The sequence below is a fragment of the Mycobacterium sp. NGS26 genome (genome assembly GCF_059813025.1).
Window position 1 is genome coordinate 386,893 of sequence record NZ_JCALDU010000002.1, and the last position, 52,128, is coordinate 439,020.

The 52,128-nt window shown below is 69.4% G+C and carries 66 protein-coding genes and 4 tRNA genes (2 of these 70 cut by a window edge); 41 read left to right on the forward strand and 29 right to left on the reverse strand.

Annotated elements, in window-relative coordinates; genetic code table 11:
• The 5 genes in view from AC5Y6X_RS07980 to AC5Y6X_RS08000 are tightly spaced (at most 25 nt apart) and all read right to left on the reverse strand, a layout consistent with a single transcriptional unit that may run on beyond the window.
• Positions 1-1,080 carry the 5' portion of an alpha/beta fold hydrolase gene (locus AC5Y6X_RS07980; RefSeq protein WP_499985720.1) on the reverse strand. Its footprint begins 480 nt before the window's first position, so the window shows 1,080 of its 1,560 coding nt (coding positions 1-1,080); the start codon lies at positions 1,078-1,080; its stop codon lies beyond the left edge, outside the window.
• A 25-nt stretch (positions 1,081-1,105) separates the two neighbouring features.
• Entirely contained in the window at positions 1,106-1,849 is a 744-nt protein-coding gene (locus tag AC5Y6X_RS07985) for a pyrimidine reductase family protein (protein WP_499985721.1), read from the reverse strand.
• Between the two features lie 21 nt (positions 1,850-1,870).
• Complete coding sequence (locus tag AC5Y6X_RS07990) at positions 1,871-2,434, reverse strand: GNAT family N-acetyltransferase (RefSeq protein ID WP_499985723.1); 564 nt, start codon at positions 2,432-2,434, stop codon at positions 1,871-1,873.
• Positions 2,422-2,931, reverse strand: coding sequence for a hypothetical protein (locus tag AC5Y6X_RS07995; protein ID WP_499985725.1), 510 nt, complete (start codon positions 2,929-2,931; stop codon positions 2,422-2,424). Before AC5Y6X_RS07995 ends, AC5Y6X_RS07990 begins: the two co-directional genes overlap by 13 nt.
• A gap of 21 nt (positions 2,932-2,952) precedes the next feature.
• Positions 2,953-3,699, reverse strand: a complete 747-nt coding sequence (locus tag AC5Y6X_RS08000; protein ID WP_499985726.1) for a Clp protease N-terminal domain-containing protein — start codon at positions 3,697-3,699, stop codon at positions 2,953-2,955.
• A 118-nt stretch (positions 3,700-3,817) separates the two neighbouring features.
• On the opposite strand from AC5Y6X_RS08000, the gene AC5Y6X_RS08005 reads away from it, so the two are divergent.
• On the forward strand, positions 3,818-4,150 hold the full coding sequence (locus AC5Y6X_RS08005; RefSeq protein ID WP_324680381.1) for a DUF732 domain-containing protein: 333 nt from the start codon (positions 3,818-3,820) through the stop codon (positions 4,148-4,150).
• On the opposite strand, the gene AC5Y6X_RS08010 is transcribed toward AC5Y6X_RS08005, so the two are convergent.
• Positions 4,147-4,707 (reverse strand): hypothetical protein, encoded by a 561-nt coding sequence (locus AC5Y6X_RS08010; protein ID WP_499985728.1) that lies wholly within the window; start codon positions 4,705-4,707, stop codon positions 4,147-4,149. The two genes, AC5Y6X_RS08005 and AC5Y6X_RS08010, sit on opposite strands and share 4 nt — an antisense overlap.
• Positions 4,708-4,772: 65 nt before the next feature.
• Here AC5Y6X_RS08010 and AC5Y6X_RS08015 point away from each other — a divergent pair, with 65 nt between their 5' ends.
• Positions 4,773-5,114, forward strand: coding sequence for a DUF732 domain-containing protein (locus AC5Y6X_RS08015; RefSeq protein ID WP_499985730.1), 342 nt, complete (start codon positions 4,773-4,775; stop codon positions 5,112-5,114).
• A 77-nt stretch (positions 5,115-5,191) separates the two neighbouring features.
• On the opposite strand, the gene AC5Y6X_RS08020 is transcribed toward AC5Y6X_RS08015, so the two are convergent.
• Positions 5,192-5,527, reverse strand: a complete 336-nt coding sequence (locus AC5Y6X_RS08020; RefSeq protein ID WP_324680375.1) for a DUF732 domain-containing protein — start codon at positions 5,525-5,527, stop codon at positions 5,192-5,194.
• A gap of 428 nt (positions 5,528-5,955) precedes the next feature.
• Here AC5Y6X_RS08020 and AC5Y6X_RS08025 point away from each other — a divergent pair, with 428 nt between their 5' ends.
• The gene (locus AC5Y6X_RS08025; protein WP_499985732.1) at positions 5,956-6,189 is read left to right on the forward strand and encodes a hypothetical protein; all 234 of its coding nucleotides are present in this window, start codon (positions 5,956-5,958) and stop codon (positions 6,187-6,189) included.
• A gap of 17 nt (positions 6,190-6,206) precedes the next feature.
• Here the strand turns inward: AC5Y6X_RS08025 and AC5Y6X_RS08030 are convergent, their stop codons facing one another.
• Positions 6,207-6,491: a hypothetical protein gene (locus AC5Y6X_RS08030; RefSeq protein ID WP_499985734.1), complete on the reverse strand. Its 285-nt coding sequence runs from the start codon at positions 6,489-6,491 to the stop codon at positions 6,207-6,209.
• A 688-nt stretch (positions 6,492-7,179) separates the two neighbouring features.
• On the opposite strand from AC5Y6X_RS08030, the gene AC5Y6X_RS08035 reads away from it, so the two are divergent.
• Positions 7,180-7,857 (forward strand): hypothetical protein, encoded by a 678-nt coding sequence (locus AC5Y6X_RS08035; RefSeq protein ID WP_499985736.1) that lies wholly within the window; start codon positions 7,180-7,182, stop codon positions 7,855-7,857.
• 8 nt (positions 7,858-7,865) lie between these two features.
• On the opposite strand, the gene AC5Y6X_RS08040 is transcribed toward AC5Y6X_RS08035, so the two are convergent.
• The 3 genes from AC5Y6X_RS08040 to AC5Y6X_RS08050 form a co-directional block, all read right to left on the reverse strand.
• Positions 7,866-7,940 (reverse strand) — tRNA-Val (locus AC5Y6X_RS08040).
• Between the two features lie 14 nt (positions 7,941-7,954).
• Positions 7,955-8,028: transfer RNA gene (locus AC5Y6X_RS08045), tRNA-Cys, on the reverse strand.
• A 28-nt stretch (positions 8,029-8,056) separates the two neighbouring features.
• Positions 8,057-8,129: transfer RNA gene (locus AC5Y6X_RS08050), tRNA-Gly, on the reverse strand.
• 178 nt (positions 8,130-8,307) lie between these two features.
• On the opposite strand from AC5Y6X_RS08050, the gene AC5Y6X_RS08055 reads away from it, so the two are divergent.
• Positions 8,308-8,382, forward strand: a tRNA-Val gene (locus AC5Y6X_RS08055).
• Positions 8,383-8,405: 23 nt separating this feature from the next.
• Here AC5Y6X_RS08055 and AC5Y6X_RS08060 read toward each other — a convergent pair.
• The 4 genes from AC5Y6X_RS08060 to AC5Y6X_RS08075 form a co-directional block, all read right to left on the reverse strand.
• Complete coding sequence (locus AC5Y6X_RS08060) at positions 8,406-8,714, reverse strand: type II toxin-antitoxin system PemK/MazF family toxin (RefSeq protein ID WP_499985737.1); 309 nt, start codon at positions 8,712-8,714, stop codon at positions 8,406-8,408.
• A complete protein-coding gene (locus tag AC5Y6X_RS08065) occupies positions 8,701-8,946 on the reverse strand; it encodes a ribbon-helix-helix protein, CopG family (protein WP_499986469.1) in 246 nt (81 codons plus the stop codon). Before AC5Y6X_RS08065 ends, AC5Y6X_RS08060 begins: the two co-directional genes overlap by 14 nt.
• Positions 8,947-9,018: 72 nt before the next feature.
• Entirely contained in the window at positions 9,019-9,522 is a 504-nt protein-coding gene (locus AC5Y6X_RS08070) for a hypothetical protein (RefSeq protein ID WP_499985739.1), read from the reverse strand.
• Between the two features lies 1 nt (position 9,523).
• Positions 9,524-9,844, reverse strand: coding sequence for a helix-turn-helix domain-containing protein (locus AC5Y6X_RS08075; protein ID WP_499985741.1), 321 nt, complete (start codon positions 9,842-9,844; stop codon positions 9,524-9,526).
• A gap of 105 nt (positions 9,845-9,949) precedes the next feature.
• On the opposite strand from AC5Y6X_RS08075, the gene AC5Y6X_RS08080 reads away from it, so the two are divergent.
• Together AC5Y6X_RS08080 and AC5Y6X_RS08085 are read left to right on the forward strand one after the other, a co-directional pair.
• Positions 9,950-10,243 carry a hypothetical protein gene (locus tag AC5Y6X_RS08080; RefSeq protein ID WP_499985742.1) on the forward strand — a complete coding sequence of 98 codons (294 nt, stop codon included), beginning with the start codon at positions 9,950-9,952 and terminating at the stop codon, positions 10,241-10,243.
• Between the two features lie 86 nt (positions 10,244-10,329).
• Complete coding sequence (locus tag AC5Y6X_RS08085; RefSeq protein WP_499985744.1) at positions 10,330-11,160, forward strand: enoyl-CoA hydratase/isomerase family protein; 831 nt, start codon at positions 10,330-10,332, stop codon at positions 11,158-11,160.
• 6 nt (positions 11,161-11,166) lie between these two features.
• Here the strand turns inward: AC5Y6X_RS08085 and AC5Y6X_RS08090 are convergent, their stop codons facing one another.
• Both AC5Y6X_RS08090 and AC5Y6X_RS08095 read right to left on the reverse strand, forming a co-directional pair.
• Positions 11,167-12,726: a long-chain-fatty-acid--CoA ligase gene (locus AC5Y6X_RS08090; RefSeq protein WP_499985745.1), complete on the reverse strand. Its 1,560-nt coding sequence runs from the start codon at positions 12,724-12,726 to the stop codon at positions 11,167-11,169.
• A 49-nt stretch (positions 12,727-12,775) separates the two neighbouring features.
• The gene (locus AC5Y6X_RS08095; RefSeq protein ID WP_499986470.1) at positions 12,776-13,282 is read right to left on the reverse strand and encodes a hypothetical protein; all 507 of its coding nucleotides are present in this window, start codon (positions 13,280-13,282) and stop codon (positions 12,776-12,778) included.
• 189 nt (positions 13,283-13,471) lie between these two features.
• On the opposite strand from AC5Y6X_RS08095, the gene AC5Y6X_RS08100 reads away from it, so the two are divergent.
• Genes AC5Y6X_RS08100 through AC5Y6X_RS08110 form a run of 3 tightly spaced genes read left to right on the forward strand, consistent with a single transcriptional unit; the run spans position 13,472 to position 16,023 of the window.
• Positions 13,472-14,260: an SDR family NAD(P)-dependent oxidoreductase gene (locus tag AC5Y6X_RS08100; RefSeq protein WP_499985747.1), complete on the forward strand. Its 789-nt coding sequence runs from the start codon at positions 13,472-13,474 to the stop codon at positions 14,258-14,260.
• 17 nt (positions 14,261-14,277) lie between these two features.
• Complete coding sequence (locus tag AC5Y6X_RS08105; protein WP_499985748.1) at positions 14,278-15,219, forward strand: catalase family peroxidase; 942 nt, start codon at positions 14,278-14,280, stop codon at positions 15,217-15,219.
• 36 nt (positions 15,220-15,255) lie between these two features.
• Positions 15,256-16,023, forward strand: a complete 768-nt coding sequence (locus AC5Y6X_RS08110) for a sulfite exporter TauE/SafE family protein (protein ID WP_499986471.1) — start codon at positions 15,256-15,258, stop codon at positions 16,021-16,023.
• A 9-nt stretch (positions 16,024-16,032) separates the two neighbouring features.
• On the opposite strand, the gene AC5Y6X_RS08115 is transcribed toward AC5Y6X_RS08110, so the two are convergent.
• Positions 16,033-16,473 carry an anti-sigma factor antagonist gene (locus tag AC5Y6X_RS08115; protein WP_499985750.1) on the reverse strand — a complete coding sequence of 147 codons (441 nt, stop codon included), beginning with the start codon at positions 16,471-16,473 and terminating at the stop codon, positions 16,033-16,035.
• Positions 16,474-16,626: 153 nt separating this feature from the next.
• On the opposite strand from AC5Y6X_RS08115, the gene AC5Y6X_RS08120 reads away from it, so the two are divergent.
• Positions 16,627-17,241, forward strand: a complete 615-nt coding sequence (locus AC5Y6X_RS08120) for a TetR/AcrR family transcriptional regulator (RefSeq protein ID WP_499985752.1) — start codon at positions 16,627-16,629, stop codon at positions 17,239-17,241.
• A 12-nt stretch (positions 17,242-17,253) separates the two neighbouring features.
• On the opposite strand, the gene AC5Y6X_RS08125 is transcribed toward AC5Y6X_RS08120, so the two are convergent.
• Positions 17,254-17,919, reverse strand: coding sequence for a DedA family protein (locus AC5Y6X_RS08125; protein WP_324680346.1), 666 nt, complete (start codon positions 17,917-17,919; stop codon positions 17,254-17,256).
• A 98-nt stretch (positions 17,920-18,017) separates the two neighbouring features.
• Here AC5Y6X_RS08125 and AC5Y6X_RS08130 point away from each other — a divergent pair, with 98 nt between their 5' ends.
• Positions 18,018-19,679, forward strand: coding sequence for an acyl-CoA synthetase (locus AC5Y6X_RS08130; protein ID WP_324680344.1), 1,662 nt, complete (start codon positions 18,018-18,020; stop codon positions 19,677-19,679).
• A 4-nt stretch (positions 19,680-19,683) separates the two neighbouring features.
• Entirely contained in the window at positions 19,684-20,517 is an 834-nt protein-coding gene (locus AC5Y6X_RS08135) for an IclR family transcriptional regulator (RefSeq protein ID WP_324680342.1), read from the forward strand.
• A 117-nt stretch (positions 20,518-20,634) separates the two neighbouring features.
• Here AC5Y6X_RS08135 and phtC read toward each other — a convergent pair whose 3' ends face one another.
• From phtC to AC5Y6X_RS08160, 5 genes are read right to left on the reverse strand one after another with little or no spacing between them, the layout of a single operon-like run.
• The gene (gene phtC, locus AC5Y6X_RS08140) at positions 20,635-21,360 is read right to left on the reverse strand and encodes a 3,4-dihydroxyphthalate decarboxylase (protein ID WP_324680340.1); all 726 of its coding nucleotides are present in this window, start codon (positions 21,358-21,360) and stop codon (positions 20,635-20,637) included.
• Positions 21,357-22,151 (reverse strand): 3-(cis-5,6-dihydroxycyclohexa-1,3-dien-1-yl)propanoate dehydrogenase, encoded by a 795-nt coding sequence (hcaB, locus tag AC5Y6X_RS08145; RefSeq protein WP_324680338.1) that lies wholly within the window; start codon positions 22,149-22,151, stop codon positions 21,357-21,359. The genes phtC and hcaB overlap by 4 nt, the downstream gene beginning before the upstream one ends.
• A complete protein-coding gene (locus AC5Y6X_RS08150) occupies positions 22,135-22,380 on the reverse strand; it encodes a dihydrodiol dehydrogenase (protein ID WP_324680336.1) in 246 nt (81 codons plus the stop codon). Before AC5Y6X_RS08150 ends, hcaB begins: the two co-directional genes overlap by 17 nt.
• Positions 22,377-22,913 (reverse strand): 3-phenylpropionate/cinnamic acid dioxygenase subunit beta, encoded by a 537-nt coding sequence (locus tag AC5Y6X_RS08155; RefSeq protein WP_324680334.1) that lies wholly within the window; start codon positions 22,911-22,913, stop codon positions 22,377-22,379. The genes AC5Y6X_RS08150 and AC5Y6X_RS08155 overlap by 4 nt, the downstream gene beginning before the upstream one ends.
• Positions 22,910-24,250, reverse strand: a complete 1,341-nt coding sequence (locus AC5Y6X_RS08160; protein ID WP_324680332.1) for an aromatic ring-hydroxylating dioxygenase subunit alpha — start codon at positions 24,248-24,250, stop codon at positions 22,910-22,912. Before AC5Y6X_RS08160 ends, AC5Y6X_RS08155 begins: the two co-directional genes overlap by 4 nt.
• Before the next feature lie 205 nt (positions 24,251-24,455).
• Between AC5Y6X_RS08160 and AC5Y6X_RS08165 the strand changes: the two genes are divergently transcribed.
• The 5 genes from AC5Y6X_RS08165 to AC5Y6X_RS08185 are packed head-to-tail and all read left to right on the forward strand — an operon-like array spanning position 24,456 to position 28,447.
• Positions 24,456-25,388, forward strand: coding sequence for a Rieske (2Fe-2S) protein (locus AC5Y6X_RS08165; RefSeq protein WP_324680330.1), 933 nt, complete (start codon positions 24,456-24,458; stop codon positions 25,386-25,388).
• Positions 25,385-25,870 carry a hemerythrin domain-containing protein gene (locus tag AC5Y6X_RS08170; protein WP_324680328.1) on the forward strand — a complete coding sequence of 162 codons (486 nt, stop codon included), beginning with the start codon at positions 25,385-25,387 and terminating at the stop codon, positions 25,868-25,870. The genes AC5Y6X_RS08165 and AC5Y6X_RS08170 overlap by 4 nt, the downstream gene beginning before the upstream one ends.
• A 33-nt stretch (positions 25,871-25,903) precedes the next feature.
• Entirely contained in the window at positions 25,904-26,656 is a 753-nt protein-coding gene (gene pcaH / locus AC5Y6X_RS08175) for a protocatechuate 3,4-dioxygenase subunit beta (protein ID WP_324680326.1), read from the forward strand.
• Positions 26,649-27,227, forward strand: a complete 579-nt coding sequence (gene pcaG, locus AC5Y6X_RS08180) for a protocatechuate 3,4-dioxygenase subunit alpha (RefSeq protein ID WP_499985757.1) — start codon at positions 26,649-26,651, stop codon at positions 27,225-27,227. Before pcaH ends, pcaG begins: the two co-directional genes overlap by 8 nt.
• The gene (locus tag AC5Y6X_RS08185; RefSeq protein ID WP_324680324.1) at positions 27,224-28,447 is read left to right on the forward strand and encodes a lyase family protein; all 1,224 of its coding nucleotides are present in this window, start codon (positions 27,224-27,226) and stop codon (positions 28,445-28,447) included. The genes pcaG and AC5Y6X_RS08185 overlap by 4 nt, the downstream gene beginning before the upstream one ends.
• A 4-nt stretch (positions 28,448-28,451) precedes the next feature.
• Here AC5Y6X_RS08185 and AC5Y6X_RS08190 read toward each other — a convergent pair whose 3' ends face one another.
• Together AC5Y6X_RS08190 and AC5Y6X_RS08195 are read right to left on the reverse strand one after the other, a co-directional pair.
• Positions 28,452-28,946: an Rv1363c family protein gene (locus tag AC5Y6X_RS08190; protein ID WP_324680322.1), complete on the reverse strand. Its 495-nt coding sequence runs from the start codon at positions 28,944-28,946 to the stop codon at positions 28,452-28,454.
• Complete coding sequence (locus tag AC5Y6X_RS08195; RefSeq protein WP_324680320.1) at positions 28,946-29,554, reverse strand: hypothetical protein; 609 nt, start codon at positions 29,552-29,554, stop codon at positions 28,946-28,948. Before AC5Y6X_RS08195 ends, AC5Y6X_RS08190 begins: the two co-directional genes overlap by 1 nt.
• A 202-nt stretch (positions 29,555-29,756) precedes the next feature.
• On the opposite strand from AC5Y6X_RS08195, the gene AC5Y6X_RS08200 reads away from it, so the two are divergent.
• The 10 genes from AC5Y6X_RS08200 to AC5Y6X_RS08245 are packed head-to-tail and all read left to right on the forward strand — an operon-like array spanning position 29,757 to position 40,107.
• The gene (locus AC5Y6X_RS08200; RefSeq protein ID WP_420715945.1) at positions 29,757-30,632 is read left to right on the forward strand and encodes an MlaE family ABC transporter permease; all 876 of its coding nucleotides are present in this window, start codon (positions 29,757-29,759) and stop codon (positions 30,630-30,632) included.
• Position 30,633: 1 nt separating this feature from the next.
• Positions 30,634-31,491 carry an ABC transporter permease gene (locus AC5Y6X_RS08205; protein WP_324680318.1) on the forward strand — a complete coding sequence of 286 codons (858 nt, stop codon included), beginning with the start codon at positions 30,634-30,636 and terminating at the stop codon, positions 31,489-31,491.
• Entirely contained in the window at positions 31,492-33,018 is a 1,527-nt protein-coding gene (locus AC5Y6X_RS08210) for an MlaD family protein (RefSeq protein ID WP_324680316.1), read from the forward strand.
• A complete protein-coding gene (locus AC5Y6X_RS08215; protein WP_324680314.1) occupies positions 33,015-34,094 on the forward strand; it encodes an MlaD family protein in 1,080 nt (359 codons plus the stop codon). The genes AC5Y6X_RS08210 and AC5Y6X_RS08215 overlap by 4 nt, the downstream gene beginning before the upstream one ends.
• The gene (locus AC5Y6X_RS08220) at positions 34,087-35,133 is read left to right on the forward strand and encodes an MCE family protein (protein WP_324680312.1); all 1,047 of its coding nucleotides are present in this window, start codon (positions 34,087-34,089) and stop codon (positions 35,131-35,133) included. The genes AC5Y6X_RS08215 and AC5Y6X_RS08220 overlap by 8 nt, the downstream gene beginning before the upstream one ends.
• Before the next feature lie 20 nt (positions 35,134-35,153).
• Complete coding sequence (locus AC5Y6X_RS08225) at positions 35,154-36,245, forward strand: MCE family protein (RefSeq protein WP_420715951.1); 1,092 nt, start codon at positions 35,154-35,156, stop codon at positions 36,243-36,245.
• Entirely contained in the window at positions 36,242-37,462 is a 1,221-nt protein-coding gene (locus tag AC5Y6X_RS08230) for an MlaD family protein (RefSeq protein ID WP_499985761.1), read from the forward strand. The genes AC5Y6X_RS08225 and AC5Y6X_RS08230 overlap by 4 nt, the downstream gene beginning before the upstream one ends.
• Entirely contained in the window at positions 37,459-38,709 is a 1,251-nt protein-coding gene (locus AC5Y6X_RS08235) for an MlaD family protein (RefSeq protein WP_499985763.1), read from the forward strand. The genes AC5Y6X_RS08230 and AC5Y6X_RS08235 overlap by 4 nt, the downstream gene beginning before the upstream one ends.
• A 13-nt stretch (positions 38,710-38,722) precedes the next feature.
• Positions 38,723-39,319, forward strand: a complete 597-nt coding sequence (locus AC5Y6X_RS08240) for an Rv1363c family protein (protein ID WP_499985764.1) — start codon at positions 38,723-38,725, stop codon at positions 39,317-39,319.
• A gap of 29 nt (positions 39,320-39,348) precedes the next feature.
• The gene (locus AC5Y6X_RS08245; RefSeq protein WP_499985765.1) at positions 39,349-40,107 is read left to right on the forward strand and encodes a mannan-binding protein; all 759 of its coding nucleotides are present in this window, start codon (positions 39,349-39,351) and stop codon (positions 40,105-40,107) included.
• Between the two features lie 33 nt (positions 40,108-40,140).
• Here AC5Y6X_RS08245 and AC5Y6X_RS08250 read toward each other — a convergent pair whose 3' ends face one another.
• Positions 40,141-40,980: a class I SAM-dependent methyltransferase gene (locus AC5Y6X_RS08250; protein ID WP_499985767.1), complete on the reverse strand. Its 840-nt coding sequence runs from the start codon at positions 40,978-40,980 to the stop codon at positions 40,141-40,143.
• A gap of 238 nt (positions 40,981-41,218) precedes the next feature.
• Between AC5Y6X_RS08250 and fdxA the strand changes: the two genes are divergently transcribed.
• From fdxA to AC5Y6X_RS08275, 5 genes are read left to right on the forward strand one after another with little or no spacing between them, the layout of a single operon-like run.
• Positions 41,219-41,575 carry a ferredoxin gene (gene fdxA, locus AC5Y6X_RS08255; protein ID WP_324680298.1) on the forward strand — a complete coding sequence of 119 codons (357 nt, stop codon included), beginning with the start codon at positions 41,219-41,221 and terminating at the stop codon, positions 41,573-41,575.
• 7 nt (positions 41,576-41,582) lie between these two features.
• Complete coding sequence (locus tag AC5Y6X_RS08260; RefSeq protein ID WP_499985769.1) at positions 41,583-42,242, forward strand: helix-turn-helix transcriptional regulator; 660 nt, start codon at positions 41,583-41,585, stop codon at positions 42,240-42,242.
• Entirely contained in the window at positions 42,239-42,664 is a 426-nt protein-coding gene (locus AC5Y6X_RS08265) for a hypothetical protein (RefSeq protein WP_324680294.1), read from the forward strand. Before AC5Y6X_RS08260 ends, AC5Y6X_RS08265 begins: the two co-directional genes overlap by 4 nt.
• A gap of 34 nt (positions 42,665-42,698) precedes the next feature.
• Positions 42,699-43,046, forward strand: a complete 348-nt coding sequence (locus tag AC5Y6X_RS08270; protein ID WP_324680292.1) for a cupin domain-containing protein — start codon at positions 42,699-42,701, stop codon at positions 43,044-43,046.
• Between the two features lie 2 nt (positions 43,047-43,048).
• Positions 43,049-43,996: an NAD(P)H-dependent flavin oxidoreductase gene (locus AC5Y6X_RS08275; protein WP_499985771.1), complete on the forward strand. Its 948-nt coding sequence runs from the start codon at positions 43,049-43,051 to the stop codon at positions 43,994-43,996.
• Here the strand turns inward: AC5Y6X_RS08275 and AC5Y6X_RS08280 are convergent.
• Positions 43,971-44,666, reverse strand: coding sequence for a helix-turn-helix transcriptional regulator (locus tag AC5Y6X_RS08280; protein ID WP_499985773.1), 696 nt, complete (start codon positions 44,664-44,666; stop codon positions 43,971-43,973). The genes AC5Y6X_RS08275 and AC5Y6X_RS08280 overlap by 26 nt on opposite strands.
• 106 nt (positions 44,667-44,772) lie before the next feature.
• Here AC5Y6X_RS08280 and AC5Y6X_RS08285 point away from each other — a divergent pair, with 106 nt between their 5' ends.
• Entirely contained in the window at positions 44,773-45,216 is a 444-nt protein-coding gene (locus AC5Y6X_RS08285) for an Rv2617c family stress response/phage resistance protein (RefSeq protein ID WP_324680286.1), read from the forward strand.
• A gap of 18 nt (positions 45,217-45,234) precedes the next feature.
• Here AC5Y6X_RS08285 and AC5Y6X_RS08290 read toward each other — a convergent pair whose 3' ends face one another.
• Positions 45,235-45,735, reverse strand: a complete 501-nt coding sequence (locus AC5Y6X_RS08290; protein WP_499985775.1) for a DUF1990 domain-containing protein — start codon at positions 45,733-45,735, stop codon at positions 45,235-45,237.
• 23 nt (positions 45,736-45,758) lie between these two features.
• On the opposite strand from AC5Y6X_RS08290, the gene AC5Y6X_RS08295 reads away from it, so the two are divergent.
• The 7 genes from AC5Y6X_RS08295 to AC5Y6X_RS08325 all read left to right on the forward strand — a co-directional run.
• Positions 45,759-46,634: an aldo/keto reductase gene (locus AC5Y6X_RS08295; RefSeq protein ID WP_499985777.1), complete on the forward strand. Its 876-nt coding sequence runs from the start codon at positions 45,759-45,761 to the stop codon at positions 46,632-46,634.
• 20 nt (positions 46,635-46,654) lie between these two features.
• Positions 46,655-47,278, forward strand: a complete 624-nt coding sequence (locus AC5Y6X_RS08300; RefSeq protein WP_499985778.1) for a PaaI family thioesterase — start codon at positions 46,655-46,657, stop codon at positions 47,276-47,278.
• Between the two features lie 88 nt (positions 47,279-47,366).
• On the forward strand, positions 47,367-49,421 hold the full coding sequence (gene thrS, locus AC5Y6X_RS08305) for a threonine--tRNA ligase (protein ID WP_499985780.1): 2,055 nt from the start codon (positions 47,367-47,369) through the stop codon (positions 49,419-49,421).
• The gene (locus tag AC5Y6X_RS08310; RefSeq protein ID WP_499985781.1) at positions 49,414-49,989 is read left to right on the forward strand and encodes an ATP adenylyltransferase; all 576 of its coding nucleotides are present in this window, start codon (positions 49,414-49,416) and stop codon (positions 49,987-49,989) included. Before thrS ends, AC5Y6X_RS08310 begins: the two co-directional genes overlap by 8 nt.
• A 7-nt stretch (positions 49,990-49,996) precedes the next feature.
• Entirely contained in the window at positions 49,997-50,647 is a 651-nt protein-coding gene (gene pgsA / locus AC5Y6X_RS08315) for a phosphatidylinositol phosphate synthase (protein ID WP_499985782.1), read from the forward strand.
• On the forward strand, positions 50,644-51,564 hold the full coding sequence (locus tag AC5Y6X_RS08320) for a phosphatidylinositol mannoside acyltransferase (protein WP_499985784.1): 921 nt from the start codon (positions 50,644-50,646) through the stop codon (positions 51,562-51,564). The genes pgsA and AC5Y6X_RS08320 overlap by 4 nt, the downstream gene beginning before the upstream one ends.
• Positions 51,564-52,128: the 5' portion of a glycosyltransferase family 4 protein gene (locus tag AC5Y6X_RS08325; protein ID WP_499985785.1), read on the forward strand. 560 nt of this gene lie beyond the right edge of the window; only the first 565 of its 1,125 coding nucleotides appear in the window; it begins with the start codon at positions 51,564-51,566; its stop codon lies off the right edge, out of view. Before AC5Y6X_RS08320 ends, AC5Y6X_RS08325 begins: the two co-directional genes overlap by 1 nt.

Below are 52,128 nucleotides of genomic sequence, written 5' to 3' on the forward strand. Positions count from 1 at the left end.
CAGCGCGTTGGCCAGGCTGGTGGTGGCGCCGACGCGGCCGCCGGAGGGGAAGCCCAGCGCGACGGTGATGGCGTTGGCGACCTGGGCCACCGACGCGCCGCCGGGCCCCCTGCCCGCCCGGGCGTCGGCCAACAGCGCGCCGACGGCGCCCTTGGGGTCGGGGCCCAGCGCGCAGTTCACCGCCAGGCACTGCGCGGCGAACGCGTCCAGCGCGGCCTGCTGGCCCTTGACCTGTTGCTCGGCGGCCGCCTCGGCGTTGACCCCCAAGGCAATTGGCGAGTCGAGGATCAATCGGGCGACCTTGTCGGGCCGCGACGCGGCGTAGGCCAGCGCCACCTGGGCGCCGTTGCCGACGCCGACCAGCGCGACGGCGGGCACGTCCCACAGGCTGCGCAGCCGCTCGATGTCGGAGGCGGCGTGCGCGTTGTCGTAGGCCGCGTCGCCGGGCCCGATGGCGTCGGTGCAGTTCGTGGTCGCGGTGTTGGAGATGTCGGAGAGGTTGGCGACGGGATCGTCGCCGGTCTGGAATTGCGCCTGGTCGCGCATCGCCTGCCGGGCGAAGTGATCCCGGCAGTCGATCGGGTTCGACATGCCCATGCCGCGACGGTCGACGGCGACGATGGGACGCGTCTGCAGCACGTCACCGCCCGCCTGGGACAGCCACACCGGCAGCTGCGCCGAGGACGGCAGGTCGGACCCGGTGGTGAAAACCAGCGGGCCGGCGTCCTTGGGGGTCTGATCCGACCGGGCGCGGACCACGCCGATGGTCACGGTCCCCGAGCCGCCGTTGACCGGGTCGAGGTCGGCGTCGTAGTTGGCGCAGTCCAGCCGGATCCCCGGCGCGGGGCGCAGCGCCGCGTCGTTGAAGAGCTGCGACGTGCAGTCGTGCCAGGACAGGTCGTTCTTGGGCGCCGCGATCGGCGGCGGGCCAGCCGGCGCCGGCTTGCTGGTGGCCGCGCCCTGCGGGCGGGCGCCGGAGTTGGTGGCAAACCGCGGGTCCGCACCCAGGCCCGGGACGCAGCCGGCCACCACGACGCTCACCGCGACCAGGATCGGGGCGGACGCGCTGAGCCGGCTCATGCCGACCACAGTAGCTTCGGCTTTTTCAGGCCTTCACGTAGCGGGTGTACAGGTAGCCGGAGTCGTCGGTGAGGATGTGCGCGCAGCGCATCCGGGTCATCAATTGGCCCGGGCCGGTCGCGATGCGCCGGGCCAGGCCGCCGACCAGGTAGGGCGCGATGGTCAGGCACAGCTCGTCGAGCAGGTCGCGCTGGACGAACGTGCCGAGCAGCATCGGGCCGCCCTCGGTCAGGACGCGGCGCATGCCGCGCGCCCCGAGGTGCGCCAGCAGTGCGGCCTCGTCGACCTTGCCCGGATCGCTGCCCGAGCAGTCGATCACCTCGGCGAGACCGGACAGCATGCGGCGCGTCTCGTCGGCGGCCGCCGTGCAGGTCAACACCAGCGGGGGCACCTCGGTGCGGGTGAACACCCCCATGTCGCGGTCGAGGCGACCGGACTTGGTCACGATCGCCAGCTGCGGGAGCTCGCTCTGCCCGCGGGCCTGCCGGCCCTGGCGCTGGGCGGCGCCCAGCTGCGCGCCCGAATACCCCTCGACGCGCACCGTGCCCGCGCCGACCACGATGACGTCGGCGAGCTCGCGCAGCAGGTTGAAGACGAACCGGTCGCCGGGCCCCGCCATCGTGCCGGTCTTGCCGTCGGCGGTGGCGCCGCCGTCCACGCTGGCGATGAAGTTCGCCCGCACCCAGGTTTGGTCGGGATAGGCGTACAGCTGGAGGAGTTCGCTCTCGTCGAGATCGCGTGTCGACCCGAGAAGCGTCAGCGGGGGCATGGGCTTGATTGCAGCACGCCGCTACAGTTCCCGCATGCACGGGTCCGCGTCCGGCCGGATGGCCCGCCTCGTGGACCGCACCCGGCGGGCCATGACGAAGTCGTCTTCGCGGCCGGCGCCCACCCGAAACACCCTGGTGCCGTTGATCTCGAAGCCACTCTTGGCGTAGAAGCGTTGTGCGCGTTGATTTTTCTGGTTGACGCCCAGCCAGATGCGGCGCACGCCCCAGTCGGCGGCGACGGCCAGCGCGCGTTCCATCAACGCCGTCGCGACCCCGGCGCCGTGAAAGTCGGGCAGCACATACATCTTCGACAGCTCGGCGGTGGCGCCCTCGTCGTCGTCGCGAATCAGCATGGCGTAACCGATAATTCGGCCGTCGCGGTGCGCGGTGAGCACCGCACGCCGCGGGTCGGCCAGGTACTCCGCGAAGCGCCCCGCCGACAGGTGGTCGTCGATGAACGACGCGATGTCCTCCGGCGCCATCGAGGGCGGACACGCCAACGGGAAGGTGCGCGCGGCCACCGCGGCCAGCTCGTCGACGGAATCCGTTGTGGCGCAGTCGATCTGCAGCGTCAGAGGTTCCACTGCGCGAGATGCTGGCCCGTCTTCTTGTCCAGCAGCACGACATTGGAGACCGGGTCGCGGTAGGCGTCCCAGTACACGCCGCCGCGGACGATCGCGCCGTTGGGCGCGTTCACGAGCACGTTGTCCAGCGCATCGGGCGCATCCGTTGCCCGCGGCTTGTACGCGTCGGCGAACGGCGTCACCCCGTCGAAGCTGAAGGTGGTGGCCATGATGTACGGGTTGGGCACCCGGATGGCGCGGACCGTCACGTCGGCGCGGTTGGGGGTGCTGCCGGGGAAGCTCTTGATCGGAACGCCGCTGCGGGTGTAGCCGAATCCGGGCGGCGGGTCGCAGGGGGTCACGCTGCTGACGGTGACGTCGGCGACATAGGTGTCGGTGCTCACCCGCAGGGTGTCGCCGACGTGGCCGATCGGTGCGTCGCCGGCCCACGCGCGCGGTGCGGACAGGCTCGCGGCGGCGACGAGGAGGGTGGACAGGGCGACCAGCCAGCGGTGCATCTTCGCATGATTGCACACGCGCTATGGCGAAGGGGAGGCCTTCTTGCCGCTGCTCAGCGATTCGAGCGCGGCGACCAGGTCGACGTGGACGCGTTCCTTGTCGACGCCGGCTCGGTGCAGCGGCCCTTCAACGGAAGAGCCGCCCTCGAGTTCGAGCAGGGCCAGCAGCAGATGCTCGGTGCCGATGTAGTTGTGGCCGAGCCGAAGCGCCTCGCGGAAAGTCAGTTCGAGGACCTTGCGCGCCGGGCCGCTGAACGGGACGAGCCCGGGCGGCTCGGCGGTGGCCGGGGGCAGCGTTATGGAGGCACGAACCGCGTCGACGTCAACCTGCTGCCTTTGCAGCAGCAGCGTGGCCAGCGCGCCCGGATCGCCGAGCACGCCGAGCAGCAGGTGGTCCGGGGTGATCTCGTCGTTGGCCGCCTCGTGCGCGGCGTTTTGGGCCGCGACGACGGCGCTGCGGGCCCGGGGGGTGAAGCGCCCGAAGCCCTGCTCGAAGTCGAGGGTGGTGGCCTCGGCCTTCGGGACGAACCGCTTCTGCGCGGCCTGCTTGGTGACGCCCATGCTCTTGCCGATGTCGGTCCAGGAGGCCCCCGAGCGGCGCGCCTGGTCGACGAAGTGCCCGATCAGATGGTCGGCGATCTCACCCAGATGCTCGGCCGCAAGCACCGCGTCGGCCAGTTGGTCCAGCGCGTCGGTGTGCACCCGCTTGATGGCGTCGATCATCTCGTCGAGGCGGACCGGATAGGAGATGGGCGTGGGATCGGGCATGCCGTCAACGGTAGGTTGACGACGCCGGGGTTGTCAACCGGGGGTTGACGTTGCCGGTTTGCCGCACTTTGCCGCACGAGATGCGGGCCGGAACCCGCTCTGGGAGAATCTGTGAGCCATGAAGCTACTCCTGACCCTGGCCAGCTGTGCCGCGATGATCGGCATGGCCGCGCCCGCGTACGCCGACAGCACCGACGACTCGTTCATCGCCTCGCTCAAGGCGGCGGGCATCAGCTATTCCGACCCGGATGCGGCCGTCGGCGCGGGTAAATGGGTGTGCGACAAGGTAAACGGCGGCACGGACATGTCGACCGTCGTCAAGACGCTCACGACCAAGAACGCATCACTGAACCCGGACAAGGCCAGCAAGTTCGCGGCGATCGCCGCCAACGCGTACTGCCCGGACGCGGTCTCGGCCACCAGCTCGGCCAGCCCCGACACCCCGTCCTAACGGCCGGGCGCCCGGCCCAGCTCCAGCGGCCCCAGGCCGGGAACGGTGCGCGGAGGCGTCGTGACGGATCGCCGCTTGCGCCAGTGGCCGGCCCGCGAGAGCCGCCGATCGGCGGCCCACTTCCACTCGTAGACGTCCGGCGTGCCCAAATTCCACGCGAGCGCCGCCATTCGCATGGCGCCGCGGGCCTCCATCCAGCTGGCTATCAACCAGACTCGGTCCAGGTCCTCCTCGGCAACCTCGAAACCCCACGACATTTCCTCGTCGTCGCAGCCCATCGACGGGCGTATCGCGGGTTTGGGCGTCGACACGTCGAACCGGTTGCCGTCGGCCTCGAGGTCCAGCCCCACCTCGTAGCGCACGACCGGTCCCGCCATCCGCAGCCGCACCTCGAGCCGGGCGAGGTTCTTGCGGCGCGGCGCGAGCCGATCGATGACCATCACGACGCCGTCGGCGTGCGGTTTGTTGTGCTGTGCCCGTGGCCGATTCGCGAGCGCGACCAACCCGAGCACGGCGATGATGCCGACGAAGACGTCGAGGACGATGATGGCAGCCACGTCGCTCTAGATAACACGATCCGGACTCGCGTCGCCCGCCCGGGCTCTGCGAGAATCGGGGAGCTATGAGACGTCTGCCGACCCTGTTGAGCGTCGCCGCCCTGATCGCCACGGCCGCGCCGGCGCGCGCCGACGACACCGACGCCGGCAACGACCAATCCTTTCTGGTCGCGCTCCAACAGGCCGGGCTGACTTATCAGGACCCCGAGCGCGCGGTGGCGGCCGGCAAGAAGGTGTGCGATCTGGTCAACGGGGGAATGGCCGGCGTGGACGTCGTCAAGAACCTGGAGCAGGCCAACCCGGGATTCGCGGGCAACGGTGCGGCAAAGTTCACGGCGATCGCGGCGGAGGCGTACTGCCCCAACGAGCTCGCCCGCTTCGGCCAAGACACCGCCCTGGGGCGCTGACCATCCGGGGCCGTTGGCGCCGCCGGGAGCGACGGCGCCGGCCCGTCTGGGAGCGATTTCGCGGAAGGTAATGCGTGTCAGGTGGACGTGACGTACTGCGGGCAGTAGGCGGCAGCGGCGTCGATCGCGAACGTCTTGGCGCCCTTGCCGCTCAGGCCCGTCGACTGGGCCACCGCGCTGATGACCTCCTGGCTTGAGTGGCCGTTGTCGAGTGCCTTGCAGACGGCGTGTCCATCGCTGATGGCGCGCGCCGCGCTGGGCGGCGTGATTCCGTCGGCCTGCAGCTGGGCAAGGAATGCGTCGTCGAGCGAGCTGGCGCCCGCGGTGCCGGCGAAGCCGAGCGCGGCCAGGCCGAGGGCGGCGGCGGTGAGGGTGGTCGAGGCCACGGAGGTTGCGAAGCGGCCAGTGAACATTGGGGTACTCCTTGTGCTGATGTGTTGTGTTGGGCGCTGTTTGCGTCTGCCACAGAATCGGCACCGGACCTTTATGGTTTCTCAATAAATTCTTGACGGCCTGTGGCGCCGTCCCCAGATTTGACCGTGAGTCCACGGCGTTGCCTGTGAATCCACGGCGGAGAAATCGCGCCCTGGGCTCACTTTGAAAGCCCTGGGCTCACACTGAAAACCCTGAGCTCACACCTGGCCGGCCCCGGCATCGCGCTCGCGACGTGAGTCACTTGTTCCCCAATAGTGACTATTGTTTCAAAAGTCACATTTGTATCGTTGGTAACATGGACGGCTGGCGTCGTCGGCTCAGGCCATGCCGGCGACCCAAGTATTGGGGGCAAAGGGTCTTTACTGCGTCCGGATAAAACGGGAGAAAAGTGGATAGCACTACGGAATTGATCGCGCTCGCGGACGCGGTTGTCAGGGGAGATAGCGTCGACCCCCGCCAATTGTGCAGGGCCGCCATCGCGGCGGCCGACAACCCGCCGGAGGATCGGGAGTTGGCCCGTTTCGCCGACCTATTGATCGATGCCTCGTTTGGCTGGGCTCGATTCAACGGGTCGCGGCTGAGATTGGCGACCGCCGTCCGTGCTTATGCGCTCGCTGCGTCCCTCATGGTCGCCGACTGAAAATAGCGATTTGCGTTTTACCGCCAGCCGGCCGGCAGGTCGGTTATGTGATTGGGGCAGAAGTCCTGGGCGGCCTCGGACATGACAACCCGCGCCTTCTCGGCGGACATCTTGGCGCGCAGCAGCATGAAGGCGTATTCGGCTGGCGCGTAACCCAATTGGGGGCCGGTTGGGTCGTCCATCAGCTGGCACGCCTCCTTCTCCTGGTCGCTGTCGGCCGTGGCCACGCCCGGGCCGACGAGAAAGGTCGAGGCGGCCAGCCCGACGGCGGCGACTTTCGTAACGATCCTCAGCCGTGTCACCTTCTACTCAGGCGCCTCCCGCCGGTGCGCGCACGATATTGGGCGCACCCAGAGTACCGCCGCTAAAGTGCTCCAACGTTATTCCGCTTACCGGGCAATCGCGGTAGCATCAATCGTTGGTGTTGCACTCGTGTACAACGTGAAAGGCATTTGCGATGAACGCTAAGGGCAGCAAGCGGCGGATGGTCAAAGCTGGCGCGGCGGCGGTGACGCTTGTCGCGGTTTTGCTGGGATCGACGGGATGCACCCTAAGTGGTTGCAGCGGTGCGATACCCGGGACGGTGACCTGCGCGTAAATCGGTCACTGACAATCCACAACGACGCTGACTGCATGGCGTCGTAAATCAATACGTAGCGCGGAACCGGGTAACCGTTTTCGTCGACACGGTGTGGCGGCCTAATTGGGGTGGGTCGCGCAGTCGGACTCCTTCACCTCGTGCAATTTCGGGGTCGGGGCAGGCAACCCAAAACCGCCGACACGTGCGCCGTCGATTTGCTGTTCGCACGCCGGTTGGGACAAGCCGTCGGTAGGCTGCGTCGTCAGCGACTACGCGATGCCGGCGACCACGCGACGCCCAACACGGGCGACAGGAGACCTATGCAGGAGCGGTGTTTAAAAGTCGACGTCAACGTCTCCTGGCATTTGGTCTGGCTACTCGCCCTCTTGGAAGGGATCACAGTTCCGCTGGTGCCTTTGTTTCTGCAAAGCGGACCCCACGCAAAACCAACCGCTCACGCTGCGACGGCCACCGCGAAGGTCGTCTCGTTTGGGCATAGATTGATGATCAATGGTGTATTTGGGTTAGCCATAGGGTTTATCGGGGCATCGATTGTTTGTCTACTGCTCAACCATATCGTCTTTCGCAGGCTGCAAGTTCGGCTCAATAATGCGGCGGTTCTGCGGGTGTCCCGCCCATTGGTTGCCGCGCTGTGGGGCGGCCTGCTGTTGGCGGTTATCTTCTGGATACAGCAATGCATCGGCCGCCTGTTGGTATTTTCCATGACGGTGAATTTGGTGCTGTTTGGATTTGTCTCTGCCGCGGGGAGCATCGTGGTCATCGGCTTCGTTTACCTGCTAACTGCAAGCATGGTGCCGTTCCTGGGAATCCAACTAACCACCACAGAACAACGATTGTTGTTGGCCAAGTTTCCAATTGTGTCTTTTGCTGTTCTGGTAGGACTCTACGAGGGATTGGCCGCGCCGATTTTCCAACGATGGGACTTTGCGCCTCAACATAAGGTGTTGATCGCATTGCTGGTGGGGCTTTCCGGTGGCGCACTCAGCGCTTCGATAGTCGTGGGGTTAGCTCACATGCACGCGATCAAGAAGCACCTGTGGCTGAAATTTGCCGTCCTGGGCGAATAAACCAATCCTGGTGCGCGGTACTGGGATTGAACCAGCGACCTCTTCCGTGTCAGGGAAGCGCTCTCCCGCTGAGCTAACCGCGCCCGGTCAAAAGAATTGGAGGTGGAGACGGGAATCGAACCCGTGTGCACGGCTTTGCAGGCCGTTGCCTCACCACTCGGCCACTCCACCGCTGGGGTTGATGCCACTTGCACCTTCGAGCGGATGACGGGATTCGAACCCGCGACCCTCACCTTGGCAAGGTGATGCGCTACCAACTGCGCTACATCCGCGCGCAACGGACGAGATCGTCGCCCGGTGCGAAGCACGACGATAGTCCACGTAAGCGGGCCCACACAAATCTCTCGGCGCGCGCCGTGTCCAGGCTATCGCCCGGCCCCGGCACCGGCATCTAGCGGTTGGCGACGCCCCACGCGTGCTACCCTTCGACGTCGTTCGCCTCTCGGCGCCGGTCCCGTGGCTCAGTGGGAGAGCGTCCGCTTCACACGCGGAAGGTCGCTGGTTCGATCCCAGCCGGGACCACCACTATCACTGCAGGCAGTGACGTTTCAGCAGCCGGTGGCTGCTCGAAGTGTCCGACACACCTGGTGCACCCGCGCCGCAGGCAAACGAACGATCCGGCGTCGAAACGCCGTGCGCGGCAACGTATGAATGTTGTCGAAATTGACGACGCAATCGCTTGGCACGCCGTCGTCGGCGGCGGTCAGTGCCAACTCGGACACTAGCCCCCTGCGGGTGCGGGTCAACGCGGCTACGACTACCGCGCCGATCCGATCGGCAACCGGATCTCTGGTGAGAATGAGCACGGGCCGATCGCCGCCGGGCGTCGCGGCGAACCACAATTCACCGCGCCGCATCGGCCCAGTCAGCCCAGTCCTCGGCCGGCCCCCAATCGGCGATCTCGGCGAGCGCCTTCTCATCATCAGTCACGGGCTGCTCGACGTACGCGTGCACTTCGTGGTCTGCCGTGAGCTCGGCCAGGTGGCGTCGTAGTGCCTCGCGAAGAAGCTCCGATCGGTGGACATGCAATCGATGGGCCCACTGCTCGACCGCGGCCGCGTCCTCGTCATCGACGCGAAAGCTCAACATCGTCATACAATAATTCTAGACTGTATGACGGGTACTGACGCTCTGAGGGTTCCCAGCCGGGGCCACTCACGTTCATACAGGAGTTTCATCAGTTTTTCGGTGAGCCAAAACCTCTCGCAGCGTTGGCAGCACTCGTTGATCCTTGGGACGGTTCGCTGCCTGCTTGGACCGGATCACATCACGAAGTGACGCGATCTCGACTGTGACATCGTAGATTTCGGCTGAGGTGGCGTCGCGGTGCAGATCCCGGTAGCCATGCGTTCCCGCCGGCTGAAACGTGATGTCGAGGTCGCCGGCGTCGGTGACCAGGTTCCACGTTTCCGCCGCCGCCAGTCCCTGCTCATCGCAAGCGAATGGCAGGCCCTCGGGGGCGGATTCAGTCCTCACCCGGGCATTGAGCTCCGTGAGTGCGGCGCCCAGGCGGACGAGGTTGCGGCGGCTGGGCTCCGGGGTGATGTCGGCATCTTCGGTGGGAAATGGTGAGCCGTGGTAGACCGCGGCAAGCCCGCCGATCAGAACATAGGTCACGCGGTGACGGTGCAACACCTCGAACAGGGTGGGCAGGTCGAGTTCCACATCAGCCCTGACTGTGTTGGCGCAATTCGCTGAGCTGGCGTGTCAGGCGATCATGGCGCGCCAGGCGCTGCTGGCCCGACAACGACGCAAGACGGGCGGCCTGAGCGAGATCGCTGTCATCGCGCGGCACCAGGTGCAGTTCCAAGTCGAATCCGCAGAGCCGCACCAGACGCATCACGTCATCGAGGCTCACCGCGGTGCCCCCTGATTCCCATCGGGCAATGGCCGGTTGGGCGGTGCCGGCGCGGGCGGCAAGTTCTGCCTGCGAGAGTCCCGCGCGCCGGCGGGCTTCGTGGATGAGATCCGCCCCATAGCCCGCCATGGCAAAAGTATAACAGAACTGTTATAGAGATACCGCGGGCTTGCCGCCGCTGCTCTCGGGCGACAATGGGCGGGCGCGACGCACCAGACCCAAGGACGGTGGACGATGGCAGGCAACCAAGAGGGCATCGGCATCCTGAAACTCGAATGCCCGCAAATGCACGCCGTGGGCAGGATTCTCAAGGAGGCCCCGCATCAGCAGATCGTCTACGACCCGGGAGCCCAGGTTGGGCCGCGGCGGTTCTGGCCGGACGAAGGCGACCAGCCTCAGTTCAAAGTGCACTGCCGGTTTTGCGACAAACCCGTGGGCGAGGCGACGACGACACTTCAGGACAAACTTCGCAACCTGATCGACAACGCTTCCGAGACCACCGAGGCGGCCACGCTGCCGTACCTGTAGCCGGGCGAGCCCACCGCATACTGTAAGCGCTACAGTAGCGAGCCGACGGCGGGCGCGGCCAACGGCGCCGCCGCGAGAGGAGTCCCGTGACGCAGAACCCGCAGACCAGCCCGCGCCCGCCGGAAGGCGATTGGCTGGGCACCCCGTATCTTTCGTTCGATCGCCAGGGGCCGATCGCGCTGTGCACGATCGACCGCCCGGACGCCCGTAACGCCATGACGCCGGCGATGTACTTCGGAATCCGTTATGCCGTAGGACGTCTCAACGAGGACCCGGATCTGGCCGGCCTGCTGATCACCGGAACCGGGGACGTCTTCGCCCCGGGCGGCGACATGGGCGGCGGGGGAGGCGCCGACGACTGGATCACCTTCGGGTCGGCGCTGGGCATGGACGTCACGCCGTTCGACGCGGTCCGCACCTCGGCCAAGCCCATCGTGTCCGCGGTCAACGGGCTGTGCCAGGGCGGCGGCATGCAGATCGCGTTGTGCAGCGACCTGTCGGTGGTCAGCGAGCGGGCCACCTTCCGGGTGCCCGAGCTGTTCCGCGGCTACGCCGACACCTACTACAGCCAGATGCTCGCGCGACTCATCGGGCCGGTGCGCACCCGCGACCTCATGTTCACCGGGCGGGTCCTCACCGCCGCCGAGGCCCTCGACTGGGGTCTGGTGACCAGGGTCGTGCCCCACGACGACCTGCTCGCCGCGGCGAAGGATCTGCTGGCGCAGGCCTGCCGGACCGCGCCGCGCGCCCGCGGCGTCATCAAGTCCAGCATCGATAACTACCTCGGCCTCTACGACCGCATCGGCATGACCGCCAGCCTGTCCGACGCCGAGGCGAGGGAGGGCTTCCGCGCGTTCAAGGAGCGCCGCTCGCCCGACTGGGTGCATCCGGAACTGCGGGTCGAGGGACGGCTATGAAGGCACTCACACCTTCCGCGCGCGACCTTCCCAATACGGTTCGCGCAGCTGGGTTTTGAGGATCTTTCCGCTCGGGTTGCGGGGCAGCTCCGGGACGAAATCGACGGTCCGCGGGCACTTGTAGGCGGCCAGGCGCCGACGGCAGAACTCGATGATCTCGCCGGCGTCGACCTCGTTCGCGGCCACCACGATCGCCTTCACGGATTCGCCCCAGAAGTCGTCGGGCACACCGATGATCGCGGCGTCGGCGACGGCGGGATGCGTGACGAGCACGCTTTCCACCTCGGGGCCGTACACGTTCTCCCCGCCGGTGATGATCATGTCCTTCAGCCGGTCCTCGATGTAGACGTAGCCCTCGGCGTCGAGGCGGCCGATGTCGCCGGTGCGCACCCAGTCGTCGGCGGTGATCGTGTCGGCGGTGGCCTCCGGGCGGTTCAGGTAGCCGGTCATGTTCTGGTTGCTTCGCACCCAGATCTCGCCCGGCTCCCCGGCGGGCAGCGTGTCGCCCGTGTCGGGATCGACGACCCGAATCTCGGTGCCCAGCACCGCCTTTCCGGCCGACAGCTGCAAGCCGGGCCGGGCCGCGTCGCGGTGGTCGGCGTCGGTCAGGGCGGTGACCGCGCCGCACAGTTCGGTCTGCCCGTACACCTGCACGAAATTCGTGTCCGGCCACGTCGCGAGCGCCCGATGCAGCAACGGCAGCGGCATGGGCGCGGCCCCGTACACCAGGTGGCTCAGGCCCGACAGCGCCGCGCTCGCGGCCTCACCGGCGTCCAGGAACCGGGCGATCACCGGGGGCACCAGGAACGCGTGCGTTGCGCCGGCGCGCACCGCATCGATCAGGGCCGCGGCGTCGGGCTCGCGCGTCATGATGGTCGGCACCCCCGCCCGGATGCCGAAAAGCGCGTATCCGATTCCGCCGACGTGGAACAACGGCATCGCCACCAGGTTTGCGTCCCCGTCGCCGAACGGAAACGCCGGGGCGAGGTTCGCCGAGTGGTTGACCAGCGCGCGCTGGCTCAGCAGGACGCCCTTCGGCCGTCCCGTGGTGCCCGAGCTGTAGATCACCAACGCGGTCTCGTCCCCGGCGACGTCGGCGGCGGTCGGCGCGGGTGACGCTGCGGCGAGCAGGGATTCGTACTCGTCGCCGTCGCCGCCCACCACCACGACGCGCTCCAGGCCCGCGACCCGGGCGGCGACGGGCTCGACGGCGGGCCACAGTTCGGCCCCGACGAACAGCAACCGGGCGCCGCAGTCGTCGAGGACGTGGACCAGCTCGTCCCCGATCACGCGCCAGTTGACGACCGTGGTCACCGCGCCGATCGACGCGGCGGCGAAGAGCACCTCCAGGCAGGCCGGGTGATTCTTGTCCAGGAACGCCACGCCCTTTCCGCGCCGAACGCCGGCGTCGCGCAGCGCCCCGGCCGCGCGGCGAATCCGCGACGCCCAGTCGTCCCACGACCACCTCTGGTCCCCGTAGCGAATCGCGATGCCGTCGGGCCTGCGCTGCGCGTGTCGCTCGACGAATCCGGCGAGCGTCTCCGCGGTGTCGGTGGCGGTCTCCATAGCCCCCACGCTACGGCGCGCCCGAGGGCGCCCGGCAATCAGAGCGCGATCAGAGCATGGAATCGATCATCGCCGCGCCGTCGCCGGCGGCCTGGGCCGTCGCGTTGCCGCCCTGCCTGAAGTCGACGAAGGCCGACTGCCCGTTCGAGGTGTTGAGCAGCTCGCTGAACGTGCCGATGACGGGGATGGCGCCCTGCTGCGTCAACACGTCGGCGGTGTAATCGGTGAAGGCCTCCTGCTGGAACTTCCCGCCCTGCAGCGCCTTGGTGCCGGGCGCGCCCAGGGTCTGCACGTTGCCCAGGATGGCCGATGCCGAGTTGGTGAACTGATCGATGTCGGACTGCAGCACCGCGGCGGCGTCCGTTCCCGGGGCCGGTTTGACCGTGACCCGCAGCTGCGCGCTGGTGTCGGCGTTGTTGAGCGCCACCCAATTCGGGCCCCGGTTTCCGAGCGTCCAGCCGGGCGCGGGGGTGATCCAGACGCCCTGGGCGATAGCGATCGCGTCGGCCGAGGTGGGCACGATCCGCGCCGTTGCGGGTGTGGCGGCGACGAGGATGGCCGCCGCGACGACGGCGGCGACGGGGATTGGCCGCCGCCGCTCGCCACGCTCTCGTAACCCGTTGTGCACCACAGTGATTGGTTCTCCGCATGCGTGGTCGGCGCCCTTGGTGGTGGGCGTTCGCTGACTCGAGCCTATGCGGTGTGTCAACATTGCTGCGGCACAACCTACGACGAAGGATCCGACATGGCGAGTAGTGACCGCACGTTCGTGGTGACCGGCGCGGCGTCGGGCATCGGCCTGGCCAGCGCGAGGCGCCTGCTCGCCGAGGGCGGCACCGTCGTCGGCGCCGACCTGGCGCCCCCGCCGGACCTACCCGAGCTCAACCGTCCCGGGTTCAGGTTCGTGACGGCCGACGTGACCGACGAGGCCGCGATCGCCGCCGTGTTCGACGCGGTGCCCGACCGCCTGGACGGGGTCTTCCACGCCGCCGGCGTCGCCGGGGGCGGCCCCGTTCACCTGCTCGACCGCGCCGAGTGGGACCGGGTGATCGGAATCAACCTGACCGGCACGTTCCTGGTGGCCAAGGCCGCGCTGGCCCGGATGATCGGGCAGGAACGCGTCGACGGCGAGCGGGGGTCGATCGTGACCGTCGCCAGCATCGAGGGTTTGGAGGGCACGGCGGGCGGCAGCTCGTACAACGCGGCCAAGGGCGGCGTCGTGTTGCTCACCAAGAACATCGCGCTCGACTACGGGCCCAGCGGCATCCGGGCCAACGCGATCTGTCCCGGCTTCATCGAAACACCAATGGCCCAAAGCGTTTTCGGCCTGCCGGGGATGGGGGGCCCGCTGGCCTCGATCACCGCGGAGCATGCCCTGCAACGCCTCGGCCGGCCGGAGGAGGTCGCGGCCATGGCGGCCTTCCTGCTGTCGCCCGACGCCTCCTTCGTGACCGGCCAGGCGATCGCCGTCGACGGCGGCTACACCGCGGGCCGCGATCACGGGGTCGTCAAACTCTTCGGTTTGCCCCAGTGAGCCTTTAGGATTCGGCAATGGGCGATCCGGTCTCTCCCGACGACGCGATCGAGGCGATCCGGGGCGCCGGGGGAGCGCAGCCGGGCTGTCGGGCGTTGCACGCGAAGGGCACGCTGTACCGCGGCACCTTCACCGCGACCCCCGAGGCGGCGTTGCTTTCCCGCGCAAAGCATCTGGACGGCTCGACGGTCCCGGCCCTGATCCGCTTCTCCAACGGATCGGGAAACCCGGCGCAGCCGGACAACTCGCCCGGCGTGCGCGGGATGGCGGTGAAGTTCACCCTGCCCGACGGCTCCAGCACCGACGTCTCGGCCCAGACCGCCCGGCTGTTCCTGTCGGCCACGCCGGACGGCTTCGTCGACCTGCTCAAGGCGATGCGGCCGGGCCCGGCCGCGCCGCTGCGCATGGCACGCCACGTCCTCACCCACCCGCGGCTGCTCGGCGCGCTGCCGCTGCTGCGCGACGCCGGCCGGATCCCGGCGAGCTACGGCACCGTCGAATACCACGGGCTGCACGCCTTCCGCTGGACGGCCGCCGACGGCAGCACCAGATTCGTTCGCTACCACCTGGTCCCGGCCGCCGGGGAGGAATACCTGGCGGCATCGGCCGCCCGCCGCAAGGGCCCCGACTTTCTCGCGGACGAGCTGAACGCCCGCCTCGCGGGCGGGCCGGTGCGGTTCGACTTCCGCGTCCAGGTCGCCGGGCCCAGGGACTCGACGGTGGACCCCTCGGCGCGCTGGCAGAGCACCGAGACCGTCACCGTCGGCACCCTCGACATCACCGGCCCGGACACCGAGCGCGAGCGCGGCGACGACATCGTCGTGTTCGACCCGATGCGCGTCACCGACGGCATCGAGCCCTCCGAGGACCCGGTGCTGCGGTTCCGCACTCGCGCGTACTCGGCGTCGGTCAAGCTGCGCAGCGGCGTGGATCGCGGACCCGGGGCGCCGCGCAGCTGACGCCGACTAGGCTCCCCGGGAGTGCTGCTCTCCCACCTGCTGTTGATCGGCCTGGCCGGGTTTGCCGCCGGCGCGATCAACGCGCTCGTCGGGTCGGGCACGCTGATCACCTTCCCGACGCTGGTGGCCCTCGGCTATCCCCCGGTGACGTCGACCATGTCGAACGCGGTCGGCCTGGTGGCGGGAAGCGTGTCGGGCACCTGGGGCTATCGCGCCGAGCTGCGCGGCCAGTGGGATCGGTTGCGCTGGCAGATCCCGGCGTCGCTGGCCGGCGCGGGGCTGGGGGCCTTCCTGCTGCTGCATCTGCCCCCCAGGGTGTTCGCCCGGGTGGTGCCGGCGCTGCTGGTGCTGGCCCTGGTGATGGTGGTGCTCGGGCCGCGGATCCAGTCGTGGGCGCGCCGGCGCGCCGAGGAGGCGGGCCGCCCGCCCGAGCACATCACGCCGGCGCGCAAGGCCGTGCTGGTGCTCGCCACGTTCGGCATCGGTGTCTACGGCGGCTATTTCACCGCGGCGCAGGGCATCCTGCTGGTCGGCGTGATGGGCGCGCTGCTGCCGGAATCGGTGCAGCGCATGAACGCGGCCAAGAACCTGCTGACGCTGGTGGTGAATGTCGTTGCGGCGCTGAGCTATACGCTGGTGGCCTTCGACCGGATCAGCTGGACGGTGGCCGGGATCATCGCGGCGGGCTCGCTGGCGGGCGGGTGGCTGGGCGCGCGCTACGGTCGCCGCCTGTCACCAAATGCGTTGCGCTCCACCATCGTCGTGGTGGGCCTCGTCGGGCTGTACCGCCTGCTCACCGTGTGACCCGCGGCGTCAGCTCACCAGCGGCTGCCCGTCCGCGAGCGCGGAGTCCGCGGTCGGGTAGATGGGCAGCAGGGCGCCGAGCCCGCACGCGTCCACGATCCGGGCGACGACGGGCTGGCGGCTGACCAGCCGCAGTTCGAAGCCGCGGCGATGGCACTGCTGCGCCTGCTCGGCCAGCACCGCGAACGCGCAGCAGCCCATGAAGTCCAGGCCGGTGACGTCGACGACGAGGTGCCCGGGCGGGGTCACCACGGCGCCGGCCTCGGTGACCAGGCGGCGCCAGGTGCGCTCGTTGCAGGCGTCGATCTCGCCGCCCGCGTTGATGAGCACCGCGGCGCCGCACCGATCGGTGGTGGCCCGCAGCGTGCTATGCGGGTCGCCCAGCTCGTAGACGAGCCGCGCGCTGAGCATCAGGTGGGGGGACAGGGGTTCTGCGATGACCGGACTCATGGTGGACTCCTAATCGACCGGCGCCGGGGCGCTGGGATGGATGCCCGTCCTGCAGTCTGAAGACAGACTTTCGCGAGGTGCGAATCTCATTTGTATAACGAGACAGAGCTGTCTGTCTACTGGTTGCGGCCTATGAGTATCGTAAGTCGGGTCATGACAACACCCGATGTCGGGACACCCGCCGCGCCGGCCCGTGAACGCATCTTGAGTGCTGCATACGAGCTGTTCAGCAGGCGTGGGATCCGCGCGGTCGGCACCGAAGAGGTGATCGAGCGGGCCGGCGTCGCCAGGGCGACGCTCTACCGCCATTTCCCGACCAAGAACGACCTCGTGCTGGCCGTGCTGCAGCGCCGCGAAGAGATCTGGACCCACGGCCTGATCGAGGCGCAGTCACGCGAGCGGGGCACCACGCCCGAGGAACAGCTGCTGGCGATCTTCGACGTCATGCACGACTGGTTTCAGCTGCGCGACGGCTACGAGGGCTGCTCGTTCATCAACGTGCTGCTCGAGCTGGGGGCGGATCACCCGGCCGGCCGGGCCAGCGTCGCCCACATCGACAACGTCCGCGACATCGTCCGCCAGCGCGCCATCGCGGCGGGCCTGTCCGACATCGAGGACTTCGCGTGGTCCTGGCACATCTTGATGAAGGGCGCCATCATCCTCGCCGCCGTGGGCGATCCCGAGGCCGCCCGGCGTGCCCAGAAGATGGCGCGCACCCTCATCGAGGAGCATCGGCCGGTGCTGGACACCGGCGAGGCGGTCGGCTAGTCCGCGGAGGGTTCACGCGGCGTCGGCGGCGGTCTCCCGTGCCTTGCGCTCGTGCTCGGCCTCGAGTTCGGCGATCGCGCGGGATGTGCGCTCGCGCAACAGGATTGCCGCGGCGAGGCCGACGACGACGGCGACGACGAGCGCGATCCAGGAGAACCGCTCCAGCCATCGTTCGGCGGCCATCCCGGCGAAGTAGACCAGCGCGGTGGTGCCGCCGGCCCAGCAGATGGCGCCGGACACGTTGGCCGCCAGGAAGCGCTGATAGTGCATCTTCAGCGCGCCGGCCAGCGGCCCGGCGAATATCCGCAGCAGCGCGATGAAACGACCGAAGAACACCGCCCGAACGCCCCAGCGGTTGAACAGCTTTTCGGCGAGCGCGACGTGCCCGGGGCCGAAGTGTTTCGGGAAACGCCGGCCGAGCTTGTCGAACAGCGGCAGGCCGAACCGGCGCCCGATGCTGTAGCCGATCGAGTCGCCGACGACGGCGCCGATGACGGCGGCGGCGCCGACGCCGACCGGGTTGACGGCCAGGTCGTGCTGCGAGGACATCAGGGCCGCGCTGACCAGGACGATCTCGCCGGGCAGGGGAACGCCCAGGCTCTCGATCCCGACCACGCCGCCGACGACGAGGTAGACCGCGAGCGGCGGGACCGCGTGCAGCAAGGCCTGAACGTCCATTGGTCAAGGATGCCCGACGACAGGCCGATGCGCGCAGTAATGCGCTGTAGCGTGGCCCTGGCACGCGCCGCACCGACCGGCCGGCGGCAGGAGACCCCGTGGAATTCAATCTCGCCCAGGTGTTCTCGGCGGTGGCCGAGGCCAACCCCGACCGGGACTGCATCGTGTTCGGGGACCGGCGCTTCACCTTCGCCCAGACCCACGAGCGTGCCCGCCGGTTCGCCCGCGCGCTGCATTCGTGGGGGCTGGGCGTGCGCCGGGAACGCGCCGAGCTGGCGGCCCACGAATCCGGCCAGAGCCACCTGGGCCTGTACATGGCCAACTGCAACGAGTTCCTCGAGGCCATGCTCGGCGCCTACCTGGCGCGGGTCGCGCCGTTCAACGTCAACTACCGCTACGTCGCCGACGAGCTGGTGTACCTGCTCGACAACGCCTCCGCCGACGCCGTCATGTACCACGCGCGGTTCGCCCCGACGCTGGCCGCGGTGCTGGGCACGGGCCGGCTGGCGCCGATGCGGCTGATCCACGTCGACGACGGGTCCGGAAACGCCCCACTCCCCGGGGCGGTGCGCTACGAGGAGCTGCTGGCGTCGACGCCCGACGAGCCGCTCGACATCGCGGTGTCGCCCGACGACCTGTACGTGCTCTACACCGGCGGCACCACCGGGATGCCCAAGGCGGTGCTGTGGCGCCAGCACGACATCTACATGAACGCCATGGGCGGCCGGACCTACGGCACCGGCGAAATGGTGACCAGCCTGGACGAGATCGTCGAGCGGTCTCGTCCCGACGGGCCGGGATCGATGACGGCCGCACCGCTCATGCACGGCGCGGCGCAGTGGGCGGCGTTCATCAACCTGTGCGCCGGACGGCCGTTCGTGATGGCGCCGACGACCACCCACTTCGACCCGGCCGAGGTGTGGGCGCTGGCCAGCCGGGAACGCGTCGTGTCGTTGTCGATCGTCGGCGACGCGTTCGGGCGGCCGCTGGTCGACGAACTCGAGTCCGGCGACTACGACCTGTCCGGGCTGCTGGTGCTGGTCACCGGCGGCGCGGCGCTGAGCGCGCCGCTCAAGCAGCGATTCGTCGAGCTGCTGCCGAACCTGACCATCCTGGACGCGGGCGGGTCGTCGGAGTCCGGCTCCCAGATGGGGCAGGTCTCCAGCCGCGCGCAGGGCGTGACCGGGCGGTTCGCGCCGAACCCGGGCGCCGTGGTGGTCAGCGAGGATCTCACCCGGATCCTGTCGCCGGGCGACGACGAAATCGGTTGGCTGGCCCAGCAGGGCCTGATACCGCTGGGCTACCTGGGTGATCCGGACAAGACGGCGCGCACCTTCCCGGTCATCGAAGGCATTCGGCACTCGGTGCCGGGCGATCGGGCGCGCTGGCACGCCGACGGCCAGATCGAGCTGCTGGGCCGGGATTCGGTGACCATCAACTCCGGTGGCGAGAAGATCTTCGCCGAGGAGGTCGAGGCCGCGATCGCGGAGCACCCCGACGTCTACGACGTCGTGGTGACGGGCCGCCCCAGCGCGCGGTGGGGAAGCGAGGTGGTCGCGATCGTGCAGCTGGCCGACGGGTCGCCGCCCGACGCCGACGGCATCCTCGCCGAGGCCGGCCGCCACATCGCCCGCTACAAGCTGCCGAAGGAGATCGTGTTCTGCGACCGGGTGCAGCGCTCGCCGTCCGGCAAGGCCGACCACCGGTGGGCCAAAGCCCAAGTGTCGCAGGGTGGTGCGACGCGGCACCGGCTACCGTGAATCCATGCAGAAGAAGGGTCGGCCGGACCCCGGGGACGCCGGATCGGACGCCGACGCGGGCGCCGGATCGGGCGCCGATTCGCTTGCGCCGCAATATCCGATCGAATCCGTCGACAACGCGCTGAAGCTGCTGCTGCTGCTGGGCGAGCAGCCGCAGATCCGGCTGAGCGAGGCCACCCGCTACCTGGGTGTGGCGTCGTCGACCGCGCACCGGCTGCTGGCGATGCTGGCCTATCGGGGGTTCGTCCGCCAGGACCCGGTGTCCAAGGCGTATCTGCCCGGCCCGTCGCTGACCGGGGTGGCGTTCGCGATCTTCGGCCGCATCGACATTCAGCGATCCGCCACGCCGATCATGCGCGCCCTCAGCGAGCAACTGCGGGAAACGATTCATGTCGGCATGCTCGACGGCGCGGGCGTCCGTTTCGTCGCCGCGGTCGAGGGCCCGGCCGCCGTGCGGGTGGCGTCCCGGCTGGGCCGCACCCTGCCGGCCCACTGCACCTCGACGGGCAAGGTGATGCTGGCCCAGCTGCCCGAGCCGGAATTGCGTCAACTGCTGCCCGACGAGCGGTTGCAGCGCATCACCTCTCGCTCGATCGGCAGCCGCACCGAGCTGGAGGCGGAGCTGTCGCGCATCCGCGAACGGGGATATGCGGTCAACCGCGAGGAGAGCGAGGAGGGCGTCGCTTCGGTGGCGGTCCCCATACCGACGCGGGCGCCCGGGCTGCGCATCGCGCTCAACGCCGCCGCCCCGCAGAATCGCCTCGGCACCGCGCGCTACGCCTCGGTGGCCGCCGCACTTACCAAGGCGGCCAAGGAAATCGGCGATCAGCTGGGCTGAGCGCCCGAACCGCCGCCGCTCCAGTTCACCCACGCTGGAACGCTTAGCTCGCCGCGGCCGCGGCCTCGGCACATCCGCCGGGTGTCGGAAAGCGGATACGAACTTGTGACTTGGCCGCTACGCCTCGTCGCCCAGGCGGGCCACCTCGTGGCGCCAGGCCGCCTCGGCGGTGAACGCCGGCCCCAGGTCCGGCAGGTCGTCCCAATCGGAGTCGGCGATGCCGGTCAGGGTGCCGCCTGCCGAGCGCACCCGCAACGCCATCCGCGCCAGCGCGTCCAGGCTGATCGCCTGCAGCACCGCCTGCGGCACCGTCGCTGCGGCGCTGGTGATCCCGTGGCCGCGGCAGATCACCACCGGCCGCCCGCGCATGGCCGCGACCATCTCCTTGCCCAGCGCCGAGTTCCGGATCAGCACCGCGCGCTCGTAGACCGGCACGCCGCCGCGCGCCAGCCGGGCGCCGGGAATGTCGTAGGCCCCGTAGATCGGCCTCAGGGTGATGCCGGCCAGGTCGGCGGCGACGACGGCCGGCGGGTGCAGATGCGCGACGGCCCGGTGCCGCGGATCGGCGCGCATGGTCTCGACGTGGATCGGCAGCTCGTTGGGAACGCGGTAACCGTCGAGTTCGCCTGCGGCGCCGGGGGTTCCGTCGAGGGTGATCAGCCGAATGTCGGTCGGCCGGGTGAACGCCACCCCGGCGTCGGTGTCGCTGCGGCAGCGGATCAGCAGGCGCTCGTCGTCGACCCGCAGGCCGAGATGACCGAGGATGCCGTCGACCAGGCCGCGGGCCGCGGCCACCCGGCAGCCCTGGGCCACCAGCGCGCGTTGCTCGTCGAGGCTTGTCATCGCGGCGCGCCCAGCCCGAATCCGCCGTCGGGACGGATGGTTTCGCCGGTGATCCCGCGGGACCGGTCGGAGGCCAGGAACACGTAGCTCCAGGCGTGGTCGCGGCCGTCCAGCGCGACGTGCAGCGGATTGCGCGCGGCCACATCGCCGGCCCGGTCGGGGGTGTCGTCGAGGCGCACGCCGTCCAGGCCCAGGCTGGCCAGGCCGCGCAGGTCGGTGCCCAGCGTGCCGCCCGGCGCCACGCCGTTGACGCGGATCTCGGGCGCCAGCTCGTGCGCCAATGCCGTCACCAGGCCGCGGACGGCGAACTTCGACGACACGTACAGCACGCCGCCGCGCCCGGGGTAGAACGACGACGCGGATTCGGTCAGCACGATCGAGGACCCGTTTCCGGCCCGCAACGCCGGAACCGCCGCCTTGACCGACTGCAGATGGCTCAGCACGTTGGTGCGGAACATCTCGTCGAACGCCCCCGCGAGGCCGTCGGCGTCGAGATCGGTTATCCCCCTGTAGAAGTCGAAGACCCCGACGCAGTTGACCAGGACGTCGAGCCCGCCGAGGCCGTCCACGGCGGCGGTGACGGCCTGCTGGTTGGCCTCGCCGGTGACGGCGTCGCCCTCGACCACCGGCACCCCGGGCAACTCCCGCCGCAACTTCTCGCACTTGCCGGAATCACGTTCCAGCACAGCGACTTTCGCGCCCTCGGCGTCGAACGCGTCGACCACGGCCCGGCCTATCCCCGAACCGGCGCCGACGACCAATGCGCGCTTGCCTTCAAGCCAGCCCGTCATCGTCCTCCTCGGCCTCGTCGGGCAGCAGTGGGGCGTTGGGGTTGCCGACCATCGCCGCGAGCGTGCGGGGGTTCTGCCACGTCAGCGCCTCCACCTCCAGCGCGTCCAGGCTGATCGACCGCCCGGTGCGGGGCGCGCTGATCAGCAGCCGCGACCCGTTGCGGGTGTCGACGCGCTGGACGACCACCTCGGTGAATTCGTTTGCGACGGTGATGGGCTCGCCATTCACAGGAACACCGCCAGGTTTTGCATCCGCAGCACCGACTCGTCGGCAATGATGGTGCGCCGGGCCAGTTTCAGTGTCTTTTCGGGTCCGTCGCACCACCGCAAGACGTCCTGGCGCCCGCAGGACACCAGCGCGCTCTCGTTGACGTCCCCGCGGCTGCGGAACAGCAGTTCGGCCGACTCCACGAGCAGATGCTTGTCGTCCTCGCCCTCGAAGCTACGCACGTTGGTGATGAAGTGCCGCAGCCGCGACGGCGGATCCTCGGTCCAGGCGTGCTCGGTGGCAAAGCGCGCGACCCGCTGGGTCAGGGAGTACTTGTCCTCGTCGAAATGCGCCATCTCTGGTTGCGTGTCGAATCCGGCGCCGCGCGCGGTGGTCACGCGGACCGGCATGACGTAGCGGACGTCGTCGGTCAGCGTGTCCAGCCACGCCTCGTAGCTCTGGGCGTCCAACAGGTAGGCCTCGTCCACCAGGAATTGGTGGGCCCGCAGGTGCCGAACGTCATCAAAGGGCAGTGAAGACAGAGCCGTTGTCATGAGAGGTAGTCCGCCCACAGGTTCAGCAGCGCGCGCTGGTTGTGCTCGTTGTAGCCGACCTGCGCGCGGCCCGGCCCGTGGAACGACTCGGCGGTCAGCGGCTCGACGACCGGGCGGTCGTCGGGCAGCAGGCCCATGCGGCTGTTCAGCAGCAGCCGCCGCGCCATCGAACCGCCGGCGGTGGTGGTCAGCGACACCCAGTTCTCCACGTCGTCCTGTTCGAACATGCCGGTCGAGCCGAAGCACATCAAATATGCCTTGTACGAGTCTTGTTTGTACTGCGGGGGAGCGGCGGAGTCCACCGCGAACCACGAGCAGACCTCGGTCTCGTTGGCGCTGATCGGCTGCCAGAGCCGGATCGAGATGAAGGGCAGGACTTCTGTTTTCCGGTCGCCGTTGCGGATCTTGGGCCAGTTGTGCACGAAGCTCAGGTTCGGAAAGCAGGTGGCCGCCGAGATCATGAACCCGTCGTCGCCGACCACCCGCTGCTGGCGCGGCGTCCAGACCTCCTTGATCCGGCCGATCATCTCGTCGGGGTAGCCGACGTAGCGCATCCGCTCCTCGAAGCCGCCGGGCGGCAGCTTGTAGGTGGTGCCGCCGCCGCGGTGCGCCCAGTAGGTGGCGCCGTCCTTGCGCTTCTGGGCCTTCGGCTCGCGGAACAGGCCGAGCTCGACGATCGACGCGTGGGTGTGCGGCGTGTGGTACATGTCGCCGGCGAAGTTCTCGGCGCCGATCTTCCAGTTGGCCCTGATCCGCCACCGTTGCGGCCCGCGCAGCTCGACGCCGCCGGCGCTCTGCTTGGTGTAGTAGTCCAGGTAGAACTTGAAGTCGCCGAGGAAGTCCTCGAGCGGCTCGGCGTTCGGGTCCATGCTGACGAACAGCAGGCCGTTGTAGCTCGCGAAATTCGGTGCGGGCAAAAGGGTTTGGTTCTTGGCGAACCCGTCGTCGCCCCCGTAGGCCTCCCGGTGGAAGGGCAGGCCGGTGAGCCGGCCGTCGTTGCGGTAGGTCCAGCCGTGATACGGGCAGCGGAAGTTGGAGGCGTTGCCCATCTCGGCGCGACAGACCTGCATTCCGCGATGCAGGCACATGTTGAAAAGGGCGCGCACCTTGCCATCCGATCCGCGGGCGATGATGAAGGAGTCGTCGAGGACCCGGCGCACCACGTAGTCGCCCTCCTGCGGGATCTCCGACTCGTGCGCCACGAACGTCCATGCCCGGCTGAACAGCCGCTCGCGCTCCAGCGCGAACAACTCCCCGTCGTTGTAGATGTGGGCGGGGATCATCCCCCGGCGGACGTTCTCCAGAACTCCGGCCAAATCGCTGCGCTGAACTGCCATCGCTCACTCTGCTCTACAGAAATAACTTCCGCTAAGTAGAATCCCGCAGCCCGGCCCGCCGGTCAAACCGCGGCCCCCAGCCGATTCACAGGCGCCCCACAATTGACGATCCGCCGGGTGCCGCTACGGTGGTTCCGGCACCAAATCGCCGTGTTTGCGTCTTTATCGCACGCATAGATCTGTATCTGAGGAAGGACGGGTGGTCATGGCTGGTCGGTCGCGGGATGGCCGATTGCGGAACGTCGGACCGCGGGTGTTGTCCGCCATCGGGCGTCAGGCGTGGCTGGATCGGCCGAGCTATCGGCTGGAGCACCTGCTCAGCTTCGCCTACAACGGGCTCGGCCGGGCCCGCAACACGGTCACCAACGCGCTGCACGGCGTGTGGCTCGGGCACCCGGTTCATCCGCCGCTGGCGTCGCTGACGAGCGGGGCGCTCGGCACCACGGTGGCGCTGGACGCGCTCAGCCTGCTGCCGGGCCAGCCGGCCACCGAGGTCCTGGACGCGGCGCGGTTCGCCTCGCGGGCGCTCGGGGTCGGAATCCTGGCGGGCATCGGCTCGGCCGTCACCGGCGCCACCGACTGGCAGCACACCCACGAGGAGGACCGCCGGGTGGGGCTGGTGCACGGCGCGGTGAACCTGGTGGCCACCGCGCTGTACGCGCAGTCCTGGTGGGACCGCCGCCGCGGGCGTCACGGCCGCGGGATCGTGCTGACCGCGCTGGGCTACGGCCTCACGCTCGGCGGCAGCTACCTGGGCGGCGCCCTGGTGTTCGACTCCGGCATCGGCATCGACCAGTCGGGACAGCGGCTGCGCACCACCGAGTGGACGCCCGTGTTGCCGGCGAGCTCGCTGAACGGCAGGCCGGTGCGGGTCGAGGTCGACGGGGTGGGGCTGGTGGTCTGCCAGACCAGGCCCGGTGAGGTGTCGGCGTTCGGCGAGTTCTGCCCGCACCTGGCGGCCCCGATGGCCGACGGCTGGGTCGATCGCGGGCGAGTTGTGTGTCCCTGGCACGGCTCGTGGTTCGAGGCCGAGTCGGGGGAGGTGTTGCGCGGCCCGGCCGCGGCGCCGCTGCCGTGCTACGAGGCCCGGTTGGTCGACGGAATGGTCGAGGTACGTGCCGAGGAGGTAGGCAAGTGAACGCATACGACGTGTTGAAGGACCACCACGTGGTGATCAAGGGGCTCGGTCGCAAGATCAGCGAGGCCCCGCCGAACAGCGAAGAGCGGCATGCCCTTTTCGACGAGCTGCTGATCGAACTCGACATCCACTTCCGCATCGAGGACGACCTGTACTACCCGGCGCTGGGCGCGGCCAGCAAGCTGATCGCGATCGCCCACGCCGAGCACCGGCAGGTGATCGACCAGCTTTCGGTGCTGCTGAAGACCCCGCAGACCGCGCCGGGCTACGAGGACGAGTGGAACTCCTTCAAGACCGTGCTGGAGGCGCACGCCGACGAGGAGGAGCGCGACATGATCCCCGCCCCGCCGGAGGTCAAGATCACCGACGCCGAGCTCGAGGAGTTGGGCGACAAGATGGCCGCCCGGATCGACCAATACCGCGGCTCGGCGCTGCACAAGCTGCGCACGAGGGGGCGCGCCGCGCTGGTGCGCGCTCTGTAGCTGAGGGCCGAACCGCGGGTAGCCTCACGGCTCATGAACGCCGAGCGCGCCGCGTCGCAGGCCGACATCACGGCCGAGATCGCCCGCATCGCGCGCGCGGGCGGGGGACGCGGCTGCCAGCCGCGCCTGGACTACCCGCCCTACCGCAGCAGCGCGCTGCGCCACCCGAAACAGCCTCCGCTGGTTGTCGATCCCGACGAGGTCGAACGGTGGGCGCCGTGCTTCGGCGACCAAGACGTCGACCCCCACGACGCGGACCTGACGGCCGGCCATCCCGGCGAGCCGATCGGCGAGCGCGTCATCGTGGCCGGGCGGGTCCTCGACGACACCGGCGCGCCGGTGGCCGGGCAGCTGATCGAGATCTGGCAGGCCAACGCCGCCGGCCGCTACCGGCACCGGCTCGACCAGCACCCCGCGCCGCTCGACCCGAACTTCACCGGCTGCGGCCGCTGCCTGACCGGGCCCGACGGGTCATACCGCTTCCTGACCGTCAAGCCCGGGCCGTATCCGTGGCGCAATCACCACAACGCGTGGCGCCCGGCGCACATCCACTTCTCGGTCTTCGGCACCGCGTTCACCCAGCGTCTGGTCACCCAGATGTACTTCCCGGGCGACCCGATGTTCGACCTGGACCCGATCTTCCACTCGATCCTGGACCCCGCCGCGCGCCGGCGGTTGATCGCCGCCTACGACCACGACCTCACCCAGCCGGAGTTCGCGACCGGATACCGGTGGGACATCGTGGTCTGCGGGAGCCGCCGAACCTGGACCGAAGACCGTGCCTGAATCCAGGGCTGAATTGGCTTGCACCCCAGGGCAAACCGTGGGCCCCTTCTTCGGCATGGCGTTGCCGTACCCCGGTGGCAGCGAGCTGGTGGACGCCGCGGATCCGCACGCGGTGCGGTTGCACGGCACGGTGTACGACGGCGCGGGCGCCGGGGTCCCGGACGCGCTGGTCGAGCTCTGGCAGCCCGACGGCGCGGGGCGCGTCCCGCGAGAGGCGGGCTCGCTGCGTCGGGAGGTGAACCGGTTCACCGGATGGGGGCGCGCCGCGACCGACGACGCCGGGCGCTACGCGTTCACCACGCTGCCCCCCGGGCCGAGCGGCGCGCGGCCGCCGTTCTTCGCCCTCGTCGTGTTCGCCCGGGGGTTGCTGCACCGGTTGTTCACCCGCGCCTACCTGCCCGGCGCGGACCTGCGTGCCGATCCGCTGTTGAGCGCGCTCGATGCCGGCCGGCGCGCCACCCTGCTGTGTGCGACCGAAAGCGATTGCGGCCGAACAAGTTACCGCTTCGACATCCACCTGCAGGGCCCGAGCGAGACGGTGTTCCTGGCGTACCGGGACGGGGGGCCATGACGAACCTGCTGTGGCCCGGCGACCACCGGGCCGGCGAGCACATGACGGACGAGGCGCTGCTGCGCTCGATGGTGGCGATGGAGTCCGCCTGGCTGGGCGCGCTGGCCGCGTCCGGCCTGGCGCCCGCCGGGTGCGCCGACGCGGACCTGTCGCGGCTGGTCGGCGCCGACGACCGCGAGGCGCTCGCCCTTACGGCCGAGGACGGCGGCAACCCGGTCGTCGGGCTGGTCGAGCTGCTGCGCCGGCGCTCCGCCCCGACCGTCGCGCCGTGGATCCACCGCGGGCTCACCAGCCAGGACGTGCTGGACACCGCCCTGATGCTGGGCGTGCGCACCGCCGCGGACACCGTCACGGCGCAACTGGCGCAACAGGTTTCGGCGCTGTCCGAACTGGCCCGGGCGCACCGCGATACCCCGATGGTGGCCCGCACCCTCACCCAGCCCGCCGCCCCCACCACGTTCGGCGCCAAGGCGGCCGGCTGGCTGAACGGCGTGCTCGACGCGTGCGAGCGGCTGGGCGCGCTGGCCACCCCGATCCAGCTCGGCGGCGCCGTCGGGACGCGGTCCGCTGCAATCGAATTGGCGACGCTCACCGGCGCGACCGATCCGGTGGCCGTCTCGGATCGGCTGGTGCTGGACACGGCGACCGCGTTGGGCCTCGACGCGCGGCCGCCCTGGCACACGACGCGCACGCCGGTCACCGCGGCCGCCGACGCGCTGGTCGGCTGCACCGACTGCTGGGGCCGCATCGCCTCGGACGTGGTCACCCTCGGCCGTCCGGAGGTCGGCGAGCTCAGCGAGCCGGCCACCGGCAGGCGCGGCGGGTCCTCGTCGATGCCGCACAAGCGAAATCCGGTGCTGTCCATCCTGATCCGGCGGGCCGCCATCGCGGCGCCGCCATCGGCCGCGACCCTGCACACCGCCGCCGCGCTGGCCGACGACGAACGCCCGGACGGCTCGTGGCACGCCGAGTGGGACACGCTGCGGACGCTGGCGCGCCGGACGGTCGTCGCGGGCTCCCAGTGCGCCGAGCTGCTGGCGGGCCTGCAGGTGCATCCCGCGCGGATGGCCGAAAACCTCGGGGCGGCAGATGTTCTCGGCGAACAGCGCGCGATCGCCGAACTGGTGGGAAAGCCGGCGTCGCCGACCTACCTCGGCGCCGTCGGCCGGCTGATCGACGAGGCCGTGGCGCGCGCCGAGCGCGTGCTCGATCGCCGCTAGGCGCTCAGGGCAGCTCGACCTTGCTGGCCAGCCACCGGCCGTCCACCTTCTCCATGGTCATCTTGACCCGGCTGCGGTCCAGCTGTGGCACGGGTGCGGCCGCGTTGCTCACCGACTGATCGATGAAAAGCACAACCTCGACCCTGGCCGTCGTCGCGGACTTGACCGCGGCGTCGACGACGGTGCCGTGCGCGGCCGCCTTGTTGGTGATGAGCGCCTGCCGGAGTTGGGCGCTGGATTTGGTGTACATGTCCTTGAATTCACCCGTCGAGCCGTCGAGGACCGCGGCGAAGTTCTTGTCGACCGCGCCGGCGTCGACGCTTGTCAGCGCAAGGGTGTACCTCGTGGCCGCCTCGAGCGCTTGGGCGGCGGCGACTTCCGTTTGGTGGTGCCGAAACAGCAGCCATCCCTCGAAGCCCGCACCGGCCAGCACGGCGGCCAGTACGGCGGCGCCGACCCAGCGGACCAGCTTGCGGCGCCGGGCGGTGTCGGTGAGCATCAGTCGCACGCCCCTGAGTTCCGCAGCGAGTCGGCCCAGCCGGCCGCCGCGACGATATTTGCGTGGGTCACCCCCGACGGCTCCTTCCTCTTGATGCTCTCGCCGATACGGGACAGCTGAAACGTCAGCTTGGTGATGGCCTCACCGCCGTATATCGGCGAATACGGACCGAAGTTGTCCGGCTTGTTGGTGATGGTCAACGGCTTCGTCCGCGGCGCCAAAAAGGCCGTCGACTGGTCGATGTTGGCGACCACGGCATCGGCATGGCGCTGCAGACCGTTGGCCGAGTAGTCGTCGTGTTGATCTCCGAGGGCGCGGTCGAACTCCTGGATCTGGCCCATCAGGGCGTCGAACCGAGCCTTGAACCACTGACACGCGTCCGACATGCCGCGGGTCATCTCCGGTGTCACCTGATACGTGAACGTGTTGTACGGCCAAATCTGGTAGTTGGGCGACCAGTCCGTCGGCGTCGGGGTGAACGTCGGCAGCGGCGGGGGAGGCTGACCCGAATCGGCGTCGGAGTGACCGGACAGCGCCACCGCGATGGCGAGCACCGGCCCGGCGCAGGCCAAGCCGGCGCCCGCCCGCATCGCCCCCGCGACACCCATTTGCGTCCTTCCCCGGAGCCGGATGCCGGCATGGCGGTCACGACACGGAGAACGCCCTCCATGGTCGTGAAACTGCTATTAACATCACGGCGCTCCGGAAGGGATATTGCCGCGAATGAAACGACACGTCAAGGGATCAACTCGATCCATTTATTGGATTGGTCTTCCCACATGGCCCGAATCATGATTAACATAAGCCGCCGTGGGGAGCAGTGTCGGCGATCGCCCGGGGGGACGGCCCGCGGACACGGCGCGCGGTGCGGCGGTTATCCAGAACTGGAGCGCGGGCTACGTCGCCCGGCACCCCGTCGCCTCGCTGAACACGCTCGGTGAGCAGTACGTCCTGGCAATACGCACCATCCAGTACTGCGTCCTGGACCTGCTCACCGGGCGCTTCCAGTGGGCGGAGTTCGTGCGGCAGGGCGCATTCATGGCGGGGACGGCTGTTCTCCCAACCGTATTGGTGGCCCTACCCATCGGGGTCACGCTTTCCATCCAATTCGCGCTGCTGGCCAACCAGGTCGGTGCCACATCGCTGGCCGGGGCCGCGAGTGGGCTTGCCGTCATCCGTCAAGCCGCCTCGCTGGTGGCCGCGGTGCTGATGGCGTCGGCCGTCGGGTCCGCCATCACCGCCGACCTCGGCTCCCGCACCATGCGCGAGGAGACGGACGCCATGGAGGTGATGGGCGTTTCGGTGATCCGCCGCCTGGTCGTCCCGCGCTTCGCCGCCGCCGTGATGATCGGGGTTGGGCTGACCGGGATCACTTGTTTCGTCGGCTTTTTGGCCAGCTACCTCTTCAACGTCTATTTCCAGCGGGGGGCACCGGGCAGTTTCGTGGCGACGTTCTCGTCGTTCGCCACCACCGAGGACATGATCGTGGCGTTGCTGAAGGCCGTCGTGTACGGCGCGATCGTCGCGGTAATCGCCTGCCAGAAAGGCCTTTTCACCAAAGGCGGCCCGGCCGGGGTGGCCAACTCGGTGAATGCGGCGGTGGTGGAATCGATTTTGGTGCTGATGGTCGTCAACGTCGGGATCAGCCAGCTGTACAACATGCTGTTCCCCAGGACGGGGTTGTGACATGGCGGTCGCCACCTACGTCCCCACCCTCGCGCGGCCGGTGGTCGGCGTCTATCGAGCGGCGGCCGGGCCGACCATTCGCCTGGGGCACATGCTGGTCTTCTTCTTCCGCGCGCTGCTCGCCGTGCCGGTCGTATTGCGGCAATACCGCAAGGAATTCCAGCAGCTGCTGTCGAATATCGCATGGGGCAACGGCTCGATCGTCGTCGGTGGCGGCACCGCGGGCGTCGCCGTCGTGCTCGGCTTCACCGCCGGCGCCCTCGTCGCCGTCGAGGGCTACAACTTTCTGAATCTACTCGGGCTGGGCCCCGCGACCGGCGTCATTTCGTCGCTGGTCAACACCCGCGAGCTGGCACCGATCATGGCCTCGCTGGCCTTCGCGATGCAGGCCGGCTGCCGGTTCACCGCCCAGCTGGGCGCCATGCGGATCGCCGAGGAAGTCGACGCACTGGAGTCGCTGGCAATCCGCCCGATTCCCTTCCTCGTCACCACCCGGCTGATGGCCTCCGTCGTCGCCGTGATCCCGCTTTACGTGGCGTGCCTGGCGGTCACCTACCTCACCTGCCAGATTGTGGCCAGCGTCATCAGCGGCGGGTCCATCGGACCGTACCTGCACTACTTCACGATGATGTTGAGCGCCAAAGACATTGCCTACTCGGTGTTGAAGTGCGTGGTGTTCGTGTGGCTGTCGTCGACCGTGCAGTGCTACTACGGGTTCTACGCCTCGGGCGGCCCCGAGGGCGTGGGTGTGGCCGCCGGACATGCCATGCGGGCCAGCATCACCGTCGTCATCATGGTCAACATGCTGCTCACGATGGCGTTGTGGAGCATCGACGCCGGCGCGAGATTCGGTGGCTAGATGCCGAATTCGTTAGACCTCGACGGGCGCGGGCCCTCCGACCGACAGCTATTGGCATTGGGGGTGGCGGTGCTGGTGGCGGCCGCGCTGATCACCGGAACCCTGCTGTTGAAGTCCACCGGGCGGCTCAACGACTACGTCAAGGTGGTGGCCGAGTTGGCCAACGTCGGCGACGGACTGCCCGCGCGATCCGACGTCAAATACCACGGCCTGCTCGTCGGCGCCGTGGACGACGTCGTCCCGGCGGCCTACGGAAAGCCCAACTACGTCCACATCAATCTCAAACCCGAACACGCCAAGGACATTCCGGGCGCGGTGACCGCCCGCGTGGTCCCCAGCAACGTGTTCGCGGTGTCGTCGGTGCAACTCGTCGACCGCGGATCGAGCGCGAGCATCCGCAACGGTGCGCGCATTCCCGAAGACGGCCAACTGTCGACCGTCATCTTTCAGACCACCATCAGCAAGCTCCGCGACATCCTCGCCGCGACCGGCCGGGGCCGCGAGGACCACAGCGTCGGCATCCTGGCCGCCGTCGCGGCGGCCACGAACAACCGCCGCCCCGCGTTGCTTAACGCCGGCGCGCAGTTGACCCGGGTGCTCAACGAGCTCAACGCCATCGTGGCCACCGATCCCGGCCCGTCCACCGTCTCGGCGCTGCTGGACGCCACCCGCGGCCTGCAATCCACCGCGCCCGACCTCGTCGACACCCTGCACGAGGCGGTCAAGCCGATGCAGACCCTGGCCGAGAAGCGCGAGCAGTTCCGGTCGTTGATCACCGGCTCGCGACACACCTTCGGCGTCAACAGGCAAGCATTCGACAATCACACGGATCAGCTGATCGAGATGACGCAAAAACTTACCCCCGCCCTGGGGGTGTTCGCGCTGAACAGTGACAAGTTCGTGCCGATCTTCACCAGGCTGAACCGCCTGTCGGACAAGTTCTTCGACGAGGTGTGGGATCCCGAGCGCGACACCGGGAACATGCGCGTCAATCTGGCTTTGACACCGACCTACACCTACACGCGCGCCGACTGCCCCCGCTATGCCCAACTGCTGGGGCCGAGCTGCTTCACCGCGCCGACGATGGAGACGCGGCCGGACTTGCCCGACGTGTTGCTGCCGCAGAACTACCATCCCCCGACCGATCTGGCGCCGCCGCCGGGCACCGAGATCGGGCCCGACGGCAACCTGGTCGCGGTCGGGCCCCCGCTGGTCAATCCCAACCCCAGCCTGGAGGACCGCAACCCGCCGTTGCCGTTGCTCGTCCGTCCCGCTCCCCGGGTGCCGGGAACCGCCGACCCCGACGACGCGCCCCCGCCGCCGGGACCGCCCGCCGGGGCCGCGCCATCCTCGTACGGCGGCAACGTCGGGCCGGTCGGTAGCGGGCTCGAGCGCGACCAGCTCGGGCTGATCACCGGGCAGCGCGGTCCCGCGTCGGTGGCCACTCAGTTGCTGCTCGGCCCGGTCGCCCGCGGCACGGCCGTCTCACTGAAACCACTGGAAGTGCCCGCGGGCGGGCCGAAATGAAGGTGCGCGGGCCGGCGATCGGCCTATCGCTGTTCATGGCGGTTGCCGTCGCCGTGACGTGGCTGGTGTACGCCACCCTGCGGCGCGACGTCGCCGGACCGACCACGCCGTACGCGGCGATGTTCAGCGACGTGTACGGGTTGCGCGTCGGTGACGACGTCCGGATGGCCGGCGTGCGCGTCGGCCGCGTCGAAAACATCGAGCTGGCAGGCAAACTGGCCAAGGTCTCGTTCGTCGTGGAAAACGACCAGCGCCTGTACGGCAACACCGTCGCGTCGGTCACGTACCAGAACATCATCGGGCAGCGGTACCTGGGCCTGTCGCTCGGCGAGGTCGGCAACAGGAACCCGCTGCCGGCCCGAAGCGTGATCCCGGTGCAGCAGACCGATCCCTCCTTCGACGTCGGAAAGCTGCTCAACGGCTTCGAGCCGCTGTTCAGCCTGCTCAATCCCAAGGACGCCGACGACCTGACCAAGGGCGTCCTGCAGTCGTTGCAAGGTGATCAGGCATCCATCCCGCTGCTGGTTGAGCAGACGTCGACGATCAGCCGAACCCTGTCCGCACGCGACCAGGCGTTGGGTGATCTCATCACCAGCCTCGCCCGGGTCAGCGACACCGTCGCTGCCCAAGACGACGACCTGGACCGCGCGCTGAGCCAAACCCGGGACGCGGTAACGGAATTCGACGCCCGCCGCTCCTCGCTGCAGGACTCGGTGGGCTCGATCGCCCGCGTCACGCGCCGCCTGTCGGCGATCGCCGACGACGTCTACCCGTCGCTGAACGAACTCGTCACCCGCGAGCCGGGCTTCACCAAGCACCTGGCCGAGATCGAGCCCCAGCTCGCGTTCACCGGCGACAACCTGCCGCTGCTGCTCAAGGGTCTGGCCCGCATCGTCGGCGAAGGCTCCTACGGCAACGCGTACGCCTGCGACCTGAACGCCATCGGCTTCTTCCCCGGACTCAACGACATGACCACGTTCATCGTCAACGCGGCCACGCCCGGCAACGCCAACCCGATCACGCCGAAAAACCTGGGGTGGCACACCCCCCGATGCAGGAACATGGCCAATGGCTGACCCACAACGCATCCGGCGGTTACTGCGACACCCGCTGGAGTCCTACAACAAGGCCTGGCTCGGGCTGGCGGCGCTGGCGGCGGTGGCCCTACTCGTCGCGGCGTCGCTGGGCGTCAAGTTCCTCAACATCGGCTACACGCACTACACCGCCGAATTCCTGCAGGCCGCGTCGCTGCGGCCGGGCAACCCCATCACCATCGCCGGAATCGAGGTGGGGCATGTCACCAGCATGAAACTCGACGGCGATCACGTGGAAGCCGGTCTGACCGTGCGCGACAACGTCGCGCTCGGCAAGGACAGCCGCGCGGTGATCAAGGTGATGACCATCCTGGGATCCCGCTACCTGGAGCTGGTGCCCGCGGGCCCGGGATCGCCACCGGACAAGACGATCTCGTTGTCCCACACCGAGGTGCCCTACGACCTGCAGTCACTGCTGGAGGACGCCACCACCACCTTCGAGCAGGTGGACTCCGACCAATTCGCGCAGTCGCTGGCCGTGCTGGGCAAGCAACTCGGCGGGGTGCCGCCCCTGGTTCCGCAGGCCGTGGCGAACCTGCAAACGCTGTCCACGATCACCGCCGGACGGCGAGACCAGTTGGGCACGTTGCTGAAAAGCACCCAGCGGGTGGTCAGCACGCTGCGCCGCCAGCAGACCGGCCTCGGGCACATGATGGACGAGGGGCAGGATCTGCTCGGCCACCTGGTGGCGCGCCAGGCCACCTTCCACGCCATGCTGGCGGCGCTGACCCAACTCGTCGATCAGCTGGACAAGATCGTCGTCGACGACCGCCCCATGCTCGACGAGTTGTTCGCCAATCTGCACGATCTCACCAATATGATCGGCCAACACGACGACCTGGTGCGCAATCTCTTGCAAGTCGCCCCGGTGGCGCTGCGCGGGATGGCCAACGCCACCGGCTACGGCCCCGTCGTCGAGTTCAATCTGCCCAACGGGCTTGCGATCGACTCGTGGATGTGCGCAATCAGCGGGCGCGCCAAGCAATTCGGCATGATCCAGTACTTCAAGGACTGCAAGTGACGTCCAACAAGCGCAGGGCGATGGCACTGCTCGCCGCCGTCGTCGTAGCGACCGCGGTCGCCGTCGGGGTCGCCGGTCACTACATCAAGTCCCATCTCGACACCATCACGGTCACCGCCCAATTCGACAGTGCCGCGGGGCTTTACCAGGGCAATGCGGTGGCGGTGCTGGGCATGCCGGTGGGAAAGGTCACCAGGGTCACCGCGAAGGGCAGCTACGTCGAGGTCGAATTCACGGTCGACAAACACGTCAAGGTGCCCGCGGCGGTGCGCGCGGTGACCATCAGCACCTCGATCCTCACCGACCGCCAGATCGAGCTGACGCCGCCCTACCGCGACGGTCCGGTGCTGAAGAATCACGACACGATCGGGTTGGCCAGGACCAAGACGCCGGTCGCCTTCGACCGCGTGCTCGACATGCTCGACAAGGTTTCCAAGTCGCTCAAGGGCGACGGGGCCGGCGGCGGGCCCATCGCGGACCTGAGCAACTCGGCGGTCGCGATCACCGACGGCAACGGCAAGAACATCCTGGCCGCTCTCGACGAGCTGTCCAAGGCGCTGCGGCTGTCCTCCGAGCGGGGCGCGACCACGCGTGAGCAGTTGACCGCCATCATCACCGACCTGAGCTCGCTGGTGGAGGCGGAGGCCCGAAACGACGCCAAGGTGCGCCAATTCGGTTCGACGGTAAGGCAACTCAGCCAGATCCTGGCCGACGAACGGTTCGGCAGCGGTTCCACCGGCCGCACGATCAACAAGATCCTCGAGCAGGTCGCCACGCTGATCGACCGGAACCGGGAGAACCTCAAGCAGGCCATCCGCAACGGCGACACCGCCGCCAAGACCCTCGTCGACAACCAGCGCGGCCTCTCCGAGATGCTCGACGTGCTGCCGCTGACCCTGGAGAACCTGTACAACACCGTCGACCAGAACAACGGCGCCATCCGCGTCCACGGCCTGCTCGACAAGGCGCTCACGGACAGCCAGTCCGCCAAGGAACTCTGCAACCTGATGCATCTGCGTCAATTGGGTTGCAGCACGGGCACCTTGCAGGACTACGGGCCGGACTTCGGCCTGACCTACATCCTCGACGGCATGGCGGCGATGGGCCAATGAACCCGGCCAAGGGCAGAGCATTCGCCGTGGCGGCATTGGCGGCCACCCTGGCCTGCTCGGGCTGCGCCACCAACGGGCTGGCCAGCCTGCCGCTGCCGGCGCCGGAAATGGGCTCCGGCGGATACCTGCTGACCGCCGTGTTCTCCAACGCGCTCAACCTGCCCGCACACGCCAAGGTGAAACTGGCCGGTGCCGACGTGGGGCAACTCGAGGCGATGGTGGCGCGAAACTACACCGCGGTCACCACGTTGCGGATCATGGACGGTGTCCGGGTTCCGGTGGGCAGCACCGCCGAGCTGCGGTCGGCCACACCGCTGGGCGACGTGTTCGTCGCGATCAAACCACCCACCCCGGCGGCACCCGACGCGCCTCTGCTGAAGGGCGGCGACACGATCGGGTTGCCGGAAACCCGGGCCGCGGCCACGGTGGAGTCGGTGCTCAGCTCGGCCGCGCTGCTTGTCAACGGCGGTGCGGTCCGCAACTTCACCAACATCGTCAACGGCGCGGGCAAGGCGACCGGCGACCAGGGACGCGCGTTCGGTGATCTGATCAACCGGACGAATGCGCTGTTGGCGAAGCTCAACGCCCGGTCCGATCAGATCGACGCGGCGGTGACCGAAACCGCGGGCCTCGCCGACCGGCTGGACGGGAAAACCCAAGCCATCGACGAGATTCTGCGGGCCGTCGGCCCGGCGACGGACGTGTTGTCCGGCAACGCCGACGAGGTCGCCGATGTCGTCGAGCAACTCGGCGCGACGACGCGGCAGCTGGCCCGGTTTCCCTCTATAGCCGGTACCGACACGACCGGCCGCAGCGTCATCAAGGACGCCAACACCATCGCCGCCGCGTGGAATGACGTCGTGCTGAGCCCGGACACCAGCCTGGCCGGCCTCAACCGGCTGATTCCGCTGTTTGTCAAATCGACCGCCAGCCAAGCGATCTCAGTTCGCGGCAGCTTTGACCGGCTGGTCATCGGGTCGCGTCCGGACCCCGGATTCAAGGGTGATCCGGTCTTCCACGGCCCCATGCGCCCCGATTGGAACAAGTTCGTCGGGTCGATCAAGTACGTGCTGTGGCGCCTCCAAGAGCGCGTCGTCGGGCGCGGCCCCGACACCTCGATGGGCCAGAACCCGTGGACGCCGGCCGGCCCGCCGCTTCCGCCCGCCCCGGCCGGAGAGGCGCCGCCGGGTCCCCCCGAGCCGGAGCCACCACGGTGATCGACACCGTCAGTCGGCTCATCGTCGGGCTCGTGCTGGCCGGGCACCGGCGGCGCAGCTGGCTGTCCGGCATCGCGCTGGCGCTGACATTCGTCGTCGCGGTGGCCTACCTGATGGTGGGCGCGCTGCGGGTCAACCCGTTGGACTCGACCTATCGGGTCACGATCCGGCTGCCGGAATCCGGTGGGCTGCTGGCCAATCAGGACGTGTCCGTCCGCGGCATCCGGGTTGGCCGGATCCAATCGCTGCGGGCCACGCCCGCCGGGGTCGAGGTCACCGCCGACATCGACGCCAAGGCCAAGGTTCCGGCCTCCAGCGCGGTGCGGGTCTCCGGATTGTCGCCGGCCGGTGAGCAATACATCGACTTCGAGCCGGCATCGAACGACGGGCCCTTCCTCTCCAACGGCAGCGTGGTCGGCCCGCAGGGCGCCACCACACCGGTGCCGCTGTCACAGGTTCTCGCCGACGCCGATGGGCTGCTGGCGCAAACCGATCCGAAGAAGCTCGAGATCGTCAAGAAGGAACTCAGCCTGAGCGGCCAGGGACCCCAGAAACTCACCGACATCATCGACGGCGCAACGTTTTTGCTCGCCACCATGGACCCGGTGCTGCCGCAGACCGTCAGCGTGCTGAAAACGAGCCGACTGGTGCTGACGACTTTCGCCGGCGTGAACGCGGGCCTGGCGGCGACCTCACGCAATGTCGGTGCCGTCATGACCGGCGTCGACAAGATGGACGGCGGATTTCGCAAACTCGTCGATCGGACACCGGGCGTGATGACGTCGGTGGACAAGCTCTTCGACGACAACTCCGACACCATGGTCGGCCTGCTGGCCAACCTGGTGACCACCGCGCGCATCGTCTACGTGCGCATCCCGGCGTTGAACGCGGTCTTTCCCGACTATCGCGGCTCGACCCTGGAAGCCTTGTTGACCACCATGCACGAGCACGGGCTCTGGGCCACCGCCGACATCTACCCGCGCTACACCTGCGATTACGGCACCCCGCGCCGGCCGTCGTCGTCGGCCGACTATCCCGAGCCGTTCCTCTACACGTACTGCCGAGACGACGACCCGGGGGTGCTGATCCGCGGCGCCAAGAACGCTCCACGACCGGGCGGCGACGACACGGCGGGTCCGCCGCCGGGTGCCGACCTGGGCCGAACCGCCGACCCAACACCCAAGGGCCGCTTCACGATTCCCACCCCGTACGGCGGGCCGACGCTGCCGATCGAGCCACCCCACTAGAGGAGAGATCACCGTGACCACCACCGCCGACCAAGAACCCGCCACCACGCAGGACGTCGAAGACCCGCCCGACGGCGAGGCGCCACCCGCCGCTGCGCCCGACCCGGGCCATGCCCGCCGCGCCCGCCGGCCCTGGAAGCGTTATGCGCGCATCGCGGTGGTGATGGTCGTGTTCGCCGGCGCCTTCGGGACCGCCGCCGCGCTGGGCGCCAAGTTGTGGGACGAACACGCCGTAAGCCAGGCGGGGCGGGCCGCCCAGCAGACCGCGATCAACTACGCCCAGGTGTTGACGAGCATCGACTCCGGCCAGCTGGACCAGAACTTCGCCGCCGTACTAAGCGGCGCCACAGGCGAATTCAAGGACACGTACACCAAAGCCAGCGGGCAGCTTCGCCAGTTGCTGATCGACAACAAGGCCACGGCGCACGGCATTGTCGTGGATTCCGCGATCCAATCCGAAACCAGGGACCGGGTGGTCGTGTTGCTGATGGTCGACCAGACGGTCAGCAACACCGCGCGCCCGGACGGCCGCGTCGATCGGAGCCGGATGAAGATGACCATGGAAAGGGTCGACGGACGGTGGCTGGCAAGCAAAGTCGAGTTGCCCTAGTGCCGTGCCCGGCCCGGATCACGGCCATCATGGCGGTGCTTGCGGCCGCGGTGCTGAGGGCACCGGCCGCGTCCGCGTCGGCTCAGGCGTTCTGCGGCGAACTCGGGGGGGACTGGGACGGGCGGTATTGCCACACCGCGGTGCAATCCGAAAGGAAGGCGACCCGAGACATCAAGATGGCCGTGCCCGGCGACCTGGTGGACAACCCCACCACCGGCCCGGTGATTCGCGAATACCTGCGCGACCTGATGAACAACTGGCGAACCAAGGGCGCTTCGATGGTCCAGGACAGCTGGGGGGAGGAGAACTACCAGGTGTTTACGCACGGGCGCGCGCTGAGCGTGGCGTTCCACGAGGACTATCACGCCGACGGGCCGAATTTCAGCAACGCGTACCGCACCTTCACATTCGACATGGCCGGCGGCGAGCGGCTGCAACTCGCCGACATCACCAAGGCCGGCACCGACCCGCTGACGGCGATTCCGCCGCTGGCCGAACCATTCGTCAGGCAGGCGCTCGACCGCGCCGCGTGGCAGCACTCGCCCGGCACCTACCCGTTCACCGTCGATCGTTGGACCCCGGACAAGGTGTTCTCGGGCGGCTACAAGGCATGGGCGTTGACCCCCGACGAGCTGATCCTGTACATGCCGGATTATCCGGTCGGCCACGACTCTCCGGTTCAGTACGGTCAGATCGAGCAATGGTCGATGGACGGCGGCACCGTCGAACCGCACATCCCGCTATCCGCGCTCGGCACGGTCCTGCGCCCCGAGTTCGGCGGGACCTAGCGACGGGGCCACCGGGCGTGAGAAATTACCCCCCTACGGAGCGCCCGCACCCGCGTCCGGCTTGCGGGCCACGATCGCGACGGCGGTCAACCGCTCGGAATGCTTGCGGAACGTGCGACGCATCGTCAGCACCCGCTTGCGGGCGTCGCGGTTGGTGAGCACGTTCTTGGCGAAGCGCAGCGCCCCGAGCAGCCCCTCGTCGGCGATCACCCGCCGCGGCTGCAGCAGCGCCATCGGCGCGGTCGCGACGTGGTCGACCTCCAGCCCGTGGTCGGCCAGCAGCCGCGACCATTCCGCGATGGTCAGCGGGCGCGCGTTCACCTTGATCGCCCGGGCGAGCGCCCGCCGGATGTCGGTGCTGACCTCCTCGGAGACGGTGTCCGGCGTGAGCGCCAGCTCGTGGATCGCGTAGCGCCCGCGCGGCCTCAGCACCCGCGCCGCCTCGGCGACGATGGCGTGCTTGGCGGCGTCGCCCTGCATGGTCAGCATCGCCTCGCCGACGACGACGTCGGTGCTGGCGTCGGGCAATCCGGTGTCGGCCGCGTCGGTCACCCGGACGGACCCGTTGGCCGACCCGAGTTCGGACAGCACGCCGCGCACCACGTTGGCCGCGTCGGGATCGCCCTCGGCGCCGACGTACGACCGCGGGCCGCGGGCCAGGATCTCGGCGGCGGTGCGGCCCAGGCCCGGCGCCAGCTCGACCACGTCGGCGTCGGCCAGCTCCGCCCGGGACAGCAGCGTGCGGGTGAGCTCGACGCCGCCGGGGCGAAGCACCCGCTTGCCCAGCCGCGCCAGCAGCCAGTGGCCGGCGACGCTGTCGTCGGCGCGGGTCGATGCCGGCAGGGGCTGCGAGCCGGTGCGCTGTCCGGTCATCAGACCGCCTGCCGCGCAGGGCTTTCCAGGAACTGCAGGACCAACGCTTGACGTCGTTTGTGCACGGTGAGGTATCGCAATCCTTCGGGTCCGGCAGCGAACTGCCGGCGCGAGCGTCGTGGCAACCACAGCGGGGCGCCGGGGGAGAGGTCGATCGTATCCGTTTCGGTGGTCAGCCGTCCGCACTCTCTCGTCGATTTCTTGGTTTTCACAACTTGTCTTGTGTAAACTCTAGCGCATGACATACGTGATCGGGAAGCCGTGCATCGACGTGATGGACCGGGCCTGCGTGGACGAATGCCCGGTGGACTGCATCTACGAGGGCGGCCGCGCGCTGTACATCCATCCCGACGAATGCGTGGATTGCGGCGCGTGCGAGCCGGTATGCCCGGTCGATGCGATTTACTACGAGGACGACCTGCCCGAGGAGCTGAAACCGTACTTGGCCGACAACGAAGCGTTCTTCACCGAGACCCTGCCGGGCCGCGACGAACCGCTGGGATCCCCGGGCGGGGCCGCCAAGATAGGCCCGCTCGGCGTCGACACACCACTGGTCGCCGCGCAGCCGCCCGCCGACGACCCCGAAGGAGCGTGAGACGCCGGTGAGCTCGCAGGCCTTTGCCGGGGAATCGGTCGGCCGCCGCCGCGAGGTGCTGCGCGTGCTGCGGGCGTCCCCGCGCCCGATGAGCATCGTCGCGATCGCCGAGGAGCTGGGCGTGCACCCCAACACCGTCCGCTTCCACCTCGACAGCCTGGTCGGCGACGGTCAGGTGGAGCAGGTCGAGCCGGGGCGCAAGGGCCCGGGCCGCCCGCCGCTGATGTTCCAGGCGGTCCGGCAGATGGACCGCGGCGGGACGCGGCACTACCGATTGCTCGCCGAGATCCTGACCGCGGCGTTCGCCGCCGAGCGCGATCCGCGCGCCAAGGCGCTGGCCGCGGGGCGGGCGTGGGGACGGAAGCTGGAACCCCAGCCCACCGACGCCACCAGCGCCGAGCACGCCATCGACCACCTGGTCGACGTGCTCGACGATCTCGGCTTCGCCCCCGAGCGCCGCACCGCCGGCGGGGAGCAGCAGGTCGGCCTGCGGCACTGCCCGTTCCTGGAGGTCGCCGAAAACCGGACCGACGTCATCTGCCCCGTGCACCTCGGGCTGATGCAGGGAGCCATGGAAACCTGGGGAGCCCCGGTCGCTGTCGAGGCGCTCGACGAGTTCGTCGAACCGGATCTCTGCCTGGCCCACCTGAAGGTCGCCGCGAAGTGAGCACCGGACCGGCGATCGCCGTCGCCGTCACCTTCGTCTGGCTCGGCATGGTGCTGGCCATCTCGTTCCTGGAGGCGCCGCTGAAGTTCCGCGCGCCCAACGTCACGTTGCAGATCGGGCTCGGCATCGGGCGCCTGGTCTTCCGCGCGCTCAACACCGTCGAGGTCTGCTTCGCCCTCGTCCTGCTCGCGATCGTGGTGGCCGGCCCCACCCCCGCGCGCGTCGCGGTGGCGTTCTTCGTCGCCTTCGGGGCGCTGGCGATCCAGCTGGTCGCGGTGCGTCCCCGGCTCACCCGTCGTTCCGACCAGGTGCTGGCCGGATCGGAGGGGCGACGCTCGCGCGGTCACTACGCCTATGTCGGACTGGAGGTGGTCAAGGTGGCCGGCTTGGTGGCGGCGGGGATACTGCTACTGACCGCCTGACCCAGCCCGTTCGACGAACCTCGAAGGACCCGCCATGGAATCCCTCTCGCTGACCAGCCTGGCCGCCGAAAAGTTGTCCGAGGCCAAAAACTCGCACAGCGGCCGAGCCGCCCACACCATTCACGGCGGCCACACCCACGAGCTGCGGCAGACGGTGCTGGCCCTGCTCGCCGGACACGACCTGTCCGAGCACGACAGCCCCGGCGAGTCCACGCTGCAGGTGCTGCAGGGCCACGTGCGCCTGACGGCCGGCGCCGACGCGTGGGACGGCAAAACCGGCGACTACGTCGTGATACCGCCGGAGCGCCACGCCCTGCACGCCGTCGAGGATTCGGTGGTCATGCTGACGGTGCTGAAGAGCCAGCCCGGCGCCGCCCACTGACCATGCTGTCGACGCCGTGGTCGGAAAGCTTCGGCCTGCGGGTGCCGATCGTCAACGCCCCGATGGGCGGGGTCGCCGGCGGGCGGCTGGCCGCCGCGGTGACGGCGGCGGGTGGCCTGGGCATGGTCGGCATGGGCAGCGTCGCGACGCGGGAGTTGCTGCGGGCCCAGCTGGAGCACGTGCGCGGAACGTTCGGGATCGGCCTGGTGGACTGGGTGATGCGCAACGAGGCGGGGCTGTTCGAGGACGCCCTGGCCGCGCGGCCCGCCCTGCTGTCGGTCAGCTTCGGCACCGACTGGTCGTGGGTCGGCAAGGCCCGCGACGCCGGAATCGCCACCGCCACACAGGTTTACGACGACGTCGGGGCCCGCCGGGCCGCTGACGCGGGCGTCGACGTTCTGGTGGCGCGGGGCGCCGAGGGCGGCGGGCACGGCGACGTGAAGCTCGCGACGCTGCCGTTGCTCGACGCGGTGTTGGACGCGGTGTCGGTGCCGGTGCTGGCCGGCGGCGGGATCGCCTCGCCGCGCAGCCTGGCCGCCGTGCTGGCCGCGGGGGCCAGCGGCGCGTGGGTGGGCACCCGGCTGGCGGCGTGCCCGGAGGCGCTGACCGGCGACGGCAGCCGCCGGGCGCTGATCGCGGCGAGCGCCACCGACACCGCGGTCACCCGGGTCTTCGACGTCGCCCGCGGCCTGCCGTGGCCGGCCCGGTTCCCGTCGCGCGTGCTGGACAACGACTTCGTCGCGCGCTGGGCCGGCAAGGAGGAGGTGCTGGACAAGTCGGCCTGCGACGAGCTGGCCGCGGCGACCGCCGCCGACGATCGCCGGATCGCGCCGGTCGACGCCGGTCAGGGCGTGGGGATGATCCGCGACGACGCGTCGGTGGGCGAGGTCATCGAGCAGATGTGCGCGGGCGCCGAGCGTCTGCTCACCGGCTGGGGGCGGCGGGCCTGAGCACGACGCAGCACCGGTCGGGCCCCGGCTGCAACCGGACGTCGGGACCGTGCGGCGCCAGCGCCTCGGCCACGCCGGTGATCAGCGCGTGGTTCATGTGGCAGGCCAGCTCCGTCTGCTCCTGCGCCAGCACGTGGAAGGGGCAATTGGCGAGCTGCACCGCGCCGTCCTCGGCGCGGGGCTCGTAGCCGTACTCGTTCAGCAGCCCGACCGCGCGCGCCAGCGCCGCCGCGGCGTCGGCGGGCGGCCGTTCGGTGGCGGCGATCGTCCGGCCGTAGTCGTGGGCGACCCGGTTGAGCACCTCGGCGACCGGCTCCCCGCTGCCCGCGGACTCCGCGATGGCCTGGGCCATCAGCCGCCCGGCCAGCTCGTACTCCCGTTGCGGCAGGCTGACCGCGATGTCGCGGGGGACCCTGCGGTACACCTTCGAGGTCCGTCCCGCGCCGGGCCCGGACCGGCCGGTCAGGCGCGCGTAGTCGCTCTGCAGCAGCCCCTCGGCGGTCAGCCGGTCCAGATGGAATTTGGCCTGGTGATGCGGTATCCCGAGGGCGTCGGCCGCCTGCTCGCGGCTCACCGGTCCCGGCTGCGCGCACACGAACCGATACAGCCGAAGGCGCACCGGGTCCGCGAGCGCCCCGATGCCCGCGGCGTCACGCTCGAGCTCGTTCACTGCGACCGCCGTTTCTAACAGATAAAACTCTTGACGGTACAGTGTACAGCTTCTAACGTACAAATTACTATCCGTTAGAAATGAAGTTGGAATTGGAGGCAAAACCATGACTACGAAACAGGCCGGTGCGGCCCCCGCCCTCGCGGACCAGTTCAAGAATCCGGCGTACTCGGCGTACTTCGTCCTGCGCGCGGTGTTCACGATCGCGCCGATCGTGATGGGGCTGGACAAGTTCTTCAACCTGCTGACCCATCCGCATCACTGGAGCATGTATCTGGCCTCGTGGATCGACAATCTGGTGCCGGGCACGGCCGATCAGCTCATGTACGCGGTGGGCGTGATCGAGATCGTGGCCGGGGTGATCGTGGCGGTCGCGCCGCGGTTCGGCGCCTGGGTGGTCGCGGCCTGGCTGGCCGGCATCATCGTCGACCTGGTCACCGGGCCCGGCTTCTACGACGTGGCGTTGCGCGACTTCGGGTTGCTGGTCGGCGCCGTCGCGCTGGGCCTGCTGGCACAGGGCGTGCACAGCGGCAGCATCACTCGCCGCTGAGGCGACGGGCTCGGCGGGTCACACCCCGCGCAGGTAGCGCCGGGCGATGACCCGCTGGGCCACCGCCACCAGCGGCCCGGCGGCCCTGCTCCACCAGGTCGCGGGCCGGGAGAACGCCGACACCTCCGCGAACACCGCGGAGGTGCTCGGGTCGTAGCGCACCACGAAGCGTTCCTCGCCGGACTCCGGATGCCCGGGCAGGGTGCCGTAGGCGAAGCCGCGGATGTCCGGCTCGTCGACGACGTACACGACCCGGCACGGCGCGGGCAACAAACCCATTCGCACCACCACCACCGTGTCCACCTCGGCGACCTCCGAGCTGGCCCGCACCCGCAGGCCGGCCCCGCGCTGCATGCCCCAGCGCATGACCGCGTCGGCGGCCCGCTCGAAACGCTGCCGGCCCGTGCCGATCTGGCGCTCGGTGTGCAGGTGCCCGTATCCCGCGGGCGGCGGGCCGGCGGCGGTCGCGCCCACCTCCGAATACGTCAGCGGAAGTCCTTCCAGCGCTTCAAGGTCCACGCCCTCAGCGTACGGTCGTACTCGTGACTAGCCAGACTCCTGCCCAAGCATCCGGAACGTTCACCCTCGGCGGCGACCTGACCGTCAACCGCCTCGGTTTCGGCGCCATGCGCCTGACGGGCGACGGCGTGTGGGGCCCGCCCGCCGACCGCGACGAATGCGTGCGGGTGTTGCGGCGCGCGGTCGAACTCGGCGTGAACTTCATCGACACCGCGGACTCGTACGGGCCCTACATATCCGAGGACATCATCCGCGAGGCGCTGCACCCCTACGACGGCGTGGTGATCGCGACCAAGGCGGGGCTGCTGCGCACCGGCCCGGACATCTGGATCCCGCTGGGCAATCCGAGCTACCTGCGCCAGGAATGCGAGATGAGCCTGCGCCGCCTGGGCGTCGACACCATCGACCTGTTCCAGCTGCACCGCATCGACCGCAACTTCCCGCTGGCCGACCAGGTGGGCGAGCTGCTCGCGCTGAAGAACGAGGGCAAGATCCGCCACATCGGCCTGTCGGAGATCGACGTCGACCAACTCAAGGAAGCCCAGCAGATCACGCAGATCGTGTCGGTGCAGAACATGTACAACCTGACGTCGCGCGGCGCCGAGCCGCTGCTGGATTTCGCGGCCGGCCAGGGCATCGGCTTCATCCCGTGGTTCCCGCTGGCCGCCGGGCCGCTGGCCGCCCCGGACGGCCCGCTGCAACGCATCGCCGGCGAGCACGACGCGACGCCGTCGCAACTGGCGCTGGCCTGGCTGCTGAAACGGTCGCCGGTGATGTTGCCGATCCCGGGCACGTCGAAGGTGGCGCACCTGGAGGAAAACGTCGCCGCCGCCGAGATCACGCTGAGTGACGAGGAGTTCGAGAGCCTGTCGGCGGCCGGGGGTCAGCAGACGGTCTGAGGCCTGGATACGGTGTCCGGGTGACCAGCGAACAGGCCCGGCACCCCGGCGGTGGGTTCAATCCGCCGGAACCGACGACCAAGGGCGGGCCCGACTACGGCCGGTTCATCGACGCCGTGCGCCGGCTGCAGGATCACGCCCGCGCCGTCGACGCGCCCGACGAGGTGATCACCGAGGCCGCGGACCAGCTGGAGAAGGTGTCGGCGCTGCTGAGCCCGTTCGACAGCGACGAATGGCAGTCGCCGTCGGGCCGCCGGATGGACCTGCCGATGCGCGGCAACATCCTGACCATCCCGATGTCGGCGCGTAAGGGCGACGACGGCCGGATCCACGGCTGGGCCCGCTTCGCCCGATTTCACCTGGGCCGCAACGGCGCCGTGCACGGCGGGGCGCTCGGCTTGCTGTTCGACACGGTGCTCGGGCTGACGTCCGTGGTGGCCACCGGCGGCCGCCGTCAGCGCACCGCCTACCTCAAGATCGACTACCGCCACATCGTGCCGATCGAGAAGGAACTACAGATCGACGCCGGAGTGGATCGGGTCCAGGGCCGCAAGATCTTCGTGTCGGGGCGGCTGAGCGACGGCGACACCCTGCTGACCGAAGCCGACGCGCTGTTCGTGCGGCTCAAGCCTGGCCAGCCCTGAGGCGGCCTCCTGAGGCGGCCTGGCCCCGATAGCATGGCTTCGTTATCGGAAGGTCGATCACCTCACCAGACCCTGGAGACCCAACGCGATGAGCGCCCCCGCAAACCCCGCCCCGGCAGCCCCGATCCGGGTGCCCGCCGGGACGACCGCGGCCGCCGCGGTCGCGGACGCGGGGTTGCCGCGGCGCGGCACGCCCGACGCGATCGTGGTGGTGCGCGACGCCGAGGGAAAGCTGCGCGACCTGAGCTGGGTGCCCGACGCGGACGCCGAGGTGATCCCGGTGGCGGCCAACACCGACGAGGGTCGCAGCGTCATCCGGCATTCGACCGCGCACGTGCTGGCCCAGGCCGTGCAAGACATGTTCCCGCAGGCCAAGTTGGGCATCGGGCCGCCCATCACCGACGGCTTCTACTACGACTTCGACGTGGCCGAGCCGTTCACGCCCGAGGACCTGGCGGCGCTGGAGAAGCGGATGCGCCAGATCGTCAAGGAGGGACAGCTCTTCGACCGGCGGGTCTACGCGTCCAAGGAGCAGGCCCGCCAGGAGCTGGCCGACGAGCCCTACAAGCTCGAACTCGTCGACGACAAGTCGGGTGACCCGGACGTCATGGAGGTCGGCGGCGACGAGCTCACCGCCTATGACAACCTCAATCCCCGCACCCGGCAACGGGTTTGGGGCGACCTGTGCCGCGGCCCGCACATCCCCACCACCAAGCACATCCCCGCGTTCAAGCTGACCAGAAGCTCCGCGGCCTACTGGCGCGGCGACCAGCAGAACGCCAGCCTGCAGCGCATCTACGGCACCGCGTGGGAGTCGCAGGAGGCGCTCGACCGTCACCTGGAGCTGATCGAGGAGGCCCAGCGCCGCGATCACCGAAAGCTGGGCGCCGAGCTGGACCTGTTCAGCTTTCCCGACGAAATCGGTTCCGGCCTGGCGGTTTTCCACCCCCGCGGCGGCGTCGTGCGCCGGGAGCTGGAGGAGTACTCGCGGCGCAAGCACATCGAGGCCGGCTACGAGTTCGTCAGCACCCCGCACATCACCAAGGCGCAGCTGTTCCACACGTCGGGCCACCTGGACTGGTACGCCGACGGCATGTTCCCGCCGATGCACCTCGACGCCGAATACAACGACGACGGCAGCGTGCGCAAGCCGGGTCAGGACTACTACCTCAAGCCGATGAACTGCCCGATGCACACGCTGATCTTCGCGTCGCGCGGGCGTTCCTATCGCGAGCTTCCGTTGCGGCTCTTCGAGTTCGGCACGGTGTACCGCTACGAGAAGTCCGGCGTGGTGCACGGCCTGACCCGGGCGCGCGGGTTCACCATGGACGACGCGCACATCTTCTGCACCCGCGAACAGCTGCACGACGAGCTGGCGTCGCTGCTGCGGTTCGTGCTCGAGTTGCTCGGCGACTACGGGCTGGAGGACTTCTACCTGGAGCTGTCCACCCGGGACCCCGACAAATTCGTCGGCTCCGAACAAGTGTGGGAGGAGGCCACCGCCACCCTGGCCGACGTCGCCCGCGAGTCCGGCCTGGACCTGGTGCCCGACCCCGGCGGCGCCGCGTTCTACGGCCCGAAGATCTCGGTGCAGGCCCGCGACGCGCTGGGCCGCAGCTGGCAGATGTCCACCATCCAGGTGGATTTCAACTTCCCCGAGCGCTTCGAGCTGGAGTACACCGCCCCCGACGGGGCCCGCCGGCGCCCGGTGATGATTCACCGCGCGCTGTTCGGGTCGATCGAGCGGTTCTTCGGCATCCTCACCGAGCACTACGCGGGGGCGTTCCCGGCGTGGCTGGCGCCCGTCCAGGTGGTCGGCATCCCGGTCGCCGACGAGCACGTCGCCTACCTGGAAGGCGTTGCCGCCCAACTGAAGTCGCACGGGGTGCGGGTCGAGGTGGACGGCAGCGACGACCGGATGGCCAAGAAGATTGTGCACCACACCGGCCAGCGGGTGCCGTTCATGCTGCTGGCCGGCGACCGCGACGTGGCCGCCGAGGCGGTGAGCTTCCGCTTCGGCGACCGCACGCAGATCAACGGCGTGCCCCGCGACAGCGCGGTCGACGCCATCGTCAAGTGGATAGCCGACCGCGAGAACGCCGCTCCCACAGCCGAACTGGTGAAAGTGGTCGGCAATGAGTGACGAGAAGCGCGCCGAGCGCACCGACAACACCATCCTCGACAGGGGCGTCGGCCAAAGCGACCACCTGCAGCGGCTGTGGACGCCGTACCGGATGACCTACCTGGCCGAGTCGCCGATGAAGCGCGACGACTCCGGCGCCGAGCAGCCGTTCAGCGACATCCCCCGACTGCCCGACGAGGACGGGCTGGTGGTCGCCCGCGGCGAGCTCGTCTACGCCGTGCTGAACCTGTACCCGTACAACCCCGGGCATTTGATGGTGGTGCCGTATCGGCGCGTCTCCGAGCTCGAGGACCTGACCGAGGCGGAGAGCGCGGAGCTGATGGCGTTCACGCAGAAGGCGATTCGCGTCATCAAGAGCGTGTCGCGCCCGCACGGCTTCAACGTCGGGATGAACCTGGGCACCTCGGCGGGCGGGTCGCTGGCCGAGCACCTGCACGTCCACGTCGTCCCGCGATGGGGCGGCGACGCGAACTTCATCACCATCGTCGGTGGCGCCAAGGTGATCCCGCAGCTGCTGCGCGAGACCCGCCAGCTGCTGGCCACGGAGTGGGCCCGGCAAGACTCATGAGGCGCTGATGAGCAAGGTGCACTTCCTGTCCCGCGCGGCATTCACGCGGATCAGCACGCCGGTGGCCAGGGCGTGCCTGCGGATGGGCCTGACGCCGGACGCCGTCACCGTCCTGGGCACCCTCGTCGCGGTCGCCGGCGCGCTCACGCTTTTCCCGATGGGCAAGTTGTTCGCCGGCACGCTGGTGGTCTGGTTCTTCGTCCTGTTCGACATGCTCGACGGCGCGATGGCCCGCGAGCGGGGCGGCGGCACCCGGTTCGGCGCGGTGCTCGACGCGACGTGCGACCGCGTCAGCGACGGCGCGGTGTTCTGCGGGCTGCTGTGGTGGGTCGCGTTCGGCCTGCACGACAAGCTGCTGGCGGTCGCGACGTTGATCTGCCTGGTCACCTCGCAGGTGATCTCCTATCTCAAGGCCCGGGCCGAGGCCAGCGGGCTGCGCGGCGGCGGCGGCCTCATCGAACGGCCGGAACGGCTGATCATCGTGCTGGTCGGCGCCGGCCTGTCGGACCTGCCGGGGTACCCGTTGCCGTGGGCGCTGCCGGTCGCGATGTGGCTGCTGGCCGCGGCCAGCCTCGTCACCTGCGTGCAGCGGCTGCACACGGCGCGGACGTCGCCGGGGGCGATCGACCCCATGCCTGCCGGAACGAGCGAGCCGTGATCCCGGGCCTGAACGCGATCGGGGCGCACGCGACCGACTGGGCGTACGCGGCCGGCTGGATGGCGGTGCGCGCGATGCCGGAATTCGCGGCGCGCACCGCGTTCGACACCGGGGCGCGCTACGCGGCCCGCCACGGCGGGCCCCAGCAGCTGCGCAAGAACCTGGCCCGCGTCATCGGCGTGGCCCCGGCCGACGTGCCCGACGAGCTGATGCGCGCGTCGCTGGCCTCCTACGGCCGCTACTGGCGGGAGGCGTTCCGGCTGCCGTCGATGGACCACGGCGCGCTGGCGCGGCAGCTGGACGAGGCGTTCCGGGGGACCGAGAACCTGGAAAAGGCGCTGGCCGCGGGCCGCGGGGTGGTGCTGGCCCTGCCGCACAGCGGAAACTGGGATATGGCCGGAGTGTGGCTGGCCCAGACGCACGGCACCTTCACCACCGTCGCCGAGAGGCTCGAACCCGAGTCCCTCTACCGGCGTTTCATCGGATACCGCGAAGGCCTCGGCTTCGAGGTGCTGCCGCTGTCGGGCGGCGACCGGCCCCCGTTCGAGGTGCTGTGCGAGCGACTGCGGGACAACCGGGCGGTGTGCCTGATGGCCGAGCGCGACCTCACCCGCAGCGGTGTCGAGGTCGACTTCTTCGGCGAGGCCACCCGGATGCCGGCCGGGCCGGCCAAGCTCGCGATCGCGACCGGCGCCGCCCTGCTGCCGGTGCACTGCTGGTTCGAGGACCGGGGTTGGGGCTTCTCGATCCATCCGCCGCTGGATTGCGGCAGCGGCGACGTGCGCGTCATCACCCAGGCGCTGGCCGACAAGTTCGCCGAGGGCATCGCCGCCCACCCGGCGGACTGGCACATGCTGCAGCCGCAATGGCTGGCCGATCTGTCCGACGCCCGGCGGGCCCGGCTGAGGGACGCCTGATGCGGATCGGGATGGTCTGCCCCTACTCGTTCGACGTGCCGGGCGGGGTGCAGTCGCACGTCTTGCAGCTCGCCAAGGTGATGCGCTCCCGCGGGCACGAGGTCAGCGTGCTGGCGCCGGCCTCGCCGCACGTGTCGCTGCCCGACTACGTCGTCTCCGCCGGCCGGGCCATCCCGATCCCGTACAACGGGTCGGTGGCGCGGCTGCAGTTCAGCCCGGCGGTGCACGGCAGGGTCCGAAAGTGGCTCGCCCAGGGCGAATTCGACGTGCTGCACCTGCACGAGCCGAACGCGCCCAGCCTGTCGATGTGGGCGCTGCGGGTCGCCGAGGGGCCGATCGTGGCGACCTTTCACACCTCGACCACCAAGTCGCTGACGCTGTCGGTCTTTCAGGGCGTGCTGCGGCCCTGGCACGAGAAGATCGTCGGCCGGATCGCGGTGTCCGACCTGGCGCGGCGCTGGCAGATGGAGGCGCTGGGCTCCGACGCGGTGGAGATCCCCAACGGGGTCGACGTCGCCTCGCTCGCCTCGGCGGCGCCGCTGGACGGGTATCCGCGCCCGGGCA

Excerpts from the sequence above, each read along its gene's own strand:
- AC5Y6X_RS07985 (WP_499985721.1), bottom strand. The coding sequence starts at position 1,849 with ATGCCCCCGCTGACGCTTCTCGGGTCGACACGCGATCTCGACGAGAGC.
- AC5Y6X_RS07995 (WP_499985725.1), bottom strand. The coding sequence starts at position 2,931 with ATGCACCGCTGGCTGGTCGCCCTGTCCACCCTCCTCGTCGCCGCCGCG.
- AC5Y6X_RS08000 (WP_499985726.1), bottom strand. The coding sequence starts at position 3,699 with ATGCCCGATCCCACGCCCATCTCCTATCCGGTCCGCCTCGACGAGATG.
- AC5Y6X_RS08005 (WP_324680381.1), top strand. The coding sequence starts at position 3,818 with ATGAAGCTACTCCTGACCCTGGCCAGCTGTGCCGCGATGATCGGCATG.
- AC5Y6X_RS08015 (WP_499985730.1), top strand. The coding sequence starts at position 4,773 with ATGAGACGTCTGCCGACCCTGTTGAGCGTCGCCGCCCTGATCGCCACG.
- AC5Y6X_RS08020 (WP_324680375.1), bottom strand. The coding sequence starts at position 5,527 with ATGTTCACTGGCCGCTTCGCAACCTCCGTGGCCTCGACCACCCTCACC.
- AC5Y6X_RS08060 (WP_499985737.1), bottom strand. The coding sequence starts at position 8,714 with ATGCGGCGCGGTGAATTGTGGTTCGCCGCGACGCCCGGCGGCGATCGG.
- AC5Y6X_RS08065 (WP_499986469.1), bottom strand. The coding sequence starts at position 8,946 with ATGTTGAGCTTTCGCGTCGATGACGAGGACGCGGCCGCGGTCGAGCAG.
- AC5Y6X_RS08075 (WP_499985741.1), bottom strand. The coding sequence starts at position 9,844 with ATGGCGGGCTATGGGGCGGATCTCATCCACGAAGCCCGCCGGCGCGCG.
- AC5Y6X_RS08080 (WP_499985742.1), top strand. The coding sequence starts at position 9,950 with ATGGCAGGCAACCAAGAGGGCATCGGCATCCTGAAACTCGAATGCCCG.
- AC5Y6X_RS08090 (WP_499985745.1), bottom strand. The coding sequence starts at position 12,726 with ATGGAGACCGCCACCGACACCGCGGAGACGCTCGCCGGATTCGTCGAG.
- AC5Y6X_RS08100 (WP_499985747.1), top strand. The coding sequence starts at position 13,472 with ATGGCGAGTAGTGACCGCACGTTCGTGGTGACCGGCGCGGCGTCGGGC.
- AC5Y6X_RS08105 (WP_499985748.1), top strand. The coding sequence starts at position 14,278 with ATGGGCGATCCGGTCTCTCCCGACGACGCGATCGAGGCGATCCGGGGC.
- AC5Y6X_RS08115 (WP_499985750.1), bottom strand. The coding sequence starts at position 16,473 with ATGAGTCCGGTCATCGCAGAACCCCTGTCCCCCCACCTGATGCTCAGC.
- AC5Y6X_RS08120 (WP_499985752.1), top strand. The coding sequence starts at position 16,627 with ATGACAACACCCGATGTCGGGACACCCGCCGCGCCGGCCCGTGAACGC.
- AC5Y6X_RS08125 (WP_324680346.1), bottom strand. The coding sequence starts at position 17,919 with ATGGACGTTCAGGCCTTGCTGCACGCGGTCCCGCCGCTCGCGGTCTAC.
- AC5Y6X_RS08135 (WP_324680342.1), top strand. The coding sequence starts at position 19,684 with ATGCAGAAGAAGGGTCGGCCGGACCCCGGGGACGCCGGATCGGACGCC.
- phtC (WP_324680340.1), bottom strand. The coding sequence starts at position 21,360 with ATGACAAGCCTCGACGAGCAACGCGCGCTGGTGGCCCAGGGCTGCCGG.
- hcaB (WP_324680338.1), bottom strand. The coding sequence starts at position 22,151 with ATGACGGGCTGGCTTGAAGGCAAGCGCGCATTGGTCGTCGGCGCCGGT.
- AC5Y6X_RS08155 (WP_324680334.1), bottom strand. The coding sequence starts at position 22,913 with ATGACAACGGCTCTGTCTTCACTGCCCTTTGATGACGTTCGGCACCTG.
- AC5Y6X_RS08160 (WP_324680332.1), bottom strand. The coding sequence starts at position 24,250 with ATGGCAGTTCAGCGCAGCGATTTGGCCGGAGTTCTGGAGAACGTCCGC.
- AC5Y6X_RS08165 (WP_324680330.1), top strand. The coding sequence starts at position 24,456 with ATGGCTGGTCGGTCGCGGGATGGCCGATTGCGGAACGTCGGACCGCGG.
- pcaH (WP_324680326.1), top strand. The coding sequence starts at position 25,904 with ATGAACGCCGAGCGCGCCGCGTCGCAGGCCGACATCACGGCCGAGATC.
- AC5Y6X_RS08185 (WP_324680324.1), top strand. The coding sequence starts at position 27,224 with ATGACGAACCTGCTGTGGCCCGGCGACCACCGGGCCGGCGAGCACATG.
- AC5Y6X_RS08190 (WP_324680322.1), bottom strand. The coding sequence starts at position 28,946 with ATGCTCACCGACACCGCCCGGCGCCGCAAGCTGGTCCGCTGGGTCGGC.
- AC5Y6X_RS08195 (WP_324680320.1), bottom strand. The coding sequence starts at position 29,554 with ATGGGTGTCGCGGGGGCGATGCGGGCGGGCGCCGGCTTGGCCTGCGCC.
- AC5Y6X_RS08205 (WP_324680318.1), top strand. The coding sequence starts at position 30,634 with ATGGCGGTCGCCACCTACGTCCCCACCCTCGCGCGGCCGGTGGTCGGC.
- AC5Y6X_RS08210 (WP_324680316.1), top strand. The coding sequence starts at position 31,492 with ATGCCGAATTCGTTAGACCTCGACGGGCGCGGGCCCTCCGACCGACAG.
- AC5Y6X_RS08215 (WP_324680314.1), top strand. The coding sequence starts at position 33,015 with ATGAAGGTGCGCGGGCCGGCGATCGGCCTATCGCTGTTCATGGCGGTT.
- AC5Y6X_RS08220 (WP_324680312.1), top strand. The coding sequence starts at position 34,087 with ATGGCTGACCCACAACGCATCCGGCGGTTACTGCGACACCCGCTGGAG.
- AC5Y6X_RS08225 (WP_420715951.1), top strand. The coding sequence starts at position 35,154 with ATGGCACTGCTCGCCGCCGTCGTCGTAGCGACCGCGGTCGCCGTCGGG.
- AC5Y6X_RS08230 (WP_499985761.1), top strand. The coding sequence starts at position 36,242 with ATGAACCCGGCCAAGGGCAGAGCATTCGCCGTGGCGGCATTGGCGGCC.
- AC5Y6X_RS08245 (WP_499985765.1), top strand. The coding sequence starts at position 39,349 with ATGGCGGTGCTTGCGGCCGCGGTGCTGAGGGCACCGGCCGCGTCCGCG.
- AC5Y6X_RS08250 (WP_499985767.1), bottom strand. The coding sequence starts at position 40,980 with ATGACCGGACAGCGCACCGGCTCGCAGCCCCTGCCGGCATCGACCCGC.
- fdxA (WP_324680298.1), top strand. The coding sequence starts at position 41,219 with ATGACATACGTGATCGGGAAGCCGTGCATCGACGTGATGGACCGGGCC.
- AC5Y6X_RS08270 (WP_324680292.1), top strand. The coding sequence starts at position 42,699 with ATGGAATCCCTCTCGCTGACCAGCCTGGCCGCCGAAAAGTTGTCCGAG.
- AC5Y6X_RS08275 (WP_499985771.1), top strand. The coding sequence starts at position 43,049 with ATGCTGTCGACGCCGTGGTCGGAAAGCTTCGGCCTGCGGGTGCCGATC.
- AC5Y6X_RS08285 (WP_324680286.1), top strand. The coding sequence starts at position 44,773 with ATGACTACGAAACAGGCCGGTGCGGCCCCCGCCCTCGCGGACCAGTTC.
- thrS (WP_499985780.1), top strand. The coding sequence starts at position 47,367 with ATGAGCGCCCCCGCAAACCCCGCCCCGGCAGCCCCGATCCGGGTGCCC.
- AC5Y6X_RS08310 (WP_499985781.1), top strand. The coding sequence starts at position 49,414 with ATGAGTGACGAGAAGCGCGCCGAGCGCACCGACAACACCATCCTCGAC.
- pgsA (WP_499985782.1), top strand. The coding sequence starts at position 49,997 with ATGAGCAAGGTGCACTTCCTGTCCCGCGCGGCATTCACGCGGATCAGC.